The following is a 55,734-nucleotide window of genomic DNA, read 5'->3' as shown; positions in this document are numbered from 1 at the left end:
TTCGCAGGCTGGCTCGACCGGCGCGGGCTGGGGTTCGAGGCCGCCGCGCGGGCCGAGATCGAGGCCTACCTGGTGGCCTGCGATGCCGAGGGGCTGTCGCAGGCCACCCGCGCCCGGCGGCTGTCGGCGATCCGCCAGCTTTATCGATTCGCCTACGAGGAGGGCTGGCGCGACGACAACCCGGCGCAACAGATCAAGGGGCCCGGCCGCGCCCGGCGCCTGCCCAAAACGCTGAGCCTGACCGAGGTCGACCGCCTGCTCGAGGCCGCGGCACGGCCGGGCCGCGACACCACGCGCAACACCTGCCTGATGCAGCTGCTCTATGCCACCGGGATGCGCGTGAGCGAGCTTGTCTCGCTGCCCGCCGCCGCGGCGCGGGGCAATCCGAAGATGCTGCTGATCCGCGGCAAGGGGGGCAAGGAACGGATGGTGCCGCTCTCGCCGCCCGCCGGCGCGGCGCTGGCCGCCTGGCTGGCCGAGCGCGATGCCGCGCAAGAGGCCGCCCGCGCCGAGGGCCGGCCGGCCAGCGCCTTCCTGTTCCCCTCGCGGGGCAAGGCCGGGCACCTGACGCGCCACCGCTTTTACGCGCTGATCAAGGAACTGGCGGTCGCCGGCGGCGTCGATCCCGACAAGGTCACGCCGCATACCCTGCGCCACGCCTTTGCCACGCACCTCTTGCAGGGCGGCGCCGATCTCAGGGCGATCCAGACGCTGCTGGGCCATGCCGACGTGTCGACCACCGAGATCTACACCCATGTTCTCGACGAGCGGCTGCGCGACCTGGTACTCGACCACCATCCGCTGGCCCGCGACGAGGGCGATGCGGGCTGACTTGAACGCGCGCGCCTCCGCCCCCATAAGGGGCCCAAGCGTTTCGTGAAAGGCAAGCCATGGACGACCCCGCCCCGCTTCTCGATGCGGCCTTCTGGGCGACGGCCGCGGCCATTGTCGGCCTGCTGGTCCTGTCGGCCTTTTTCTCCGGCTCGGAAACCGCGTTGACCGCGGCCTCGCGCGGCAAGCTGCGCGCCCGCGCCGACAAGGGCGACAGCGGCGCCGAGACCGCGCTGAGGATCACCGAGGACAACGAGCGGCTGATCGGCTCGGTGCTGCTGGGCAACAACCTGGTGAACATCCTCGCCGCCTCGCTGGCGACCGCGCTCTTCACCCGGATTTTTGGCGATTCCGGGGTGGCGCTGGCCACGCTGGTGATGACGCTTCTGGTGCTGATCTTCGCCGAGGTGCTGCCCAAGACCTACGCCATCACCAATGCCGAGACCGCCGCATCCCGCGTTGCCGGGGTGATCCGCCCGGTGATCCGGGTGTTCTCGCCCATCGTCAGCGCCGTGCGCGCGCTGGTGCGCCAGATACTCGCGCTGTTCGGCGTCAAGACCGACCCCGACAGCCACATCCTGGCGGTGCGCGAGGAAATCGCCGGCGCGCTGCAACTGGGCCATTCCGAGGGCCTGGTGGAAAAGGAGGACCGCGACCGCATCCTCGGCGCGCTGGACCTGGGCCAGCGCACGGTCGAAGAGATCATGCTGCACCGCTCGAAGATCGAGATGGTCGATGCCGACGACGACCCCGAAAAGGTGTTGTCGCAATGCCTGGAAAGCAGCCACACGCGGCTGCCGATCTACAAGGACGACCCGGAAAACATCGTCGGCGTGATCCATGCCAAGGATTTGCTGCGCGCGATGGACCGGTTGATGCGCGGCCCCGACGCGAGCCCGGAAAAGCTGAAGGAATTCCGCGTGCTCGACGTGGCGATGAAGCCCTACTTCGTGCCCGAGACCACCACGCTGGACGACCAGATGCGCGAGTTTCTGCGCCGTCATACGCATTTCGCCCTGGTGGTCGACGAATACGGCGCGCTGCGCGGGCTGATCACGCTGGAGGACATCCTCGAAGAGATCGTGGGCGAGATCACCGACGAGTTCGACCTCGATGCCGAGCACCCGCTGCGCCGCGCCGATGACGGGCATTACATCGTCGACGGGGCGATGACGATCCGCGACCTGAACCGCGCCACCGACTGGAACCTGCCCGACGAAGAGGCCAACACCATCGCCGGGCTGGTGATCCACGAGGCGCAGACCATCCCCTCGCAGGGGCAGGTGTTTTCCTTTCACGGCTTTCGCTTCGAGGTGATCCAGCGCCAGGCGAACCGGATCACGCGGCTCAAGATCCGCCCGCTCTGACCCGGCCGGGCGCTCCCGCCCCCGGGCCGCGCGCGGCGCGCTTGCCCGGCGTTGGGCCGGGCGCGCCCGCCAGGGCGGGCGCGCGGGGGGTATTTCGGCCAAGAAGAAGGGCCGGGCTCAGCGCCCCTTGAAGAGCCCGCCGAGGATGCCGCGCACGAGGCGCTTGCCGGTGGTGCCCGAAAGCTCCTTGATCAGCGCCTGGCCGAGCGCCTCGCCGATGCTGTCGGGGCTGCGCCGGCTGCCGCGCGAGGTCGAGCGGCCGACGCGCGGGCCGGAATAGCGCCGCCCGGCTGCGTGTTCGCGGTCCGCGGCGGCCTCTTCCGCGCGTTCGGCTTCTGCGGCGGCGCGGGCGGCGGCCTCGGCGCGGCGGGCGAGGATCTCGTGCGCGCTGTCGCGGTCGAGCGGCGCGTCGTATTTCGGACCCAGCGCAGAGGCCGCCCGCACCGCGTGGCGGTCGGCCTCGGGCAGCGGGCCGAGGCGCGACGAGGGCGGGCGGATCAGCGTGCGTTCGGCCATGCCCGGCACGCCCTTGGCCTCGAGCATCGAGGTGACGGCCTCGCCGACGCCGACCTCGCGGATGGTTTGCGCGATGTCGAAGCGCGGGTTGTCGCGGTAGGTCTCGGCCGCCTGGATCAGCGCCCGCCGGTCGCGGGCGGTAAACGCGCGCAGCGCGTGCTGGATCCGGTTGCCGAGCTGGCCCAGAACATCGGGCGGGATGTCGGTCGGGCTTTGCGTGACGAAATAGACCCCGACGCCCTTGGACCGGATCAGCCGCGCCACCTGTTCGACCTTGTCGACCAGCGCCTTGGGCGCGCCGTCGAACAGAAGATGCGCCTCGTCGAAGAAGAAGACGAGGCGGGGTTTCTCGGGGTCGCCGACCTCGGGCAAATCCTCGAACAGCTCGGAGAGCAGCCACAGAAGCGTGGTGGCGTAGAGCCGGGGCGCCGCGATCAGCCGGTCGGCGGCCAGGATGTTGATGCGCCCGCGCCCCGCGGCATCGGTCGTCATCAGGTCGGCGAGATCGAGCGCGGGCTCGCCGAAGATGCCCGCGCCGCCCTCGTTTTCCAGCACCAGCAGACGGCGCTGGATCGCGCCGATCGAGGCTGTCGAGACCAGCCCGTAGCGCAGCGACAGCGCCTGGCGGTTCTCGCCCAGCCAGAGCAGCATCGCGCGCATGTCGGCGAGGTCGAGCAGCGGCCAGCCCTCGTCGTCGGCCACCCGGAAGGCGATGTTGAGCACGCCCTCCTGGGTGTCGTTCAGCTCAAGCAGGCGGGCGAGCAGCAGCGGGCCCATCTCGGCCATGGTGGTGCGCACCGGGTGGCCCGAGGTGGCGAACACATCCCAGAAAGTGACGGGAAAGCCCTGGTAGGCGTAATCGTCGAAGCCGATGCGGGCCGCGCGGTCCTGAAACGCCCCGTGCAGCTTGAAGCCCGCCTCGCCCGGGGCGGCGAGGCCCGAGAGATCGCCCTTCACATCGGCGAGGAAGACGGGCACGCCGGCGGCCGAAAACCCCTCGGCGAGAATTTGCAGGCTGACGGTCTTGCCGGTGCCGGTGGCGCCGGCGATCAGGCCGTGCCGGTTGGCATAATCGAGCCGCAGCACCTGCGGCGCGCCATAGTCCGGGCCGCCACCCCCGACGAACACCCCCTGCCCCATGCACATCCCCCCGCAAGCGTTTGAGTCCGGGCGAGAATACAGGGCCCGGCGCGCCGCGCCAGCCCCTTTGCGGCGGCGTCGGTATTGGGTGTTGACGGCTGTGAACAACTTACGTAGCGTTGCGGCATTACAAAGGTCGGCCCGATCCGACAGGGAGAAACCAACAGAAAAAGGGCCAGGTTCTGGCCCTTTTTTTCATGGCGCAAGCGGGTGCCGGATTTCGGCCTGACAGGCGCGCCTGACCGTGCTAGAGCGCGCCGAAACAACCTAGGAGGCGACATCCCATCATGCGCGATCTCATCAAGAGCCTGACCTGCATCGCCGCGCTGGCCCTTGCGGCCCCGGCGCTGGCGCAGGACACGTCCGACGCGGCCCCGCAGGACACGCCGGAGCCGCAGACGGCCACCGAGGAAGCCGCGGCGCCCAAGGTCGGCGAGACTTACGTGCGCGACACCCACGGCGACTGGCAGTTGCGCTGCGCGCGCGCGCCCGAGGGCCAGACCGATCCCTGCCAGCTCTACCAGCTTCTGAGCGACGAACAGGGCAATTCGGTTGCCGAAATCAGCATCTTTCCTCTGCCCGACGGGGCCAACGGCCAGGCTGTGGCCGGGGCCACCATCGTCACCCCGCTCGAGACGCTTCTGACCGAGCAGTTGCGCGTGAACGTGGATGACGGCGAGGCCAAGGTTTATCCGTTCTCCTGGTGCAACCAGGTCGGCTGCTTCGCCCGGATCGGCTTTACCGCCGAGGATGTGGCCAGCTTCAAACGCGGGGCCGAGGCGGCGTTGCGGATCGTGCCCGTGGCCGCGCCCGATCAGCAGGTGGTGCTGCGCGTGTCGCTGTCGGGCTTTACCGCGGGTTTCGACGCGCTGGCCGCCGAGCAGTAGCAACCACCGTCCGCCCTCTTCGGACGCGCCCGAAACAAGACGCATGGAAGACGACCTCGCCCCGGTGCATCCGCGCCGGGGCGATCTGGTTTGGCCGCAGGTGGGAGACCGGTGTCAGGCCCGGCGCAGCGCCAGTACGGCGTTGAGACCGCCGAAGGCAAAGGCGTTCGACAGCGCCACGTCGACCTTGGCCTCGCGCGCGACGTTGGGCACGACGTCGAGGGTGCATTCGGGATCGGGCTCTTGATAGCCGACCGTGGGGGCGATCACCCCATCCTTCAGCGCCATGATGCAGGCCAGCAGCTCCACCGCGCCGGTGCCGCCGATCAGGTGGCCGTGCATCGACTTGGTCGACGAGATCATCAACTCGTCCGCATGGGCGCCGAAAACATCGGCCACCGCAGCGCATTCGGTCTTGTCGTTGGCGGCGGTCCCGGTGCCGTGGGCGTTGATATACCCCACGTCGCTCGGGTCGAGCCCGGAATCGCGGATCGCCCCGGCAATGGCCCGCGCCGCGCCCTGTTTCGACGGCATCACGATGTCGGAGGCATCCGCGGTCATCGCAAAGCCCACCACCTCGGCCAATATCTCGGCGCCGCGGGCGCGGGCGTGTTCGTATTCTTCGAAGATGAAGACCGCCGCGCCTTCGCCCTGGACCATGCCGTTGCGATTGGCCGAAAACGGCCGGCAGGCATCCTTGGACATCACGCGCAGCCCTTCCCACGCCTTGACGCCACCGAAGCACAGCATCGATTCCGACCCGCCGGTGATCATCACCTGGCTGCCGCCGGCGCGGATGATCTGGAACGCCAGCCCCATCGCGTGGTTCGACGAGGCGCAGGCGGTGGCCACGGTAAAGCTGGGACCCTTTAGGTTGTAGGTCATCGAGACGTGGCTGGCCGCGGCGTTGTTCATCAGCTTGGGCACCACGAAAGGATGCACGCGGTTCTTGCCGTCTTCGTAGACCGATCGGTAATTCTCATCCAGCGTGTTCATGCCGCCGCCCGAGGTGCCCAACACCACACCGGACATCTGCGAAAGCTCGCCGATAAAACTCAGGCCCGACTGTTCCATCGCCTCTTTGGCGGCCAGAAGGGTGAACTGGGTAAAGCGGTCGTAAAGCGCGATCTGCTGGCGGTTGAAATGGGCCTCGGGCTCGTAGCCGCGCACCTGTCCGCCGATGCGGATCGACAGCCGCTCGACGTCGCGGATATCCAGCTCGCCGATGCCGCAGCGCCCCTCGCGCATGGCCTCGAGCGTGGCGGGCACGTCATGCCCGAGCGCGTTGATCGTGCCCTGTCCGGTGATGACGACGCGCTTCATGCCTTCTGGTCGGCCACCAGCCCCTCGACCGCCTTGACGATGGCGGCGACCGACGAGATGTCGAACTCGCTTTCGCTGGGGTCGTTGGCGTTGAAGGGTACCTGAATATCGAACGCCTCTTCGATGGCGAAGATCGCTTCGACAAGGCCCAGGCTATCGATACCCAGATCCTCAAGCGTGCTGTCCATCGACACGTCGGAGGGTTCCAGAACCGCCTGTTCGGCGATGATCCCGATCACCTTGTCCTTCACGCTTTCGGCCATGGTCATCTCCCTGACGTGAAACCTGCGCCCGTTTAGTCCGTCTGGCTACCCTTTGAAACCGCTTTTTGCAAAGCCGAGACTTGGGCAAAGAGACGCGGCAAACGGCGCAGGGCCTTGTATGCCTCGACATTGCGCTCCATCGGCATGGCCGGATAGCCCATCACCGCGCGCCCCGCGGGCACGTTCGAGGCGACGCCGGATTTGCCGGCAATCACCGCGTCGTCGCCCACGCTCAGGTGGTCGGCAATCGACGCTGCGCCGCCCACCACCACCCGGTCGCCCAGCGTGGCCGAGCCCGCCACACCGGATTGCCCGCACAGCAGGCAATCGCGCCCGATCACCACGTTGTGGCCGATCTGTACCTGGTTGTCGAGTTTGGTGCCCGCACCGATCACAGTGTCGCGGATCGTGCCCCGGTCGATGGTGGTGTTGGCGCCGATCTCGACATCGTCGCCGATCACGACCGCGCCCAGCGAATGGATGCGCGCCCAGCTTTGGTCGCGGGCCTCGACCGTTTCGCCGAGGCTTTCGCGCGCGGTCTCCACGTTGGATTTCTCGGGGGTGACGAAGGAAAACCCGTCGGCGCCGATCACCGCGCCGGGCTGGGCGATCAGCCGGTCTCCGATCGTCACCCGGGCGCCGATCTTTACCCCGTGCAGGATCAGCGCCTCTTCACCGATCCGTGCCTCCTCGGCGATGCTGACATGGGCGGCGATGCGCGCGCCCGCGCCGATCTCGACCCCGACGCCGATCACGGCGAAGGGGCCGATGCACGCCCCCGGCCCGATCGTGGCGCTGGAATCGACCATCGCCATGGGGTGGATGCCCGGCGCGATGTCGGGCCCGACATCCAGCATCCGCGTGAGCCCGGCCATGGCAAAGCGCGGGCGCGGCGCGAAGATCGCCGCCTCCAGCCCCAGCGCCTGCCAGTCGGCCCCGGGCCACAGCAGCGCGGCGCGCGCGGCGCCCTGCGCCAGGCCTTCGGCATATTTCGGGTCGCTGGCCAGCGCCAACTGGTCGGGAGCGGCATCGGCGGGTTCGGCCGCGCCGGCAACGGTGATCGTGGTGTCGCCGGCCGCCTCGGCGCCCAGAGCCTCGGCCATCTCGCGGATCGTGTATCTCATCGGGGCCCCTCGCTGCGGCGGACGCGGCGCTCGGGCCCGCCCGCCGGATCATGGGGCAGATTTAGCCGCGAACCGCCCGCAGCACCACCCCGGCCTCGTCGAGAGCCTGGAAAATCCGCGCATCGCGCCCATAGATATCGCGGCGGAACTGGGTGCGGCCCTTGGGCTGGGTCACCGCTGTGCGATAGACGATGTGTACCGGCAGCGGCTTTTCCAGCTCGACCATCGTCTCGCGCCCCGTCGCCAGGCGCGACTGGAAGAACCCCACCGGGTCGCTGGTCTGAACCTTGAGCAGCTCGTAGGCGAAGTCGAACGGGTCGTTCAGCCGGACGCAACCGTGGCTGAAGGCCCGCGTTTCGCGCGAGAAAAGGTGCTTTTGCGGCGTGTCGTGCAGGTAGATGTTGTACTGGTTGGGGAACATGAACTTGACCAGCCCCAGCGCGTTGCGCGAAGACGGCGGCTGTTTCATGTCGAACGGAAAGGTCCGCGCGGAATACTGCGTGAAGTCCACCGAGTTGCGGCTGACGGTACGGCCGCGCGCATCCACCAGCCGCAGATACGACGCCGCGTTCGGATTGCGCTGCAGCATCGGCAGGTATTCCTTGGTCGCGATCGACCGCGGCACGTTCCAGGTGGGATTGATGATCATGTGTTCCATCACGTCCGAAAACTCGGGCGTGCGCTGATCGTGCTGGTTCTTGCCCACCACGGCACGGGTGGCGAAAACCGTCTTGCCGTTTTCAACGAGGCTGGCGCGGAAATCGGTGATGTTGACCAGCACATGGCGCCGGCCGCGGTCGGGGCCGAGCCAGCGCTCGCGCTCCATCGCCACGATCACCTGGCCCAGCCGCTTGGCCGGCGAGACGTTGATCTCGGCCAGCGTCGCAGGGCCGGCAACGCCGTCGGGGCTAAGCCCATGATCGAGCTGGAATTGCTGCACCGCCTTTTGCAGGGCCGCGTCATAGACCTGCGAGGCGCTGCGCTTCATGTAGCCCATCGCGATCAGGCGGTTCCTGAGCGACACCACCGTGCCGCCGCTGGCGCCCGGCTCCAGCGCCCTGCCCGGAACCTCGTCGCCCCAGCCGCCGGCACCCAGCACCCGCTCGAGCCGCAGCTTTTCCTGCAGCAGACGAGCGTATTCGGGGCTGTCGGGAACCAGCGCGTTGAGATAGGCGCGCGGGCTGCTTTTCGAAAAGGCTACGAGCTGGGAAAGACGGTTTCGCCGGGGCGCGCTGCGCTTGATGCCGTCATCGACATTGCGCGGGTTCACCACGCCGGCCTGGATGTCCTGCGCGTATTGCAGGAACATGCGGCTGGCCAGCACCTCGGCCTGCCCGATTTCGCGCGGGGTACGCGCGGCGCGGAACGTCGCGGCCAGCATCTCGGGGTCGTAGCGGTTGACCGGCAGGCCATGATCGGCCGCGTCGGACAGCGCGCGCAGAAAGGCCGAGCGCCGCGAACGGTCGTCGCGGCCGGTCCACAAGGACTCGTAATTGGTTGTGCGATAAAATTCCGAAAGCGCCTCGTCGCGGGCCGCGGCCTCGGCCACGGCCTGCTTGAACGCGGTCACCTGCGCCTTTGCCGGAACGGCAAACAGGCCCAGCAACGCAAGCAGCAGGGCCCCGGCAAGGGCGAAGAAATGCGGATGGCGCGGCTGCGCTGAAATCATGGTCTACCTCTGATCGACGGGTCTAGAGTTTGAACTTTCACCAGAAATTGCGGCAATCGCATGGCCCTGTCCATTCACAATCCGAAGACTTGCGCCCGTCGCCGCCCCTGTGTGTCGAGCCGCCCATAACGCGTACATACCGGCAACTGTTCCCGAAATTGAGCGAAACTTTGCCGATTTTCGCTTGCGTGTGTTTTTGCGACATCTGCGACCTTGGTCGGCGGCGCACCTTGTGCCATAGACGGTTTTGGGGATGACGACCAATGGCTGCCGACAGAGCGGTCAAGCAGTGAAGTAAACAAGGCGGGCAACGACAACATGATTTCATCGAAAACGGACGGCGTCACCAGACGCGGTGTACTTGCTGCATTTGCCGCAACGACGGTGATTGCGGCACCAAGCTACGCGAATGCGTTCGGGCTGCTTCGGGGGGCGGGCGACATTCGCCGGCTGCGCATGTACTCGGGCCGAACCGGCGAGAGCCTCGACACGATCTACTGGATCGAGGGCGACTATATCGGCGAGGCGATCAAGGAAATTCACCACTTCATGCGCGACTGGCGTACCGACCAGATCAAGCAGATCGACCTGCGCACACTTGATATCATGGCCGCCGCGCATGGTCTGATGGATGTGAGCGAGCCTTACATGCTGCTGTCAGGGTACCGCTCGCCCCAGACCAACGCGATGCTGCGCGCCCGCTCGCGCGGGGTGGCCAAGAACTCGCTGCACATGAAGGGCCAGGCCGCCGACCTGCGGCTGAAATCGCGCTCGGTCGGGCAGATGGCCCAGGCCGCGGCGGCTTGCCATGCCGGCGGCGTCGGGCGCTACTCGAGATCGAATTTCGTGCATATGGATTGCGGCCCGGTGCGCAACTGGGGGCGCTAAGCCCCGGCAAGGGCCCTGAAGGACGTTGACGAAAGGCGGCGGTCTTGCGACCGGCCCGCCTTTTTGCGGTGTCCAAGACCGCGGGAGGCCGTAACCGGTTTCGGCCGGTCTGCTGGGGACCAGCCCGCCGGCCATCCCCGGCCCCGGGCCGCCCCAAGATCGGGACCGAAGCCAATGAAAAACGCCGGGCCCCGGGGCCCGGCGTTTTCCGGCTCGACCCGTTGGCACTGTCAGTCGACCAGGCGCCAGCGTTCGTGACGTTCGATATAGGCTTCCTGCTCGGGTGTCAGGGCGACCTTTTCGGTCCCCACGACCATGGGCCGCACACCTTCGCGGAACGAATGGCCGATGGTCAGCAGGTAGATGTGCAAGATCACGAAGCCCACCACGAAATAGGCCACCGCAAGGTGCAGGTTGGCAACCACCTCCAGCCAGAACGGCGCATTCGGCAGCGTCTCCCAGAAATTGTAGGTCAGATAGACCAGCCCGGTGCCCCAGACCATCGGGAAGATCACCGTCTTGAGCGCCGAGTAGGCCAGCGCCTGAAGCGGGTTCAGCCGTTGGGTCAGGCTTTTCTGATAGGGGTGATGCTCGCCCTTGAACACGCCGTAGGCATAGTAGCGCGCCACCTTCAGAAGGCCGAACATTCGCGGCAGGAAAACCTTGTAAGTGCCTGTGGTAAATAGCCAGAACGTCGCGAACACCCAGAGCAGCAACAGAGCAAGCGCCACCAGTGTATGGATCTTCACCGCCATTTCGAAGCTGATCAGGTCATGGATCCCGTTCATCGCCAGCCCGGTAAAGAACAGCGCCATGATCGAGGCCGCCTGGGACCAGTGCCAGAGCCTTTCGAATTTGGGGTAGACCAGCACCGTGCGCTCGGCGCAGTCGGGGCAGGTTTCCACCTGCGGATCGCCGTCATGGGCGTTGGTCGCGTCAGTCATGATGTCCTCCCTTCCCGCCGCGGGTGAAGATCCGAAGCGTGGTGTGCAACAACACGCCGCCAGCCATGGCGACGAAGAAGGCGATACCGATCAGCCCGCCCCAGCTAAAGGGGTTCGAGCCCGGCAGATAAACCCCCGCGAGATTGGCCAGCCGCCCATCCTGTGCATGGCATTCCCGACAGTCGAGCGCGTCGGCGGCGGGCGCGACCATATGGGTGATCGGCCAGTACATGTAGGTGTCGACGAATCCGTATTCGCCCGAATACTCGGCACCCGCGGCTTTCATCCCCGCCGCGATCGCCTTGCCCCAATCGAAATTGGTCCAGTAGGCGGTGTCGGTGGTCGGGCCCCAGACGTTGGAATAGACCAGATGGTCGAGGCCGCTGTCATAGGCCTGACGCCCCTCCATCCGCTTGAAGGGCCAGATCCGCGAACGGCCATCCCCGGAACTGCCCGAGATCTTGTTGATCTCAACCACTTTCGAGGGGTCGATCTTCTGGTCGGCGGTGGTGTAGTCGACCTGGCCGTTGAACCAGGAATAATAGGGCACCACGTCCTCGCCATATTCAAAATCACCCTTGGTGGCGAGGTAGGTATGCAGTTCCTTGCCGTTGCCCTGGGTGTATTCGTTCAGGTGCAGCGGGTGGCCTTCGGCATCCATCTTGCCGGCGGTCGACCAGTCCCAGCGGGTCTTGGTCGCCACGCCGCCCCGGGCGAATTCGGGGATATGGCACGACTGGCAGGCCACGCGGTCAGTGTGGTCGTTCAGCTTGATGCCGGTCACGGTCAGCATGTCGTGGGGCGTCGTGCCGTGGCAGCTTTCGCAGGTGGCCACGTCCTTGCGCATGACGCCCGGCTTGCCGGTGCCCTCCGGGTCGGTCGCGTGCACGTCGTAGCGCGAGCCCGCGAAGATGTGCCTGTCCGAATGGTGACAGGTCTCGCAGGTGAAGTTCAGCCCGTCCTGGGCCATGTGCACGTCAACCTCCTTGGTCGGGTGGTAGAGCGCCGAACTCAGGTCGCCGTGCTTTACGTTATCGCCGCCGCCGCCGTAGAAATGGCATCCGCCGCAGTTTTCACGGGTCGGTTCGGCCACGCTTTGCGCGGCTTGCTTCAGATCGACGACCCAGGCATCGGCCCCGGTGATGGTCTTTCCCTTGGCTTCCAGCGGCGGGTGTCCGGCGCCGGTGGCGAGCTTGGTGTATTGACCGGAATTGTCGTGGCACACCAGACAATCGACCGCGGCCTCGTCGGCCGGCGGCGGGCTGCTCATGTCGGTCCAGCCATAGCCGGTGTGGCACGAGGTGCAGCGCGCCTCGTTCGACGCGACGTTGCCGCAGAAGGAGTTGAGCACATGGCTCTTTCCCAGAAGCTGCCCGGTGGTGGGGTTCTCGAACTCCCACTTCCAGTGGACCGAATGCATCACCTGTTTGGAGGCTTCGGTATGGCAGCCCAAGCAGGCCTCCGTGACCTCGGGGCCGGATTGAAAATCCTTCTGCAATTCCTTGAATTTGGAATGATCTGCAGTGCTGCCGGTGGCCTTGGTCGCGTCTTGTGCGACGGCCGCCCCGGCCAGCGCGAGGACTGTCGACAGAACGACGAAACTCAGGCGAAACGGATGATGTGGCATGCGCTCTCCTCCCCGGATTCGCCCGGGCCATGCGAAAGTATTAAAATGTCTATCTGCAATGCATCTTAAATCAAGAAGCCCATTAGAACGGCTTTAATTACGGTCACGTCGTCGCAGCGGCGCCCGACGCGCAGCGATATCGCTGTAAAACGGTCTGGTAACGCGGGGTTCCGCCGGCTGACACAAAACTTTCAAATGACATTTACATCCGACATCCTTAGTCGGACATTCGCATCAGGGCCCCAGCGCCCGCAAACGAGACCATCCGAAGGAGTCGGCGATGAAAATTGCAGTTCTCGGAGGCGACGGCTTTTGCGGCTGGCCGACCTCGCTCCACCTGTCGAACCTCGGCCATGAGGTTCACATCATCGACAACCTCTCGCGGCGCTGGATCGATACAGAGCTGGGCGTCCAGTCGCTGACGCCGATGGACTCGATCCAGGAACGCTGCCGCATCTGGAAGGAGGTCTCGGGCGAGGAAATCCGCTTTCACCTGATCGACCTCGCCAAGGAATATTACCGTCTGCGCGACTGGCTGGCCGAGGCAAAGCCGGACGCCATCGTCCATTTCGCCGAGCAGCGCGCGGCGCCCTATTCGATGATCTCGGAGCGGCACAAGATCTATACCGTCGACAACAACATCAACGCCACCCACAACCTGCTGGTGGCGATGGTGGAAACCGGCATCGACGCGCACCTGGTGCATCTGGGCACGATGGGCGTCTATGGCTATTCGACCATCGGTGCGCCGATCCCCGAGGGCTATCTGGACGTCTCGATCGACACGCCCAACGGTGCCAAGGAGATGGAGATCCTCTATCCCACCCGGCCCGGCTCGGTCTATCACATGACCAAGAGCCTCGATCAGATCCTGTTCCAGTTCTACGCCCAGAACGACGGCGTGCGCATCACCGATCTGCACCAGGGGATCGTCTGGGGCACCAATACCGACCAGACCAAGCGGCACGAGCAGCTGGTCAACCGCTTCGACTATGACGGCGACTATGGCACGGTGCTGAACCGCTTTCTCGCGCAGGCGGCGATCGACTATCCCCTCACGGTGCATGGCACCGGCGGGCAGACCCGCGCCTTCATCCACATCCAGGACACCGTGCGCTGCATCGAACTGGCGCTCAAGGACACGCCCGAGGCCGGCGACCGGGTCAAGATCTTCAACCAGATGACCGAAACCCACCGCGTCCGCGACCTGGCCGAACTGGTGGCCAAGATGACCGGTGCCAAGATCGCCTACCTGCCGAACCCGCGCAAAGAAGCCGCCGAGAACGAACTGGTCGTCAAGAACGACCACTTCCTCGACCTCGGGCTCAACCCGATCACGCTGGAGGCGGGCCTGCTGGAAGAGGTGGTCGAGGTGGCCCGGAAATTCGCCCACCGCGTCGACCGCAAGCGCGTTCCCTGCGTCTCGGCCTGGACCAAGGACATCGCCACCCGCGTCGTGCGCGACCCCGAAGGCAAGCAGCTCAAATCGGTGTCATGACCGATGGGCTCAGGCCCGCCGCGCCGGCGGGCCACCGCGACGCCTATGTGACGCTGGTCACCAACGCCGATTTCGCGCTGGGCGCCAAGGCGTTGGTGCGCTCGCTCAAACGGACGGGCACGGCGGCCGACATCTGCGTCCTGCACACCGGCGGCGTGGGGTCCGAGGCGCTGGCGCCGCTCGCCGGCCTCGGCGCGCGGCTGGTGGAAACCGACCTCTTGCCGACCTCGTCCGCGTTCAACGCGGCCCATGCGCGCGACCGGCTGCACGGGCTCGCCCCCTTTACCAAGGGGGAAAAGCCCGCCTTTCACACGCCGCTCGACAATTTCTGCAAGCTGCGGCTTTGGCAGCTCGACTACGACCGCGTCGTGTTCCTCGACGCAGACACGTTGGTTCTGCAGACCATCGACCGGCTGTTCGACTACCCCGAGTTCTCGGCCGCGCCCAACGTCTACGAAGGTCTCGCCGATTTTCACCGGATGAATTCCGGCGTCTTCACCGCGCGGCCCTCGGCAGGCACGTTCGACGCGATGCTCGCCCGGCTCGACGCGCCCGGCGCGTTCTGGCGGCGCACCGACCAGACCTTCTTGCAGGATTATTTTCCCGGCTGGCACGGCTTGCCGGTCTTTGACAACATGCTGCAATATGTCTGGTTCAACCTGCCCGAACTGTGGAGCTGGCCCGAGATCCGCGTCCTGCATTTCCAGTACGAAAAGCCCTGGCAGGACCACGCCAAGGCCGACCGCCTGCGCCCCCTGATCGAGCTCTGGCGCGCCTATGAGCGGGGCGAGGGCATTCCCGACCCGGCCACCCTGCCCGCCCCTGCCGCCGCATGAGCCTGGCCGTCACCGGCGCCACCGGCCTCGTCGGTCGCTTCTTCGTCGAAGAGGCGCTGGCGCGGGGCGAGCCCGTCACCGTGCTGACGCGCCGTCCGCCGCCCGCGGGGTTCTTTTCGGCGGCCGTGGCGCATCGCCCCTACACGCTGGGCGACCGGCCCGACCTCGCCGGGGTGGCGGCGGTCATCCACTGCGCCTTCGCCCATGTCCCCGGCCGCTATCGCGGTGGCGAGGGGGACGACCCGGCCGGGTTCCAGCGCGCCAATCTGGACGGGTCGGTGGCGCTTTTCGAGGCGGCGCGGGCGGCGGGGGTCGAGCGGCTGTTGTTTCTCTCCTCGCGTGCCGTCTACGGCGCCTACCCGCCCGGCACCGTGCTGACCGAGGCCATGGCGCCGCAGCCCGATACGCTCTACGGCCAGGTGAAATGGCAGGCCGAGCAGGCGCTCTTTGCCCTGGCCGGGCCCGGCTTTGCGCCGGTTTCGCTGCGCGCCACGGGCGTCTACGGGCCCGCTGGCCCCGGGCAGCGGCACAAATGGGCAGATCTCTTCGACGATTTTCGCGCCGGCCGGCCCATCGCGCCGCGCCGGGGGACCGAGGTGCATGGCGACGACCTCGCCGCCGCCGCGCGCCTGGTGCGCATGGCCGCGCCCGGCGCGGTGGCGGGCAGGCCCGTCAACCTCTCCGACCTGGTGCTCGACCGCCACGACCTGCTGGCACTGGTGGCCCGGCACGAGGGCCTGACCGCCCCCCTGCCCGCGCCCGCCGACAGCCCGGTCAGCGCGATGGACTGTGCGCGGATGCGCGCGCTGGGCTGGCAACCCGGCGGCTGGGCGCGTCTGCGCTCCAGCCTGCCGGCGCTCCTCTGATCAGCCGCGCCCCGCACGTATCGCAACGCGCGCGGTGACGGCCGTCTGCGGTGCCCGGATGCCTTGCCGGCGCAGCCAATACATTCGCGGGCGCGGTGAAACTCGCGCCTCGGCGCATTCGGCGCCAAAATTGGAGGGCTGGCGCACCCGATAGGATTCGAACCTATGGCCTCTGCCTTCGGAGGGCAGCGCTCTATCCAGCTGAGCTACGGGTGCCTCGGCGCCGATATAGGTGAAACCGGGCGGGGGCGCAAATGCTTTCCCGCCCCGTCTTATTCGGGTTTCACCGCCTGGGCCAGCATGGTCATCTCGGGGATCATCTGAGCGACCTCGACCTGCTGGAACCCGGCCCCGGCCAGCGTGTCCTGCAGCCAGCCCGCGTCGAGCGAGCGCGCGCGGGGTGTGAACGCGGTGTGCTGCAACTGCCAGAGCGCGGCCAGCTTGGGGCCGGTTCGGTCGGCCCTCACCACGAAATCGTGGATCATCAGCCGCCCGCCGGGCGCGAGATGATCGAAGGCGCGGGCGACCAGCCCGTCATGCGCCGCCCCCGGCACGCCGGAAAAGAGATAGGACATCAGGATCGCGTCCTGCCCGCTAGGCCAGTCGGCGTTCAGCGCGTCGCCCTCGACATAGGCGATACGGTCGGTGAGGCCGACCTCGGCCACGTAGTCCCGCCCGATCGCGGCGACGTTGGGAAAATCGACGATGGTCGCCGAGAGGCCGGGCATGGCCTGGCAGAGCGTGATCGCGAAGGCGCCCGTGCCGCCGCCCACGTCGAGCAGGGTCTTTACCCCCGAGAGCCCGGCCATCTTGATCAGTTGCCGCGCCGGGCCCAGCGAGCCCGCATGCTGGCTGGCCGAATAAAGCCGCGCCTCGTCAGGGTCGGAGAACCAATCGGCGTAGGATGCCGTGGCATCCTCGGGCAGGCTGTCGGTCAGCGCGGCGTCGATCTGGTCGAGCAGCCCGTACATCTGCTGGCCGACCTGAAGCCGCAGGTAGTCGCCGAAATCGTACTTCGCGCCCTTGACCAGGAACGCCTCGGCCGCCGGGGAATTGGCAAAGCGGCCGTCCGAGACCGTCACCAGGCCCAGCCCCGCCAGCGCGGTCAGCAGGGTCTCGGCGCGCTCGGCGTCGAGCGCCGTGGCGCCGGCCAGACGGCCGGGCGTCATCGGCCCCTCGGCCAGCGCGGTAAACACCCCGGCCCCCAGCGCGGCAAAGAGCGCCTTGGAGCCCATGAAGCCGAAGGCGATATCGGAAATCTGGTCGGCGGTGGTCAGCGCGGTCATGCCCGTCCCCTTGCTGTCGCGGTTGGACACCTCGTAGCAAAGCGGGCGGAGAATGGCCAGAAAGCACGCCTTTTGCGTCGCCGCCAGCCCGTCCGGGCCTTTCGGTCGGCGCCGCTCAGGCGAACAGTTCGTGGCATAGCTCCAGCGCCTCGACCAGTTTGTCGACCTCCTCGGGCGTGTTGTACATCGCGAAAGAGGCCCGGCAGGTCGCGGCGACCCCCAGGTGGTCCATCAGCGGGCCCGCGCAATGCTGGCCCGCGCGCACCGCCACGCCCTTCTTGTCGAGTACGGTCGAGATGTCGTGGGCATGCGCCGGCCCGTCGAGCGTAAAGGAAAAGATCGCGCCGCGATGCTCGGCCCGCCCCTGCACCTGCAGCCAGTTGAGCCCGCCCAGCCGGTCCATAGCGTAGCCGGTGATCGCCTGCTCATGGGCGGCGATATCGGCCATGCCGATGCCCATCATGTAGTCCAGCGCGACGCCCAGCCCGATCTGCTGGACGATGCCCGGCGTGCCGGCCTCGAACTTCATCGGCGGGGCGTTGTAGGTGACGCTGTCCTTGTGCACCTCGCGGATCATGTCGCCGCCGCCGAGGAAGGGCCGCATCTCGTTCATCCGCTCCTTGCGGATATGGATCGCGCCCGAGCCGGAGGGCCCGTAGAGCTTGTGCCCGGTAATGGCGTAGAAATCGGCGCCGATCTCGTCGACATTGACGGGCATGTGCACCGCGGCCTGGCTACCATCGACCAGCACCGGCACGCCCTTTTCGCGTGCGCCGCGGGCAATGGCGGCCACGTCCACCACCGTGCCCAGCACGTTTGACATCTGCGTCACCGCCACCAGTTTCGTCTTCGGCCCGATGGCGTCGAGCACCGCCTGGGGGTCGAGATTGCCGGCCGCGTCCACATCCACCCATTTCAGGACCACGCCCTGGCGTTCGCGCAGGAAGTGCCACGGCACGATATTGGCGTGATGCTCCATCACGCTCAGCACGATCTCGTCGCCGGGGCCGAGATTCGGCATCGCCCAGCCATAGGCGACCAGGTTGATGCCCTCGGTGGTGCCGGAGGTGAACACGATTTCCTCCTCGTCCGCCGCGCCAAGAAAGCGCGCGATGGTGCCGCGCACGGCCTCGTATTTCTCGGTGGCGATGTTCGACAGGGTGTGAAGGCCGCGGTGTACGTTGGCGTATTCCTCGGCATAGGCGCGGGTGATAGCGTCGATCACCACCTTGGGCTTTTGCGCCGAGGCGCCGTTGTCGAGATAGACCAGCGGCTTGCCGTTCACCTCGCGCGCAAGGATCGGAAAGTCGCGGCGGATGGTTTGGACGTCAAACATCGGGAACAGCTCCGCTAATCGTGATGCCGACCAGTGTCAGTGCGAGGCTTAGGGCGAAAACGATGCCGACCATCGACAGGATCGTCATGAAGAACACCCGAAGCGGCGATGAAAATCCGTGAAGGACGGCTATGAAGTGGCTGAGAAGCCAAAAGAAAAGCCCCACGCCCAGCAGGCCCAGCAGGCCCGCCACAGGTGGCAGCAGGATCAGAAACAGCGTTTGCAGCACCTGCACGCAAAGCAGGATGAACTGCAGCCAGACGGTGATGCGCAGCGCGCCTTCGAAATCGCCGCCGCCGCCCGCGCCGCGCCCGATGACATGGATCGCAAAGACCATGATCACCAGCAGCGCCGCCTGTACCGCCGCCGTCAGCAGCGGGTTGGCCATGAAGACCGGCATCAGCGGATCGACCGGCGAGGGTGCGATACGCTCGCCCAACTGGCTCAGCAGCACGCTGAGCAGCACTTCCAGCAGCAGCGCGGGCCCAAGCACGCCGACAGGCAGCGGCAGCGACAGGATCCGGCGCGCGCCCTCACTCGGGTTGGCCACAGTCTCGCGCGCAAGCGCCAGCAACGATTTCATCGTGTCGCTCATCGGGGGGTCTTTCCAGGCTCCTGTCGCAGGCCGAACTCTTCGGCCTCGGCCAGAGACAACAGCCATATCGCCAGAAAGGCAACGGCCAGTACCGACGAGACCAGCGCCAGCGCCGCGCCGGGGCCGATCAGGCCCGCGACCAGCCCCTGCAACAGCCACAGGGGCGAGACCGCCAGCAGGGTCCAGAACAGCGCCAGACGCGCGCCGAACCAGGTGCCGCGCCCGCCAAAGAGACGGGCCAGCAGGTGGCCCACCGCCGCCAGCACGTAAAAGATCAGCGGCGCAAGGAACATCCAGGCCACCAGCGCTCCGCCGATACGCGCCTCGAGCGGCACCGAGGGGTCGAGATAGGCATCGCGCGCCAGCCCCGGCAACGTCGACACGAAGATCATCAGACAGGCCGCCATGAGGTAGACCAGCGCGCGCTCTTCGCGCTGGCCGCCGGCCAGTTGCCGGCGCATCACCGTTCGCGGCGCGCGCCAGGTGGCGAATATCTCGCGGCTGACGGCCATGGGTCAGCCCCGGTGCCGCGACAGCCAGCCGGCCATCCGGCCGACGATCTCTTCGCGGATGCCCTCGTCCTCGATTTCCTCGATCGCCTCGGCAAGGAAGGACAGGACCAGAAGGTCGGTCGCCTCTGACCGGGGCACCCCGCGCGAGCGCAGGTAGAACAGCGCCGTCTCGTCGATCGCGCCGCTGGTCGAGCCGTGCGAGCACGCCACGTCGTCGGCGTAGATCTCCAGCTCGGGCTTGGCCAGGAACTGGCTGTCCCCGTCCAGCAGCAGAGATTGCGAAATCTGGTAGCCGTCGGTCTTTTGCGCGCCGGGCTGGACCAGGATCTTGCCCTGGAAAATGCCCGTGGCGCCGTTGCGCAGCACCTTCTTGAAGACCTGGCGGCTTTCGCAATCGACCGCGTCGTGGGTGATGAAGACGGTATCGTCATGCACGAAATCGCCGTCGCCCACACAGGCGCCGGCCACATGGGCCACCGCGTTGTCGCCGGTCAGCTCGATGATGCATTCGTTGCGCGTCATCCGCCCGTTCGCCGTCATGGTGAAGGACTTGAACGTGCTCTCCTTGCCCAGCCGCGCGAAGATATGGGTCGCCGCCCTGCGTTCGTGGTCGCGGCCCTGGGTGCGGATATGGTGGAAGGTGCCGCCATCGGCGATGTCGACCTCCATCAGCTTGTTGAACCGCGCTGCGGCCGGGCCGTTTTCCAGCAAGGTCATCTCGGCGCCGGCCTCGACCTTGATGCAGTGGTGCAAATGCGCGTCGGAGGTTTCCGAGCGGTGCAGATAAATGATATTCACCGGCTTTTCGGCCTTGCCGGTGACGCGGATCAGCACGCCATCGGTGGCGAAGGCGGTATTGAGCGCGGCCAGAGGGCGATCCACGGGCTCATGCCCGCGGGCCTCGAGCGTGCCGTAGACCTCGCGCGCCCAGTGGATGTCCTGCCCCGCGGCGCCGCCCAGCCGGTCGATCTCGACGCCGGCCAGCGCCAGCTCGTCAGAGGCCTCGGCATCGAACACCCCGTCGACGAACACGATCCTGAGCCGGTCCATCGCGTCGAAGACCGGCGCCTCGTCTTTCACCTCGAAAAGCGCGGCCCGCGGCGCCTCTGGCGCGATCAGCGAGGAGGGATCGGAAAACCGCCAGTATTCATCGCGGCTGCCGGGCAGACCCATCGCGCGGACCCTTGCCAGCGCCGCTTCGCGCGGCAGCTTGGTCCAGCCGGTCTCGGGCGGCATCGACAGCCGGGCGAGCCGTGCCTCGGTCGCGTTTTGTTTCGCCTGCGGCAACCCCATCACGCGTCCTCCGCGCGGATGTCGGCATACCCGTTCTTTTCAACCTCGAGCGCCAGCTCGGGCCCGCCGGTCTTGATGATGCGGCCGTCATACATGATGTGCACGACATCCGGTTTGATGTGGTCCAGCAGCCGCTGGTAGTGGGTGATCACCAGGAACCCGCGGTCGGGGCTCCGGAGTGCGTTGACCCCGTCCGAGACCAGCTTCATCGCGTCCACGTCGAGGCCCGAGTCGGTCTCGTCGAGGATGCAGAGCTTGGGCTCCAGCATCGCCATCTGCAAAATCTCGTTGCGTTTCTTCTCGCCGCCGGAAAAGCCCACGTTGACCGGGCGCTTCAGCATTTCGGCATCGATCTTCAACTCTTTCGCCCTGGCACGGATTTCCTTGAGGAAGGTGGCGGCGTCCATCTCCTCCAGGCCGCGGGCCTTGCGCTGGGCGTTCACCGCGGTGCGCAAGAACGTCATGTTGCCGACGCCGGGGATTTCGACCGGGTACTGGAACGCCAGGAACAGGCCGATCGCCGCGCGCTCTTCGGGCTCCATCTCCAGCAGGTCCTCGCCCAGCAACGTGGCGCTGCCCTCGGTCACCTCATAGCCGTCGCGGCCCGAAAGAACGTAGGACATGGTCGACTTGCCCGAGCCGTTGGGGCCCATGATGGCGTGCACCTTGCCGGCCTCAACCGTCAGGTTCACGCCTTTGAGGATGGGCTTGCCCTCTTCCTCAAGTTTGACGTGCAGGTTCTTGATCTCAAGCATTTTTCATCCTCGTTTCATGTATTGGCGGGGCACCGGCCCGGGGCCGTTCCCGTCGCGCCGCATCCCGTTCATCCCGTGGCGGCCCCGTTGCCGCCATGCGGTGTCAGTTCGCCGTCACCGCGGTGCCCGAGGCAGAGACCATCAGCATGTTGTTGATCACCTCGCAATCGAGATCGACGCCGACCACGGCATTGCCGCCCAGCGCCGCCGCGCGCTCTTCCAGCTCGCGCAGCGCAGTGGTGCGCGCCTTGCCCAGCGACTCCTCATAGGCCGCCGACCGTCCGCCGATGATGTCGGTGATCCCCGCGAAGATGTCGCGGAACACGTTGGCGCCGAGGATGGCCTCGCCCACGACGACGCCGTGATAGGCGGTGATGGTCTTGCCGTCGATGCTGGGGGTGGTGGTCACGATCATGGTCTGCTTCTCCCAGGGATTCATAGCTCGCCGTTCCAATAGTCGCCGGTCTCTTCGGCCCGGCCGATAAACTTCAGATGCGCATCCACGAAGGACGTGCCCGGCGCGACCGCGAGCACCGCGAACTTGCCGCTGTCGGGATATTCCACCACGTCGGGGTCGTTGTTCGTGGAAATGCCCAGGTATTTCAGGTCTGTCTCGCCGGTGTTGATCAGCTGATGCGCCCTGTCCGGCCCGCCCTTGGGCGCGGCGCAGACATCGCCCGGCCCGACGGGATGTTCCTGCGTGCCGAACCGGTACGTCCCCCGCCCTTCGAGGATGACGAAAGCCTCGTCATTGCCCAGATGGTTGTGGAACGGAAAGGCCCGCTTGCCCGGCGCGACGGTTATGAACATCATGCCCAGCCCGGTCAGGCCCAGGGCCGCGCCGATGGGCGCGATGCGCGCCGAGAACTTTTCCCCGTCGCCGCCCTGCATGGGCAGCCCAGCGGCTTCGTACACATTCTTGACCACCGGCGCCATGGCCCAGTCTCCGCTTTCGTGCCTCAGCCCACCGAGCCTTCGAGGCTGATCGCCACGAGCTGCTGCGCCTCCATGGCGAACTCCATCGGCAGCGCCTGCAACACCTCCTTGCAGAAGCCGTTGACGACGAGGGCAACGGCCTCTTCCTCGTCCATGCCCCGCGAGCGGCAGTAAAAGAGCTGGTCGTCGTCCACCTTCGACGTCGTCGCCTCGTGTTCCACGCGGGACGAATTGTTCTTCACCTCGATATACGGCACCGTGTGCGCGCCACATCTGTCGCCGATCAGCAAGCTGTCGCACTGGGTGTAGTTGCGGCTGTTCTTGGCGCGCGGGTGCATCGAGACGAGTCCGCGATAGGTGTTCTGCGCCTGCCCCGCCGAGATCCCCTTGGACACGATCCGCGATCGGGTGTTCTTGCCCAGATGCACCATCTTGGTGCCGGTATCGGCCTGCTGCCAGTTGTTGGTGATGGCGATCGAGTAGAACTCGCCCTGGCTGTCGTCGCCGCGCAGAATGCACGAGGGGTATTTCCACGTCACGGCCGAGCCGGTCTCGACCTGCGTCCACATCACCTTGGCCCGGTCGCCGCGGCAATCGGCGCGCTTGGTGACGAAGTTGTAGATGCCCCCGCGTCCGTTCTCGTCGCCCGGGAACCAGTTCTGCACGGTCGAGTATTTGACCTCGGCATCGTCGAGCAGCACGATCTCGACCACCGCGGCATGCAGCTGCGCCACGTCGCGCTGCGGCGCCGTGCAGCCTTCCAGGTAGGACACGTAGGCGCCCTTGTCGGCGATGATCAGCGTGCGCTCGAACTGGCCGGTATTCTCGGCATTGATCCGGAAATAGGTCGACAGCTCCATCGGGCAGCGCACGCCCGGCGGCACGTAGACGAACGAGCCGTCGGAAAACACCGCCGAGTTCAGCGTTGCGTAGAAATTGTCCGATTGCGGCACGACGCTGCCGAGGTATTTCTTGACCAGTTCCGGGTGCTTTTGCACCGCCTCGGAGATCGAGCAGAAGATGACACCGGCCTTTTCCAGCTCTTTCTGGAAGGTGGTGCCGACCGAGACCGAATCGAACACCGCATCGACGGCCACCTTGCGGCCCTCGGCCGGGGCTGCCTCGGCCCCCTCGACGCCGGCCAGGATCATCTGCTCTTTCAGCGGGATGCCCAGCTTTTTGTAGGTCTCCAACAGCTTGGGGTCGACATCGTCCAGCGACTTGGGCTTTTCCGCCATGCTCTTGGGGCGGGCATAGTAATACTGTTTCTGAAAGTCGATCTCGGGGTATTCGACCATCGCCCAGTCGGGCTCTTCCATCGCCTGCCAGCGGCGGAATGCCTCGAGCCGCCATTCGGTCATCCATTCCGGCTCTTCGTTCTTGGCCGAGATCAGGCGCACGATGTCTTCGGTCAGCCCCATCGGGGCGTAATCCATCTCGATCTCGGTTTCCCAGCCGTATTTGTACTTTCCGGCCATGGACTGGACGGTTTCCACCGTTTCCCTGTCCACGCCTTCCTTGACATCGGCCTTATCGAAAGCAGCCATCGCGGTTTCACGCCTCTCTGATCTGAGCGCCCCGGCCGGCTGGCCGGGGCCGTTTGTCCTTGCGGTCAGGCCGCGCGGGCCCGAAACCTCTTTTCCTTCGCCAGCCACGCCTCGGCAAAGCGCAGCACATCCTCTTCGCGCGTCTCCGGCCCCAGCGACACCCGGATCGCCCCGGCCGCGGTCGCGGCGTCGTGGCCCATGGCCATGAGCACGCGGCTTTCGCGCAGCTTGCCGCTGGAACAGGCCGATCCCGCGGAAACCGCAAAGCCGGCCAGGTCCATCTGCATCACCTGCGTCTCGCCCTTCCAGCCCGGCGTGGCGAAGCAGCTGGTGTTCGGCAGACGCTGCGCGCCTTTCCCGACAAAAATAGTCTTATTTGCGCTCGCCTCAAGCCCTTTTTCTAGAACTGTTCTAAGTTTTGCAACCCGTTCCCACACGCCCGCCGCCAGATCGCGCGCCGCCGCCTCGGCCGCGGCGCCGAATCCGGCGATCCCGATCAGGTTCTCCGTGCCGGCCCGTCGCCCCATCTCCTGCCCGCCGCCGCGGATCTGCGCGGCCAGATCGGTGCCGGGCCGCACCACCAGCGCACCGATACCCTTCGGTCCGCCCAGCTTGTGCGCCGAGACCAGCGCCATCTCGGCCTCCAGCCAATTGAACGCCACCGGGAGCTTTCCGAAAGCCTGCGTCATGTCGCACACCGCGATACCCCGCGGCAAATCCTGCACCACGCCGGTCTCGGAATTGGCCAGCTGCAGCGCGGTGCGCGCGGGCTCGGCCACCGCCACGCGGCCCTGCCCGTCCACCGGCAGCGTGGGCTCGACCCAGGCGGCCACCGCGTCATGCTCGATACCGCCGGCCACCAGGCCCCGTCCGGCGCAGGCCAGCGCCGCCGCCTCGCTGGCGCCCGAGGTAAACACGATATCCGCCCCCTCGGCCCCCAGCGCCGCGGCAACTTGTCCGCGCGCCCGTTCGACCAGGGCGCGTGCGGCGCGCCCCTCGGCATGGACCGACGAGGGGTTGCCGACCACGTCCATCGCCGCGGCCATCGCCGCGCGCGCCTCGGGCCTCAACGGCGCCGTCGCGTTCCAGTCGAGATAGACGCGCGCAGGGCTCACAGCGCCCCCACCTTCTTCTGGCCGGAAATATCCCGGGGGAGTCCGCGGCGCATAGCCGCGGACGGGGGCAGCGCCCCCTTACGCGTCATCGACCACCTCCAGCAGCGCCGGCACCGCGGGACAGGGCGCAAGGTCGTTGGACACCACGTCCGACAGCCGGGTCTGGTGCAAGAACACGTAGACATGGGCCGACAGCCCCTCCCACAGCCGGTTGGTCAGCGACTGCGCGCGCGACCCGGAGGTCGCGCCCGAGGCGCCCGCGCCCGTGTGCATCGCGCTTACCGTCTCGTCGACCGCGCCCAGGATGTCGCCCACCCTGATATCCGACGCGCGCCGCGCCAGCCGGTAACCGCCGCCCGGGCCGCGCACCGATTCTACGAGCCCGGCGCGGCGCAGCTTGACGAAGAGCTGTTCGAGATAGGGCAGAGAGATGTCCTGTCGGCGCGACACCTCGGCCAGCGAGGTCAGCCCGTCCTCGGGCTGCAGCGCCAGATCGACCAGCGCCACCATTGCGTAACGCCCCTTGGTGCTGAGCTTCATACCCTGTCTCCGTCCATGGTTGACGGCACGCGGTCGGGTCTTTAACTCAACACAGCCCAGTCGGCGTGCCGACGCGTCCGTTGTATTAGGTAGTCCGACGAAATTTGTCAAGATTTACGTTCGGCGCCGTGAGAAAAGAGTAGATCATGCCCGAGGTCATCTTCCCCGGCCCCGAAGGACGGCTCGAAGGCCGCTATCATCCGCAAAAGGAAAAGGACGCGCCGATCGCCATCGTGCTGCATCCGCATCCGCAATTCGGCGGCACGATGAACAACCGCGTGGTGCACCGTCTGCACTACGCGTTCTACGACATGGGCTTTACCGTTCTGCGCTTCAATTTCCGCGGCGTCGGCCGCAGCCAGGGCGAGTACGACCAGGGCGTGGGCGAATTGTCCGACGCCGCCTCGGCGCTGGACTACCTCCAGTCGATGAACCAGAACGCCAAGCACTGCTGGGTGGCGGGGTTCTCGTTCGGGGCCTGGATCGGCATGCAGCTCTTGATGCGCCGGCCCGAGATCACCGGCTTCGTCTCGGTCAGCCCGCCGGCGAACATGTACGATTTTTCCTTTCTCGCGCCCTGCCCCTCGTCCGGGCTCATCATCAACGGCACCGCCGACCGGGTGGCCCCGCCCGCCGACACCCACGCGCTGGTGGACAAGCTGCACGAGCAGAAGGGCATCACGGTCACCCACGAGGAAATCGAGGGTGCGGGCCATTTCTTCGAGGACGACCAACTCGAACAGATGATCGAGATCGTCGACGCCTATGTCCGGCGCCGGCTGACCGAACTCACACGGTAAGGAGCCAGGCCGATGGCGGCACTCGAAGAACTCGCCGATGCGCTGGCCAAGGAGGCGCTGGAGGCGGCCGGACGTCTGGACGACGAGCGGCTGGTCGACGAGATGTCGAGGGCGATCGGAGAGATCTCGCCCACCACGCAAGAAGCGTTCATGACCGCGGTGCGGTTCCGCAGGGCGCTGCAGCGCGGGCGGACCGTGATGGGCCGCAAGCTGGAACAGGCCTCCGCCCAGCCCGGACAGGCCGAGCAAGAAAGCTAACCCTTTACACGCGGGGGCGCGGCACGCGGCCGTCTCGTCCCGCGTGTTATTCGAAAACACCTGGCAAAATCCGCTGCGATGGTTTTGCGGCGCGCGCAAGCTTTCCGCGGCGCTCAGTATACAAAGGCATACCGCTCTAGCCCATACCGCCGAAATCGGCTATCACCCAGCCGAAGCGCGATTCCCGCCATCCAAACGAGGGCATAATGTCGAAGATCAAAGTCGAAAACCCGGTCGTCGAACTCGACGGCGACGAGATGACCCGCATCATCTGGGACTTCATCAAGAAAAAGCTCATCCTGCCGTATCTCGATGTCGACCTTCTCTATTACGACCTCGGCATCGAGGAACGCGACCGGACCAACGACCAGATCACCGTCGACGCGGCGGAGAAGATCAAGGAGATCGGCGTCGGCGTGAAATGCGCCACGATTACCCCGGACGAAGCCCGGGTCGAGGAATTCGGCCTCAAGAAGATGTGGCGCAGCCCCAACGGCACGATCCGCAACATCCTGGGCGGCGTAGTGTTCCGCGCGCCGATCATCTGCAAGAACGTCCCGCGCCTGGTGCCCGGCTGGACCCGGCCCATCGTGATCGGCCGTCACGCATACGGCGACCAGTACCGCGCGACCGACATGAAATTTCCCGGCCCCGGCACGCTCAGCATGAAATTCGTGGGCGAGGATGGCACCGTGATCGAGGAAGAGGTGTTCAAGGCCCCGTCCTCGGGCGTCTACATGGGCATGTACAACCTCGACGACTCGATCAGGGATTTCGCCCGCGCCTCGATGAATTACGCGCTCAGCATGGGCTGGCCGCTTTATCTCTCGACCAAGAACACGATCCTGAAACAGTATGACGGCCAGTTCATGATCCTGTTCCAGCAGGTCTTCGACGAGGAATTCGCCGACAAGTTCAAGGCGGCCGGCATCACCTACGAACACCGCCTGATCGACGACATGGTCGCCTGCGCGATGAAGTGGAACGGCGGCTTCGTCTGGGCCTGCAAGAACTACGATGGCGACGTGCAGTCCGACACCGTGGCGCAGGGCTTCGGCTCGCTCGGGCTGATGACCTCGCAGTTGATGACGCCCGACGGCAAGATCGTCGAGGCCGAGGCCGCGCATGGCACCGTCACACGCCACTACCGCCAGCACCAGAAGGGCGAACAGACCTCGACCAACTCGATCGCCTCGATCTTCGCCTGGACGGGCGGCCTCAAGCACCGCGCCAAGCTCGACGGCAACGACCAGCTCATGCATTTCGCCGAGACGCTCGAAAAGACCGTGGTCGATACGGTCGAGGCCGGCTTCATGACCAAGGACCTCGCGCTGCTGGTCGGGCCCAACCAGAAATGGCTGACCACCATGGGCTTTCTCGAAAAGGTCGACGAGAACCTGAACAAGGCGCTGGCAGGCTGAGACGCCGGCACGGCCCGGCACGCGACACGTATACGAAAAAGCGGCCCGCCGGTGCAATCCCGGCGGGCCGTTCGGTTTTTTGGCGTCAGACGGCCAGGTTCGGATCGCCCGCCCTTAGCCGCGGCGGCGGCGGCGGCCGAAGCCCACCGCGGCCAGACCGGACAGCAGAAGCACGCCGCTGGCCGGAAGCGGCACCACGTCCACCGCGTAGGAATACGAGAAATCGTCGTAAACGAGGCCGAAGTCATCGACCACGTTCACCACCTCGATCCGCGTCACGTCGACAAAGGCCGACAGGTCGTGGAATTCGGTGGTGGTCGCGTCTCCGTCGCCCGACAGGGCGACCGCAGTGTCGAACAGCCCACCGACAAAGACGTTGATGGTGGCCTGCGTGCCGGCGGTGTCATCCCCACCCGACCAAAAGGACAGGTCAGAAACGGCCTCGAAGAAATCGACGTAGAGATCGCCATTGAACGAACCGCCCGACGCGTCGGGAGCGATGGTATTCACTCCCGACTGGGCGTAGCTGCCGCCGAAGTCATAGACTTCGGTCGCGCCATTGGTCGTGAAGGTCGCATTGCCGACCGTTGTGATGAGATCGCCGTCTGCGAACTCCTCGAAAGTCAGAAGCTCCGTCGTCGCAAAGGCGGGTGAGGCGGCCAGCGCAAGCGCGGTGGCCGCAAGGGTCGTCTTTATTCCCATGTCTAGGGTCTCCTGCAATTGAAATAAAACAGGATACTCAAAATGATTTACCAAGATCTGGAAACTACCATCCGACGGAGCGCGCCCAAAATTTGCGGGATGCTTTTCGCCCTATTGTTCGCCGACCGGACACAAACCCGCGCAAGTTGTGTTATTGCATCTATCCCAAACAACAAAAACGCCCGCCGGCCCTGCGGGCGCTCTGGACAAGCGTCGCTTGAGGCGCGATTTGGCTGCCATGGCGAATCGTCCCCAGACACCGCCGCGCCATTCGCTCGCGGAAGACGCACAGGGCCTATTCGTGGGCACCCTGCTGGTGGCGCTCTCGGTGCAGCTTCTGCAAAGCGCCGGGCTGACCACCGGCCAGATCGCCGGGCTGTCGCTGGTGGCGTCCTATGCCAGCGGCCTGTCGTTCGGGCTGATATTCTTCGCGCTCAACCTGCCGTTCTACTGGCTGGCGCTGCGCCGGGTGGGCTGGGCCTTCACGGTCAAGACCTTTTCGGCCGTGGGCCTGTTGTCGCTCTTCACCGAGATCCTGCCGAAGGTCTTGCAGCTGGAAACCGTCCACCCGCTGGTCGGCGCCATCCTTGCCGGCGTGACCGCCGGCGCGGGGCTTCTCGCGCTCTTCCGGCACGGCGCCAGCCTCGGCGGCGTGGGCATCGTCGCATTCTGGCTGCAAGATACCCGCGGCATCAAGGCGGGCTGGGTCCAGCTCGGTTTTGACGCGGTGGTGTTTGCGCTGGCGCTGGCCGTCATGGCGCCGATGACCGTGCTCTATTCCCTGATCGGCGCGGCCGTGCTCAATATCATCATCGCCACCAACCACCGCCGCGACCGCTATATCGTGCGCTAAACTCCCGGAGCCCGCGGATGCCCAAAGCCTATCTCTTTCTGATGCTGGCGATCCTGACCGAGACCGTGGGCACCTCGGCGCTGCAGGCCAGCCAGCAATTCACACGGCTGGTACCGTCGGTCATCGTCGTGGTGGGCTATGCATTGTCGTTCTATTTCCTTGCCTTCGCTCTCAGATCCATCCCCGTGGGGGTCGCTTACGCCATCTGGTCGGGCCTCGGCATCGTGCTGATCGCGGCCATCGGCTGGGTCTTTTTCGGCCAGCGCATAGACCTGGCCGCGCTGCTCGGCATGGCGATGATCATCGCCGGCATCGCGGTGATTCACCTGTTTTCGAATTCCGCGACCCACTGAGCATTGGCGCTGGCCTTTCGGGGCGAAACCCTCTATCGCCACGGCAACCCTCCCTTCAGGCAGACACAACTATGGACCTTCGCAATATCGCGATCATCGCACACGTGGACCACGGCAAGACCACGCTGGTCGACGAGCTATTGAAACAGTCGGGCGCATTCCGCGAAAACCAGGCGGTGGCCGAGCGTGCGATGGACAGCAACGACCTGGAACGCGAGCGCGGGATCACCATCCTGGCCAAGGCGACCTCGGTCGAATGGGACGGGCACCGGGTGAACATCGTCGACACACCCGGCCACGCCGATTTCGGCGGCGAGGTCGAACGCATCCTGAGCATGGTCGACGGCGTGGTGCTGCTGGTCGACGCCGCTGAGGGGCCGATGCCCCAGACCAAGTTCGTCACCAGCAAGGCGCTGGCCCTCGGGCTGCGCCCCATCGTGGTGCTGAACAAGGTCGACAAACCCGATGCCGAGCCCGACCGCGCGCTCGACGAGGTGTTCGACCTTTTCGCCAATCTCGGTGCCAATGACGAACAGCTCGATTTCCCGCATATGTACGCCTCGGGGCGCGACGGCTGGGCCGACGCCACGCTCGACGGCACGCGCAAGGATCTGCACGCGCTCTTCGATCTGATCCTCGACCACGTGCCGGCGCCGAAACAGCTGCACCATGTGGACGAGCCGTTCCGGATGCTGGCCACGACCCTGTCTGCCGACCCGTTCATGGGCCGCCTTCTGACGGGCCGCGTGGAAAGCGGCCGGATCAAGCCCGGCGACACGGTCAAGGCGCTGACGCGCAAGGGCGACCTGCTGGAGAACTTCCGCGTCTCCAAGGTGCTGGCTTTCCGGGGCCTTGGGCAACAGCCGATCGACGCAGGCCAGGCGGGCGACATCGTCACGCTGGCAGGCATGGCCAAGGCGACCGTGGCCGACACGATCTGTGCGCAGGCGATCGACACGCCCCTGCCCGCCCAGCCGATCGACCCGCCGACCATCACCGTCACCTTCGGCATCAATGACAGCCCGCTGGCCGGGCGCGACGGCAAGAAGGTGCAATCGCGCGTCATCCGCGAACGGCTGATGAAAGAGGCCGAGTCGAACGTGGCCATCCGCGTGACCGACACGCCCGGCGGCGAGGCGTTCGAGGTCGCGGGGCGCGGCGAATTGCAGATGGGCGTGCTGATCGAGAACATGCGCCGCGAGGGGTTCGAGTTGTCGATCTCGCGCCCGCAGGTGCTGATGCGCGAGGAAGACGGCCAGCGGCTGGAGCCCGTCGAAGAGGTCACCGTCGATGTCGACGACGAATATTCCGGCGTGGTGATCGAAAAGCTGACCGGCCCGCGCCGCGGCGAAATGGTCGAGATGCGCCCCGCCGGCGCCGGCAAGACCCGGATCATCGCCCATGTGCCCTCGCGCGGGCTGATCGGCTATCACGGCGAGTTTCTGACCGACACCCGCGGCACCGGCGTGCTGAACCGCGTCTTCCACGGCTGGACACCTTTCAAGGGCCCGATCCCGGGCCGCCGCGCGGGCGTGCTGATCTCGATGGAGAACGGTACCTCGGTGGCCTATGCGCTGTTCAACCTCGAAGACCGCGGCCGGATGTTCATCGGCGCGCAGGAACCCGTCTACGAAGGCATGATCATCGGCGAGCATTCCCGCGACAACGACCTCGAGGTGAACCCGCTGAAGGGCAAGAAGCTGACCAACGTGCGCGCCTCTGGCACCGACGAGGCGGTGCGCCTGACGACGCCTGTGACGATGAGCCTGGAACAGGCCATCGCCTATATCGACGACGACGAACTGGTCGAGGTCACGCCGAACGCGGTGCGCCTGCGCAAACGCTTTCTCGACCCGCATGAGCGCAAGCGCCAGTCCCGCGCGGCGGGCTAGCATTGCCGCCCGCGGCCGCACGCGGCTCGGGCTGGACAGCTCCGCCCCCCTGCGCCTAGGCTGACCGTCGGGCCAGCAGGGGGGAGGACATGCGGGCTGTCATCGCTGCCAGCTTCTGGCTGTTGGCCTGCGGATGCGCCGTGGCCGGGGCGCTGCCCTGCTCCGGCGACCCGCGCATCACGGTCGAGGCCGAGCGGCCCGCCATCATGGCCGCGGCCTGCGACGCCGTGGCCCGCGCCCGCCCGCGGCTCGCCGCCTGCCATCTTGATCAATCACGCCCGCTGGTGATCCGCGTCGTCGATGAAACGCAACATTTGGATGAAGCCTGCCTTGCGTATTACGATTGCCGCGACGACAGCATCTCTGTCAGCGGTCCGGATGCGCTGAGCCGCAGCCTCAAGCACGACAGCATCTGGGCCCGGATCGCCCCGGCGGCGCTCTTTGACAGCCTGATCACGCATGAACTGGCGCACGCCTTCCTGGACCAGACCGAGTGCACGGGCGTGCCGTGCTACGCCGATCACGAATACATCGCCTATGCGCTTCAGATCGACGGCCTGTCGCCCGAGGACCGGGCACGGGTTCTTGACGGTCACAAGGTGCGCTTGCCGGTCGACCCGATGGGGCTGAACGAGTTCACCGTGCTGTCCGCGCCGGGCTATTTCGCCCAGGCCGCGTGGCTGCACTTCAGCGCGCCGGACAACGGATGTGCCTTCGTGGAAAAGCTGATCGAGGGCACCGACACGCTGCGCATCCCGTCGGAATAGCTGCGCTCAGGCCTCTTCGACAATCACCAGGTCGCGCTCGGCGGCGCCGCGGGCATGGCTCAGCGCCTCCTGGTAGGTGGGCGAGTTATAGCAGGCCTGTGCCGCCTCCAGGCTGGGAAACCGCGCCACGACGTTGCGCGCCCGGTCCCGCCCCTCAAGCTGGACGTAGCGCCCCCCGCGCGCGAGGAACACGCCGCCATGAGCGGCGATCGCCTCGGTCGCAAGCGCGGCGTATTTCTTGTACGCCGCCTCGTCGGTCACATGTACATTCGCAATCCACAAAGCGCCCATCGCTCACCCCTCCAGCACGGCCTCGGCCGCCTTGATCGCGGCGTCTGCCTGTTGCGCATCTCTGGCGCCGCCCTGGGCCAGGTCGGCACGGCCGCCGCCGCCCTTGCCCCCAAGGGCTGCAACCGCCGCCTTGACCAGATCGACCGCCGACAGCTCTGCCGTCAGGTCGTCGGTCACGCCGGCGGCCACCGCCGCCTTGCCCTCCATATCGGCAATCAGCAGAACCGCGCCGGACCCGATCCTGGCCTTGTGGGCGTCGATCAGGGGCGGCAGGTCCTTGCCCGACACGCCCGAAAGAACCTGCGCCAGGAACGCCTTGCCGCCCACCGTTTTCGGCTCGGGCCCCGCCTGTCCGCCGCCGCCGAGCGCCAGTTCGCGGCGCAGGTTGGCCACCTCGCCCTCCAGCGCGCGGCGCTCGTCCATCAGCGTGCGTACCCGGCTCACGATCTCTTCGGGCCGCGCCCGCAGCGCCTCGCCCACCTCGGCCAGCACGTTCTGCTGGGCGACCAGGTGATCGAGCGCCGCCTGCCCGGTCAGCGCCTCGACGCGGCGCACGCCGGCCGAGGACGCGCTGTCGCCCAGGATCACGCACAGCCCGATATCGCCGGTCTGGCGCACATGCGTGCCGCCGCACAGCTCGATCGACCAGGTGCGCCCGTCGATCCCCTTGCCCGTGGGCGCCTCCCCCATCGAGACCACGCGCACCTCGTCGCCGTATTTCTCGCCGAAAAGCGCCTGCGCGCCGATGGCCCGCGCGTCGTCGGGGGTCATGATCCGGGTTTCGACCGGGCTGTTTTGCCGGATGAAGGCGTTGACCTCGCCCTCGACCGTGGCCAGCTCCTCGGGGCTGAGCGCCTTGCCGTGGGAGAAGTCGAAGCGCAGCCGGTCGGGCGCGTTGAGCGAACCTTTCTGCGCGACATGATCGCCCAGCGTCTCGCGCAGCGCCTCGTGCAGCAGGTGCGTGGCCGAATGGTTGGCGCGGATCGCGCGGCGCCGGTTGTGATCGACGCGCAGCTCCAGCGCGTCGCCCACCGCAAGCGGCGCCTTTTCCGGCTGCACCTTGTGGGCGTAAAGCCCGCCGGGCATCTTCTGCGTGTCGAGGATCAGTCCCGCCCCCTCGGGCTTGAGATAGGTGCCGGTGTCGCCCACCTGGCCGCCGGCCTCGCCGTAGAACGGGGTCTGGTTGACCACCATCCAGCCTTCCTGGGCCTCGGCGATCTCGTCAACCGCGCGGCCATCGACCACCAGCGCCATCACCTGGCCCTCGGCAATCTCGGTGTCGTAGCCCAGGAAATCGGTCGGCTCGACCGTCTCGGCGATATCGAACCAGACCCGCGATTCCTTGGCCTCGCCCGAGCCCGCCCAGGAGGCGCGGGCCTTGGCCCGCTGCTCGGCCATCGCCGCGTCGAATCCCGCCACGTCGACGCTGCGGCCCATCTCGCGCAGGGCATCCTGCGTCAGGTCCAGCGGAAAGCCGAACGTGTCGTACAGCCGAAACGCCGCATCGCCGGGCAGCGGCGCGCCCTCGGCGAGCTTTTTCAGCTCGTCGTCCAGCAGGCGCAGGCCGCGCTCGAGCGTATGGATAAAGCGGGTCTCTTCCAGCTTCAGCGTCTCCTGGATCAGCGCCTGCGCGCGGCCCAGTTCGGGGTACGCCGCGCCCATCTGGGTGACCAGCGCCGGCACCAGCCGGTGCATCAGCGGGTCGCGCGCGCCCAGAAGATGCGCATGGCGCATTGCCCGGCGCATGATCCGGCGCAGCACGTAGCCGCGGCCATCGTTCGACGGCATCACCCCGTCGGCAATCAGAAACGAGGTCGAGCGCAGGTGGTCGGCGATCACCCTGTGATGCACGTTGCCCGGCCCGTCGGGCTCGGTCGATGTGGCGTGCGCCGAGGCCTCGATCAGCGCGCGCATCAGGTCGGTGTCGTAGTTGTCATGCTTGCCCTGCAACAGCGCGCCGATCCGCTCCAGCCCCATGCCGGTGTCGATCGACTGCGCTGCGAGGTCGCGCTTTGTGCCGTCCTCGAACTGCTCGTACTGCATGAAGACGAGGTTCCAGATCTCGATGAACCGGTCGCCGTCTTCCTCGGCGCTGCCCGGCGGGCCGCCCCAGATGTGATCGCCGTGGTCAAAGAAGATCTCGGTGCAGGGCCCGCAGGGGCCGGTATCGCCCATCTGCCAGAAATTGTCGCTGGTGGGGATGCGGATGATCCGCTCTTCGGGCAGGCCTGCCACCTTTTTCCAGATCGCCGCGGCCTCGTCGTCGGTATGATAGACCGTGACCAGCAGCTTGTCGGCGGGGATGTCGAAATCGCGGGTCAACAGCTCCCAGGCATAGGGGATGGCGGCCTCTTTGAAATAGTCGCCGAAGCTGAAATTGCCGAGCATTTCGAAAAAGGTATGGTGCCGCGCGGTGTAGCCCACATTGTCGAGGTCGTTGTGCTTGCCGCCGGCGCGCACGCATTTCTGGCTGGTGGTCGCGCGGGTGTAGTCGCGCGCCTCGACGCCGGTAAACAGGTTCTTGAACTGAACCATGCCGGAATTGGCGAACATCAGCGTGGGGTCGTTGCGCGGCACGAGGGGGGAGCTGTCCACCACCTCGTGGCCGTTCTTTTCGAAATAGCTCAGGAAGGTCGAGCGGATTTCGTTGAGGCTGGGCATGGGGGGTCGGCCTTTCGCGGCAGATTTCCGGTTTGCCGTCCGATGTATATCCACGACCAGTCGGTGTCCATAAACGAAGCGCCGGGCGGTTTCCCACCCGGCGCTTTCCCGATGCGTGCCGCACCCTACAGCGCCTCCGGCCCCGGCCGGACGCGCCGCGCGCGGCTAGCTTTCCATCACGTCCTCTTCGCCGCCCTCGGCATCCATGTGAAAATCCAGCCCGTGGGCGGCGCGGATCTTGTCCTCGATCTCCAGCGCAACCTCGGGGTGATCCTTCAGGAACGCCTTGGAGTTCTCGCGGCCCTGCCCGATCCGCTCGTCGCCATACGAAAACCAGGCGCCGGATTTCTCGACAACGCCGGCCTTCACGCCCAGGTCCAGCAATTCGCCGGTCTTGGAGATGCCTTCGCCATACATGATGTCGAATTCCACCTGCTTGAACGGCGGGGCGACCTTGTTCTTGACCACCTTCACGCGGGTGGCGTTGCCGACCACCTCGTCGCGGTCCTTGATCGCGCCGATGCGGCGAATGTCCAACCGCACCGAGGAATAGAATTTCAGCGCATTGCCGCCGGTCGTGGTCTCCGGGCTGCCGAACATCACGCCGATCTTCATGCGGATCTGGTTGATGAAGATCACCATGCATTTCGACCGCGCGATGGAGCTGGTCAGCTTGCGCATCGCCTGGCTCATCAGCCGGGCATGCACGCCGACCGAGCTGTCGCCCATGTCGCCCTCAAGCTCGGAACGCGGGGTCAGCGCGGCCACCGAATCGACCACCACCATGCTGACCGCGCCCGACCGCACCAGCGTGTCGGTGATCTCCAGCGCCTGTTCGCCGGTATCGGGCTGGCTGATCAGCAATTCGTCGAGATCGACGCCCAGCTTGCGGGCATAGAGCGGGTCGAGCGCGTGCTCGGCATCGACGAAGGCGCAGACGCCGCCCTTTTTCTGCTCTTCGGCGATGCAATGCAGGGTGAGCGTGGTCTTGCCCGAGCTTTCAGGCCCGTAGATCTCGACGATCCGGCCCTTCGGCAGGCCGCCGATGCCGAGCGCGATATCGAGGCCAAGCGACCCCGTCGACGTCGACTCGATCTCGGTCACCGGGTTGTCCCGGCCGAGCTTCATGATCGAGCCCTTGCCGAATTGCCGCTCGATCTGCGCAAGCGCGGAATCGAGAGCTTTCTGCTTGTCGCTGTTGCGCTTGTCCGCCATGTCCAGAAGGTTCGCCGTCGCCATGTGTCGCATCCTTATTCCACAACCGCCACGTGGCGGCAATGACTGCTCTTGTTCACGTTAAGTTCCCCTTTTTATGGGGGCAAACCAAGAACAGATCAACGGTTTTCTCATCGTGAGCCTTGCAGATCATGGTTAACGCCCGGTTAGCGCCGCCCGGCTAGTGGATCTGCCGCTGCACCGTTTCGGTGAGTTCGCGCAAGGAAAACGGCTTGGGCAGGAACAGCGCATGCGGAATGTCCCCGCCCGGCATGGCCGGCGGGGCCTCGGCGTAGCCCGAGACGAAGATCACGCGGGTGTCGGGGCGGTCGGCCAGGGCCTCGCGCACCCAGCTCGGCCCGTCCCTGCCCGGCATGACCACGTCGGTGACGAAGACATCGACCTCGACCGCCGGGTCGGCCAGCAGCTCGAGCGCCCGTTCCGCGCTGTCGGCCTCGAGCACGGTCAGCCCGCGCATCCGCAGCGCCCGCGCCGCGAAGGCCCGCACCGGCGTCTCGTCCTCGACCAGCAGGACGACCCCGGCGCAAGGCCGGGCGGCAGCGGGATCGGCCGGGCGCTCGGCCGGCGGGGCGGGCGCCTCCGCGGCCCTGTCGGAGGCCGGGAAATAGAGCGTGAAACAGGTGCCCGCCCCCACCGCGCTGTCGACGAAGATAAAGCCGCCGCTCTGCTTGACGATGCCATAGGCGGTCGACAACCCCAGCCCGGTGCCCTCGCCCGGCCGCTTGGTCGAATAAAACGGCTCGAACACCTTGGCCAGCTTGTCGCGCGGGATGCCCACGCCTTCGTCCACGACCCGCACCAGCACGAAGTCGCCCGCCGGCACCACCGCCCGGTCGCGGTGCAGATCCTCGCCCAGCCGGTGGCGCACCGTCTCGATCCGCACCTGGCCGCCGGCGGGCATCGCGTCGCGGGCGTTGACCACGAGGTTGAGGATCACCTGTTCGAGCTGGCGCTTGTCGGCGCGGATCGGCGGCAGATCGGGGTCATGCACGAGGCTGAGGCGCACGGTCTCGCCCACCAGGCGGTTCAGCAGGTGGGTCAGGTCGGTCAGCGTGTTGCGCAGATCGACGATCTCGGGCCGCAGCGTCTGCTTGCGCGAAAACGCCAGCAACTGGCCCACCAGGCTGGCCGCGCGGTTGGCGTTCTGGCTGATCTGCACGAGATCGCCGAAATCCGGGTCGCCCTCATCATGGCGCAGCAACAACAGCTCGCAATGACCTGAAATTGCTGTCAAAAGATTGTTGAAATCATGCGCGATCCCGCCGGCGAGTTGCCCGATCGCCTGCATCTTCTGGCTTTGCACGAACTGCGCCTCGAGGGTCTTGAATTCGGTGGCATCGTGCAGCACCGCCAATAGCTCGGGCGCGCCGGGCGCATCGATCCGCTCCAGCGTGACCTGGACGAAGAGGTCGCGGTCCTCGCGCAGCACCCGCACCACCTCGGCGCGATGCGCCGCGCGGCCCTGGGCGGTGTCGGCCAACCAGTCGCGCACCGGCCGTCCCGGCCCCTCGATCCGGGCACAGAAATCGACCGTCGCCTCGCCCGACACGCCCAAAAGCGCCCGCGCCTGGTGGTTGATCAACTGCACCTCGCCCTCGGGCGTGAGTTTCAAAAGAGCCACCGGCAGTGACTCGAAAAGGTCGGGCCCGGCCATTTCGGCCAGCGCCTCCTGCGGCCAGAGATAGATCTCGCGCCGCCCGTGCCGCCCGGCAATTTCGAGAAACCGCACCGAGACCGGGCCGTTGTCGCCTGCGATCCGCGCCAACGCGCCCGGCCGCGGCAGGCCGCGCGGAAAGACCTGGTCGAGCCGGCGAGGCTGTCCGCCCAACAACGCGCGGGCCGCGTCGTTCAGGTAAAGGATCGTGCCGCTTTGGCCCGCGGTCAGCACCGGCAGGCCCAGCCCGGACGCCCCGCGGGTGGTGCCCGGGCGCTCTTCCCGTTCGTCCAGAACCCAGAAAAACCCATCGCAGCCAAATCGATGCACGGCGATCTTGACAAAGCCGCGGCGGGTGACGACCTCTTCGCTGGCGGCGCCTTCCGCCGCGGCCCTGGCCTGAAGCCGGTAGATCACCGCGGCGGGGTTGGCGAAAAGTTCGCCCAGGGCGCGCACCAGTGTGCCGTCGCCGCCGACGCCGAACCGCGCCTCGGCCGAGGGCGTGGCATAGACGAGCGCCCCGTCCGCATCGGTGGCAAAGCCCGGGGCCGGCTGACGCTCGGCCAGCGCCGCGGCCGCGGCCCGCAGCCGCCCGGCCCGCCGCGCACCGCGCGTGTCGGCCAGAAGCCGCAAGAGCGCGGCCAGCGCACACAGCGTGGCCCCGGCCCCCAGCAGCCCCGCCCGCACCGGCCAGCCCCCGGCCAGCAGCGCGGCCAGCACAAACACCAGCCCCAGCGCCAGCACCAGCCCGGCGCGCGGCGCCTCCAGCGCCGCCAGCCGCGTCAGCGGTGTCTCGATCCCGATCAGCCGCGGCACGCGCACCTCCGTTCGCGATTCGCCCCTGCGACCACTCTCGGCGGAATTTGGTTAAGCGCGTGTTAAGCCGGTCCCGCTGCGCTCAAGAAGCGCCAGGTAAAACCCGTCGCCGCCGTCGAGCGGCGTGAACCGATGCTCGGCGCGGCATTGCCAGCCCGCGCTGCGGGCGCAAAAGCGGGTGGCCTGCGCGGCGTTCTCCTCGTCGAGCAGCGAACATGTGGCGTAGGCCAGCACGCCCCCGGGCGCCACCAGCGGCGCCGCCGCGTCGAGGATGGTGGCCTGTATCCGCACCAATTCGGCCAGCCGCGCCTCGGTCAGCCGCCATTTGCCATCGGGGCTGCGCCGCCACGCGCCGCTGCCCGAACAGGGCGCATCGCACAACACCAGGTCATAGGGCGCCGCCTGCCCCGCCGCGCCGGGCGCAAGGCAGTCGATCCGCACGCCCGACCTGCCCGCGCGCGCGGGCAGGTCGCGCATCCGCTGCGCCTCGGCGTCGTGGGCGAAAACCCGCACGCCCGGCCGTGCGGCAAGGGCCAACGCCTTGCCGCCGCCGCCCGCGCAATAATCCAGCGCCGTGCCGGCCGCGGGCACAGGCAGGTGATCGCAGACCGCCTGCGAGGCGGCGTCCTGCACCTCGACCAGGCCGTCGCGATAGGCGCGGCCGAGGTGCAGTTTGCGTGCGTTTTCGGTCAACTCAAGCGCCGTGGGCGACAGCGGATGGGGCCGCGCGGCGATGCCGTCCTCCGCCAGGGCGGCCTGGGCGGCGGCGCGGTCGGCCTTGGCCAGGTTGACCCGGACAAAGACCGGCGCCCGGTCGCGCAAGAGCGCCATGACGGCGGCGAAATCCGCGCCCAGGCTGGCGCGCAGGCGCGGTGCCAGCCAATCGGGGACGTCGAGGGCGACCTCTTCGGGCAGATCACCGGCGGCCACGGCGCGCTCAGCCCCGGTCAGGGGCGCCGGCGCGTGGCCGGAGCCTGTGAAGAGCGTGTCCGGGTCCTCGCCCCGGGCCCGGACCAGCCCCAGCATCAGCCCCCGCCCGGTCTCGGTCCCGCCGAGCGCGGCACAGGAGCGCCGCCGCCGAAGCGCTTCGAATACCAGGTCGCGCACTGCCAGCCGGTCTTTCGAGCCGGCAAAGCGGCTCGCGCGCGCCCAGCGGGTCAGGATCTGCTCGGCCGGGGCGCCGGCGAGAATGGCGTCCAGCAGCTCGGCCGCGGCAGCGATGCGGGCGGCAGGGGTCATCGGACGGGCCCCGTTGCCAGAAAGATACTTGTCATGGCACCCCGCCCTTGCGCCGCGCCGCACGCAGCCCGACGTCACAAAACATGCCTGGGAAATCTGGTGGAGCCGAGGGGAATCGAACCCCTGACCTCGTCATTGCGAACGACGCGCTCTCCCAACTGAGCTACGGCCCCGGTGCGCGCTGATTTGGCCCAAGCGGCTGGCGATGTCAAGCGGGCAGCTTGGCGTTCCGGCGCACGAATGCCTCGATATCCGCGGCGGGCCGCGCCCCCGTCAGACGGGCCACTTCGCGCCCGCCCTGGAACAGGATCAGCATCGGAATGCCGCGGATGTTGAAGCGCACGGTGGCGTCGGGGTTGGCCTGGGTATCGACCTTGACCAGCCGCGCGTTCGGGGCAAGCGCCTGGGCGGCCTGCGCGATTTGCGGCGCCATCATCCGGCAGGGCCCGCACCAAGCGGCCCAGAAATCGACCAGCAGCGGCAGATCGTCGGTTCTGGCGCTTTTTTCCATGGTGCGAAAGTCGATATCGCGCACCTTGCCGTCGGCCAGTTTCGCGCCGCAGGTACCGCATTTCGGCACCGCGCCCAGCTTGGCTATCGGCACCCGGTTTGTGCCGCCACACTCGTGGCAGACGAGTTTGAGGGAGTCGCTCATCGCCCCGCCTCCTTTACATTCGTTCAATTGAATATAATTGGATCGAACGGCGCGCTGTTCAAGCGCGAGCTTGCGCCGTCCCTGCAAAAAGGCAGGTGGCATTGCCCCCTTCGGGCCAATCCGGCTCCGCCGACGCGCAAGGATTGCGGCGCAGGCCCCGGCTTCCTGCCCGACACCTGCGTGGCGGCGGCCTAGACCCGGAACTTCGCAGAATGGCTGGCCGTCCGCAGCGTCGCGTTTCCCAAAGGCGGACCTGCCCCCGTCGCGCTTGCGTGGCTGAAACGCCGCCGAGACATGCAAACACCCGCCGGGCGGTTGCCCGGCGGGTGCGTGTGTTATCGTGCGCGGCTGGTTGGCCGCGGCATCGTCGCTTACTCTTCGGCCAGGTTGGCAAGGTAGGCGTAGACGTCATACGCCTCGTCCTCCTTGCGGACCCTGTGGGTCATCGCACCGCGGGCGCGCGGATCATCGAGATAGTCGCGCAGATAGGCGGTCGGGTCCTGAACGTAGGTGACGAACGTGTCTTCAGTCCATTCCAGCCCGGCTTCGCCGGCGGCCTCCATCGACCTGGAATACTTGAAGCCGTCGACCTGGCCGGCCTGACGGCCCGCGATACCATAGAGGTTGGGCCCGACCTGGGCGTTGCGGCCCGCAAGCGTCTCGCCGGCCTCGTCCACGACGACATGGCAAGCGATGCACTGGCGGAAGGCGGCCTCGCCAGCGGCGGGATCGCCGCTGAACGCGACGGGCACGACTGCAGCCGCATCGGCGGCCTCATCGCCAGCGCCTTCTTCAGTCGCCTCTTCCGCGGCCGGCTCTTCAGCGGCGGCTTCCTCGGCAGCAGGCTCTTCAGCGGCGGCTTCCTCGGCAGCAGGCTCTTCGGCAGCGGCTTCCTCGGCAGCAGGCTCTTCGGCAGCGGCTTCCTCGGCGGCCGGCTCTTCGGCAGCGGCTTCCTCGGCAGCAGGCTCTTCAGCGGCGGCTTCCTCGGCAGCAGGCTCTTCAGCGGCGGCTTCCTCGGCGGCCGGCGCTTCAGCAGCGGCTTCCTCGGCAGCAGGCTCTTCGGCAGCGGCTTCCTCGGCGGCCGGCTCTTCGGCAGCGGCTTCCTCGGCGGCCGGCTCTTCAGCAGCGGCTTCCTCGGCGGCCGGCTCTTCAGCGGCGGCTTCCTCGGCAGCAGGCTCTTCAGCGGCGGCTTCCTCGGCAGCAGGCTCTTCAGCGGCGGCTTCCTCGGCAGCAGGCTCTTCAGCGGCGGCTTCCTCGGCAGCAGGCTCTTCAGCGGCGGCTTCCTCGGCGGCCGGCGCTTCAGCAGCGGCTTCCTCGGCGGCCGGCGCTTCGGCAGCGGCTTCCTCGGTCACCTCTTCGGCCGGGACGGCTTCCTCGGCGGTCGGTGCGACACCGGCGAGCGAGGCGGCTTCGGCGGCGAGCGCCTCGTACTGGTCCGCCAACTCGCGGTAGCGCTCGGCGAGGGTCGCGGCATCGACGCCGGTCGGCTCGGCGGCCTCGTCCGCGGCGGGTTCTTCCGTGGCCTCTTCGACCGGGGCGGCAGCTTCCTCGGTGGCCGGGGCTTCGGCGGCAGGTTCTTCCGCGGCGTCCTCGGCAGCGGCTTCCTCGGTCGCTTCTTCGGCGGCGGCGTCCTCGGTCACCTCTTCGGTGGCGGCCTCTTCCGTGGCCTCCGCAGCGGCGGCGTCCTCGGTCACCTCTTCGGCGGCGGGTTCTTCAGCGCCAGCTTCCTCGGCAGCGGGTTCTTCGGCAGCGGCTTCGTCGGCGGCCGGGGCTTCGGCGGCGGCCGGGGCTTCGGCGGCGGCCTCGTCCGTAGCGGCCTCGTCAGCTGCGGCGGCTTCCTCGGTCGCCGGCGCTTCGGCAGCGGCGTCTTCGGTGGTCTCGGCAGCGGCGACCTCCTCGGTCGCGGCCGGTTCCACGGTGGCGTCCTCGGCCGCCGCGGTCTCTTCCGTCACCTCTTCGGCCGGGGCGGGTGCCGGCGCGGGCCTGTCGTTATCGGCCGTAATGACCACCACGGCCAGGCCCAGGGCAGCAGCACCGCCCACGAGTTTGACCAAGTCCTGAATGTTCTGCATGTCTCATCCCTCACTGGATCCGCTTTGTGCGCGACCGCGACTCCGGCCCGCCACGGACGACATTATTCCCGGGCACCCGACGACCGAACGCCAAGCCCCCCTCACACCGCTCAGGCCTGCCATTTTTTGCCCGGCCTGACCATGACTTACAATGCCGCATCGGCCGGTTCAGCGCGACATTAGCGCGCCTTGCCGAAGTTTGTCAGTCCCCAACCTTGGGAAATCTTTATGTCTGCACAGTTTTTCGCCTATTCCGCGGCCTCGGCCTGCGCCTCGACCGGCGGGCAGGTGCAGACCAGATGCCTGTCGCCAAAGGCGTTGTCGACCCGGCCCACGGGCGGCCAGTACTTGTCGACGCGGAACGCGCCGGCGGGAAAGCACCCCTCTTCGCGGCTGTAGGGGCGGTCCCACTCGGCCACGAGGTCCTCGACCGTGTGCGGCGCGTTTTTCAGCGGGTTGTTGTCGCGGTCCATCCGGCCCTCTTCGATGGCGCGGATTTCATCGCGGATGCCCAGCATCGCGGATATGAACCGGTCCAGCTCGGCCTTGGTCTCACTCTCGGTGGGCTCGATCATCAGCGTGCCCGCGACCGGCCAGCTCATCGTCGGCGCGTGAAAGCCGCAATCGACCAGCCGCTTGGCGATGTCGTCGACGGTGATGCCCGCGCTCTCGGCGAAGGGGCGGGTGTCGATGATGCATTCATGCGCAACCCGGCCCCGCTGACCCTTGAAGAGCACGTCATAGGCGCCTTCCAGCCGGCGGGCGATGTAGTTGGCGTTGAGAATCGCCACCTTGGTGGCCTGCGTCAGCCCCGCGCCCCCCATCAGCAGGATATAGGCCCACGAGATCGGCAGAATCGAGGCCGAGCCGTAGGCCGCGCCGCTGACAGCGCCCCCCTCGCCCGCCATCGGGTCCGCGGGCAGGTAGGGGGCGAGATGCGCCTTGACGCCGATCGGCCCCATGCCGGGCCCGCCGCCCCCATGGGGAATGCAAAATGTCTTGTGCAGGTTGAGGTGACTGACATCGGCACCGATCTCGCCGGGCTTGGCCAGCCCCACCAGCGCGTTGAGGTTGGCCCCGTCGAGATAGACCTGCCCGCCCTGGGCATGGGTGATCTCGCAGACCTCGGCCACGGTTTCCTCGAAAACGCCATGGGTTGAGGGGTAGGTGATCATGCAGGCGGCCAGATTGGCGCCCGCCGCCTCGGCCTTGGCGCGGAAATCGTCGAGGTCGATATCGCCGTTATCGGCGGCCTTCACGACCACCACCTTCATGCCCGCCATATGGGCCGAGGCCGGGTTGGTGCCATGCGCCGAGGTCGGGATCAGGCAGATGTTGCGGTGCCCGTGTCCGCGCGCCTTGTGATAGGCGGCGATGGTCAGAAGACCCGCGTATTCGCCCTGCGCGCCCGAATTGGGCTGCATCGACATTGCGTCATATCCGGTGATCTCGCACAGCTTGGCAGAGAGGTCGGCCAGCATCTCGGCATAGCCCTGCACCTGGTCGGCGGGCGCCAGCGGGTGGATATTGGCGAATTCGGGCCAGGTGATCGGCATCATCTCGACCGCCGCGTTCAGCTTCATCGTGCACGACCCCAGCGGGATCATCGCGCGGTCCAGCGCCAGGTCGCGGTCGGCGAGGCGCCGCATGTAGCGCATCATTTCGGTCTCGGCCCGGTTCATGTGAAAGACCGGGTGGGTGAGATAGTCGGAGGTGCGCACCGTGCCCTCGGGGAATCGGTACTGCCCATCGCCGCCGGTGTCCTCCTTCTCGATGCCGAAGGCCTGCCACAGCGCCTCGATCGTCGCCGGCCGGGTGGTCTCGTCCAGCGCGATGCCCAGCCGGGTCGCGCCGATCTTGCGCAGGTTGATCCGCGCGGCGAGGGCTGCGTTGTAGATCACCCCCTGCATCGGGCCCACATCGACGGTGAAGCTGTCGAAGAACTGCGCGGGTTCCACCTTGAACCCGGCCTCTTCCAGCCCGCGGGCGGTGCGCACCGTTTTGCGGTGGATGCGCTGGGCGATGGCGCGCAGCCCCTTGGGGCCGTGAAAGACCGCGTAGAAACTGGCGATCACCGCCAACAGCGCCTGCGCGGTGCAAACGTTCGAGGTGGCCTTTTCGCGGCGGATATGCTGCTCGCGCGTTTGCAGCGACAGCCGGTAGGCCTTGTGCCCGTGCGAATCGACCGACACCCCCACGATGCGGCCCGGCATCGCCCGCTTGTAGGCATCGCGGCAGGCCATGTAGGCGGCGTGCGGCCCGCCATAGCCCATCGGCACCCCGAAGCGCTGGGTCGAGCCCACGGCGATGTCGGCGCCCATGGCGCCCGGCTCTTTCAGCACGACCAGCGCCATCGGGTCGGCCACCACGATGCCAAGCGCCCTGGCCTCGTGCAGCGCGGCGATCGGGCCGGTGAAATCGCGGATGTGCCCGTGGGTTCCGGGATACTGGAAGATCGCGGCAAAGACCTTCTCGGGCTCGAGGTCCTCGAACGGGTCGCCCACGATCACCTGGATGCCCAAGGGCGCGGCGCGGGTGCGGACCACCGCGATGTTCTGCGGGTGGCAGTCGCGGTCGACGAAGACCGCCCCCGCCTTGGTTTTCGCCACCCTCTGCGCCATGGTCATCGCCTCGGCGCAGGCCGTGGCCTCGTCCAGCAGCGAGGCGTTGGCGATCTCCAGCCCCGTCAGGTCGCTGACCATGGTCTGGTAGTTCAGCAACGCCTCCAGCCGGCCCTGGCTGATTTCCGGCTGGTAAGGCGTGTAGGCGGTGTACCAGGCCGGGTTTTCCAGGATGTTGCGCACGATCGCCGGCGGCGTGACGGTGCCGTAATACCCCTGCCCGATCAGCGTCGAATAGGCCTCGTTGCGCTTGGCAACCTGCCGCATGAACCATAGCATCTCACGCTCGGATTTCGGCTTGCCGAAGTCCAGCGGCTCGGCCTGTCGGATGCCCTTGGGCACGCATTCGTCGATCAGCCCCTCAAGGGTGCGGAGGCCGAGCACATCCAGCATCTCGACCATCTCCTCCGGAGACGGGCCGATATGGCGCCGGTTGGCGAAATCGTAGGGCAGGTAATTGCTGGGCGTGTACGGCATGGGGCTCCCCGAATCAGCCGATGAAATCCTTGTAGGCGGCCTCGTCCATCAGATCGTCGAGCGCGCTCATGTCCTCGACCTTCATCTTGAAGAACCACGCCTCGCCCAGCGGGTCTTCGTTCACCCGGCCGGGATTGTCGGGCAGCGCCTCGTTCACCTCGACGATTTCGCCGTCGAGCGGCGCCAGGATGTCCGACGCCGCCTTGACGCTTTCGATCACGACGATCTCGTCGTCTTTCGATACCGTGGTGCCCTCCTCGGGCAGCTCGACGAACACGATGTCGCCCAGCTGCTCGGCCGCGTGCTCGGTGATGCCGACAACGACCAGATCGCCCTCGACGCGCAGCCATTCATGCTCTTCGGTAAATTTCATTCTTGTCCCTCAACGCTTGTAGGTGGATGCCCGGAACGGCAGGGCCGAAACTTCGGCCGGCAGCCGCTTGCCGCGAACCTCGCCCCAGAGTGTGACGCCTTCCGCTGCCAGATCAACCGGCACATAGCCCATCGAAACGGGCGCCCCGACCGAGGGGCCGAACGCCCCCGAGGTAACCTGGCCGACCGGCGCGCCGCCGGTTTGCGCGGCGAAGAGCGGCGTGCCCGCCCGCATCGGGGCGCGCGTGCCGGGCCGCAGGCCAACCCGGCGGCGCGCCGGACCCGCGTCCAGTTCCCTCAGGATACGCGCGGCGCCCGGAAACCCGCCCTCGCGCGCGCCGCCGGCGCGCCGCGCCTTGCCGATGGCCCAGCCCAGATCGGCCTCGACGGGTGTGGTGGTGGTGTCGATATCGGCGCCGTAAAGGCAAAGCCCGGCCTCCAGCCGCAGGCTGTCGCGCGCGCCCAGCCCGATCGGCCGGACCGCCGGGTCGGCCAGGATCGCGCGGGCCAACGCCTCGGCCCCCGCCGCGGGCACCGACAACTCGAACCCGTCCTCGCCGGTATAGCCCGAGCGCGACACCCAAAGCGGCCCGAACGCGCTGTCGAACGCGGCCGCATCCATGAACCGCATCGCCGCGACGCCGGGCGCGTGGGCCGCAAGCGCCGCCTCGGCCCCCGGCCCCTGCACGGCCAGAAGCGCCCGGTCGGTCAGTTCCACGACCTCGCAGCTGTCCGAGAGATGCGCCCGCAGATGGGCGATGTCCCCGGCCTTGCAGGCCGCGTTGACCACGAGAAACAGATCGCCGTCCCGCCGCGCGACCATCAGGTCGTCGAGAACGCCGCCGGCGTCGTCGGTGAACATCGCATAGCGCTGCCGCCCCGGCTTCAGCCCCAGCAGATCCACCGGCACCAGCGACTCCAGCGCGCGCGCCGCCTCGCCGGCCGCGCCCGACCGCGGGCGCAGCACCACCTGCCCCATGTGGCTGACATCGAAAAGCCCCGCCGCGGCGCGGCAATGCAGATGCTCCTTCAACACGCCGGGCGCGTATTGCACCGGCATCTCGTAGCCTGCGAAGGGCACCATCCTGGCGCCCAGCTCAACGTGAAGGTCGTAAAGCGCGGTGCGCTCCAGTTCCGACATCTCGCCCCTTTTCCGCCGGCCAGGCCTCCGGCATCGCCGCGGGCGCCGTCATGGCCGCCCGTCCCGATGCCCCCTCTGTCCCTTCGCCTGAGATCGCTATCCCTTCGGCGGGCGCAAAGGCGCCTCTCTCCAGAGTGTCTGTCCGCCACGGTCCTGGGGCCTGAGAGTTTACCGGGGCGGTTGCTCCTTCGGCACCGGCGCGGGGGCCGGATTCTCCCGTAGCGGATGGCGCAGGTGATATATGAGGCGTCGTTTTCCGGCAAGGCCTTGCATTCGGCCGCCGCCCTGGCATCTAAACACCCTATGCAGGACCCGTTCTTCTTCGGCTATGGCAGCCTCGTGAACCGCGCCACCCACGCCTTTCCCAGCGCCACACGGGCGCGGGTGCGCGGCTGGCGGCGCGCCTGGCGGCACACGACCCTGCGCGAGGTGGCCTATCTCTCGGCCGTCCCCGACCCCGAGGCCGAGATCGAAGGGCTGATCGCCGCGGTGCCCGGCCACGACTGGGCCGATCTCGACCACCGCGAGCGGGCCTATGACCGCCACGATGTCAGCCACGCCGTCCTGCACGAGGCCCCGCACAGCCCGCATGTGCAGATCTACGCCGTGCCCGACAGCCACGCGGCCGCACCGACCGTGCGCCACCCGATCCTGCTGAGCTATATCGACGTGGTCGTGCAAGGCTACCTGCGCGAGTTCGGCCCCGAGGGCGCACGCCGGTTCTTCGCCACCACCGCGGGCTGGGACGCGCCGATCCTGAACGACCGGGCCGCACCCCGGTATTCGCGCCACCAGAGCCTGTCGTCGGAGGAACGCGGTTTCGTCGACCGTGAACTCGCGCTGCGCGATACCAACCTGATCGAACGGGTCTGACCGGCCAGCAGCGACCGCACCTGCCGGGCTTCTTCTTGGCTCAAATACCCAATCTCCGGCACCGCCCAGCCACCCCGCCGGGACGGCGCGCCGCAAAATTGCAGCCTCCCCAGCCCCGCCTCAGCCGGGCTTCTTTTGCAAAAGCGGCATCAGGTCGGCCATCTCGGGGCCTTTGGCCCGGCCGGTCACGGCCTTTCTGAGCGGCATGAAGAGCGCGCGGCCCTTGCGGCCGGTCCGCTCTTTCACCGCCGCGGTCCAGGCGCCCCAGGTCGACGCGTCATAAGGCGGGTCGGGCAAGAGCGCCAGCGCCTCGGCCACGAATCCCCGGTCTTCGTCATCGACATCCGGTGCGGCCCCGTCGCGGCACAGCGCCCACCACTCGGCGATCTCGGCGCGCGTGCCGATATTCTCGCGTACCACCGACCAGAACCGCTCGGCCAGCTCGGCCGGCACGCCGATCGCGGCGATCTCGTCCTTGACCGCGGTATAGTCCAGCCCGTGCAGGTGCCGCGCGGTCAGCGGGAACGGGTCGTTGGTGTCGAACTTCGTCGGCGCCGCCCCGAAATGCGACAGCTCGAACCCCTCGACCAGCTCCTCGATGCTGCCGGCCAGCTCCACCGGCTGCGACGATCCCAGCCGCGCCATCAGCGACAACAGCGCCATCGGCTCGACCCCCTGCGCGCGCAGATCGCGCAGGCTGAGCGTGCCCAGGCGCTTCGACAGCGCCTCGCCCTGCGGCCCGGTCAGCAGCGAATGGTGCGCAAAGGCGGGCACGTCGCCGCCCAGCGCCTCGATGATCTGGATCTGCGTCGCGGTGTTGGTGACGTGGTCCGAGCCGCGGACGATGTGGCTCACGCCCATCTCGGTGTCGTCCACCACCGAGGCCAGCGTATAAAGCACCTGCCCGTCGCCGCGGATCAGTACCGGGTCGGACACGCTGGCCGCGTCGATCGAAACCGCCCCGAGGATGCCGTCCTGCCACTCGATCCGTTCGTGGTTCAGCAAGAACCGCCAGTGGCCCGGCCGCGCGGCCCTGAGCGCGTCCTTTTCCGCGTCCGAAAGCGCCCGCGCGGCGCGGTCATAGACCGGCGGCCGGCCCATGTTGAGCTGCTTCTTTCGCTTGAGGTCCAGCTCTGTCGGGGTTTCGAAACACTCGTAGAACCGCCCCTTTTCGCGCAGCGCGTCGGCGGCGGCGGCGTAGCGCTCCAGCCGCTCGGACTGGCGTTCGACCCGGTCCCAGTTCAGCCCGAGCCACTCGAGATCTTCCTTGATCGCGTCGACATAGGCCTCTTTCGACCGCTCGGGGTCGGTGTCGTCGAGGCGCAGGATGAAGCTGCCCCCCGCCTTGCGGGCGATCAGGAAGTTGAAAAGCGCCGTGCGCAGGTTGCCCACATGCAGGTATCCGGTGGGTGACGGGGCGAAGCGGGTAACGGTCATCATTCTCTCCAGGTTCGCGCGACGCTCTTCCACAGACCGCGCGATTTGTCCATATGAGGGGCATGACCGCGCCCCGCCACACCATGCCCCCGTCACTCGACGACATCGCCGCGCTGGCCGAGGCGGCGCGCGACGCCCTGCCCCCGGTCTATCGCGGCCCGGCCCGCGCCGTGGCACTGCGCGTCGAGGACTTTGCCGCCGACGACATCCTTTCCGAAATGGGCATCGACGACCCGTTCGAGCTGTCGGGGCTTTACGACGGCATCCCGCTGACCGAACGCTCGGTGATGGACCAGCCCGACCGGCCCGATACGATCTGGCTGTTCCGCAGGCCGATCCTCGACGAGTGGGTCGAGCGCGAGGAAGTCTCGCTCGACATGCTGGTGGCGCATGTGCTGGTGCATGAACTGGCGCATCATTTCGGCTGGTCCGACAACGACATCGCCGCCATCGACCGCTGGTGGGAATAACCGCACAGAGGCTGTGAATCCGCGCAGGGCCCAGCCGTGGAAAGACGGCCGGCGCGACTTAGGTGTGCGAGGGCAACCTATAGATCCTAGGGAGATACCAATGACCGTTTCGATGAACCGCCGCCAGGCGCTGATGACCGGCGCCGCCCTGCCGCTGGCCGCCGGGGCGGCCGCCCCGGCCCGGGCGCAGGCCCCGATGATGGGCGCCGGTACCGTGCCCTTCAACCGCTTCAAGCTGGGCGGATTCGAGGTGACGACGCTGCTGGCCGGCACCCGCACCGTGCCCGAGCCGCAAAAGATCTTCGGGCTGAACGTGTCGGAGGAAACGTTCGCCGAGGTATCGCAGGCCAACCTCATCCCCGACGACCGGGCGCAGTTCTTTTTCACACCGACGGTGGTGAATACCGGCTCCGAGCTGGTGCTGTTCGACACCGGTCTCAACCCCGACGGCATCACCGGGGCGCTGGCCGCGGCGGGCTATTCGCCCGATCAGGTCGATACCGTGGTCATCACCCACATGCATGGCGACCATATCGGTGGCCTGTCGGGCGAGGCGGGCGAGACCTTCGCCAATGCCCGCTACGTCACCGGCGCGACCGAGTTCGACGCCTGGGACATGTCGGGCGACGAGGGCTTCGAGGCCAAGGTGCGCCCGCTGGCCGAAAAGATGACCTTCCTCGAGGATGGCGGCGATGTCGCCTCGGGCATCACCGCGATGGCGGCCTTCGGGCACACCCCCGGCCACATGGCCTACATGCTGGAAAGCGACGGGCGGCAACTGCTGATCGCGGCCGATTTCGCCAACCACTACGTCTGGTCGCTGGCCCATCCCGAATGGGAGGTGCTCTATGACCGCGACAAGGCGGCCGCCGCCGAGACGCGCAAGCGCCTGTTGGGCATGCTCGCCGCCGAAAAAATGCCCTTCATCGGCTATCACATGCCCTTCCCCGGCACCGGCTTTGTCGAGACGCGGGGCGAGGGCTATCGCTACCTGCCGTCGAGCTACCAGTTGATGCTCGGCTGAGCCAAGCCTGTCCGCGGCCCGCGCCTGTCGCCCCATCGGCGGAGGCGCGGGCCTTTTCACGCGCGTGGTCAGGCGCATGCGCCATGCGCGCACATGTCCCCGAAACGGGATGCGGGAAATGGCCCAACGGGCTTGGCGAACCGGACGCAGGGTGGCACTCTCGCGCCGCGTTCCGCCAGCCCAAGGGGCCCCATGCAAGACATTCTGACCGTTACCCTGAACCCGGCCGTCGATATCTCAACGTCGGTCGCGAAGGTCGAAGCCGGCCCCAAGCTGCGCTGCGCGCCCCCGGTCACCGACCCCGGCGGCGGCGGCATCAACGTGTCGCGCGCGATTCGCCTTCTGGGCGGGCAAAGCCGGGCGCTGGTCGCCATCGGCGGGCATAACGGGCGCAAGCTCAGGTCCCTGCTCGAGGCCGAGGGCATCCGCCTGATCCCGATCACCGCGCCGGGCGAAACCCGGCAGAGCCTCGCGGTGAGCGAGGACGGCACCGGCGCCCAGTATCGATTCGTGATGCCCGGCCCGATCTGGAACACCGCGGGGCTGAAGGCCATCCTGGCGGCGATCACCACGGCGATGACCGACGAGGGGCTGGTGGTGATCTCGGGTTCGGTGCCGCCGGGCCTGCCGACGGATTACCCCAAACAGGTCTGCGCGTGCTTCGCGCGGCGCCCGGTCAGGGTGGTGATCGACACGTCGGGCCCGGCGCTGGAGCTTCTGGCCGGCGATCCGGGCGCGCCGCCCGAGGTGCTGCGGATGGATGCGCAGGAATCGGTCGAACTTGCCGGCCGCCCCCTGCCCACCCCTCGGGATAGCGCCGATTTCGCCGCCGAGATGGTCAGGCGCGGCGTGGCCCGCACGGTGGTGGTGGCGCGCGGCGCCGAGGGTTCGGTGCTGGCGACCGAGGAAAGGCGACTCTTCGTCGAGGCGGCAAAGGTGCCGGTTCGGTCAAAGGTGGGAGCGGGCGACAGCTTTGTCGGCGGTTTCAGCCTCGCGCTGGCCCGCGGCGAGGATCTGGCCGAGGCGCTGCGCTGGGGCGCGGCGGCGGCCAGCGCGGCGGTGATGACCGACGCCACGGCGCTGTGCACCCGCGAGGACACCGAGGGGCTGTTGCCACGCTGCCCGGTCCACACGCTCGACTGACACAGACACGCGGCGACGGGCTGCGCCATGGGCCGGGCGATCCGTCACATCCCGTCACGGCGGTCACGATTGGGCTGGTCCTCGGCGCTCGGCGCGGTATGCTGCAACGCAGCAACGCGGAGGGCACCATGGCACATCGGATCGTCGTTCTCGGGGGCGGCTTCGGCGGCATGTATGCCGCGCGCGCGCTGAAACGCAAGCTGCGCGATACCGCCGAGGTCGAGGTCATCAACGCCGAGAACTACTTCGTCTTCCAGCCGCTGCTGCCCGAAGTGGGCGCGGGCTCGATCACGCCGGGCCACGCGGTCTCGCCGCTGCGGTTCCTGCTCAAGGGCGTGTCGGTGCGCAAGGCGCTGATCGACAGCGTCGATTTCGAGCGCAAGGTCGTCATCGTCTTCCAGGGCATCCAGCGCCGCCCGACCGAGGTGCCCTTCGACCATCTCGTGATCGCGCTGGGACAAGGCGTCGATCTCAGCCGCATGCCGGGCCTGGAAGAGCACGCGCTGAAGATGAAGTCGCTCGAAGACGCGCGGCGCGTGCGCGAACACGTGATCGAACAGCTCGAACACGCCCAGGTCACCCGCCTGCCCGACACCAAGCGCGGCGCGCTGACCTTCACCGTGGTCGGCGGCGGCTTTTCGGGGGTCGAGACAGTGGGCGAAATGAAGGAACTGATCGACCGGTCGCTACGCTACTACCCTGAGATCGAGCCGTCGGAGGTGCGCGTGCTGCTGGTCGAATATGCCGGCCGCATCCTGAACGAGATGCCCGACCGTCTGGCCCACTATGCCACCCGCCACCTGGCCAAGCACGGGATCGAGCTGAAGCTGAACACCGGCGTCGCCAGCGCCACCCACCGGCAACTGGTCACGACGGAAGGCGAAGTGATCGACACCCGCACCATCGTGGCGACCATCGGCAACGCCCCCCTGCCCGTGGTGCAGCGGATGGGGCTGGCGTCGAAACACGGGCGCGTCGCGGTCCGGCGCAGCCTGCAGGTCGAGGGCCGGGACAACGTCTGGGCGCTGGGCGACTGCGCGCTGATCCCCCTCAAGGACGGCGCGGCCGAGCGCGCCGATTTCGCGCCGCCCACCGCGCAATTTGCGGTGCGCGAGGCCAAGCGGATCGCCCAGAACATCGCCGCGACGCTGGATGGCAAACCGGCCAAGCCGTTTTCCTACCGCTCGCGCGGCGCGCTGGCCTCGCTTGGCGCCAAGCGCGGCGTGGCCGAGGTGTTCGGGGTGCAACTGACCGGCTTTCCCGCCTGGATCCTGTGGCGGTCCTATTACCTGGCGCTGCTGCCCGGCATCGCAACGCGGGTGAAGGTGCTGATCAACTGGCTGCTCGACGGGCTGGGCGCGCGCAGCGTGGTCCAGATCCGCGCCCATTCCAAGCCGCCGCTGCGCTACGTCTATTTCCGCGCCGGCGACCGCATCTACGACGCCGGCGACCGGTCCGACGGGTTTTACACGGTGATCTCGGGCGCGGTCGAGATGGAACGCACCGACCCCGAGACCGGCGAAAAGACGGCCCGCCGCATCGGCCCCGGCGGCCATTTCGGCGAACGCCTGATCCTCGGCGCCACCCGGCGCAAGACCACCGTGCGCGCGGCCGAGGACACCAAGGTGCTGGTCATGAACCGCGACGAGTTCCTGATGCTGGCCGAGAGCTTTTCGGCCTTCCGCGACTACTTTCGCCCCTACATGGAAAAACGCGGCGTGAAAATTCCGCTCGACGATGGGCCCGAGGCAGGCTGACCGCGCCCGGCGCACGACTGCGGTGAACCGCCCAGCGGCCGTTTCCTGCGCACTCGCCTGACGCCGCGCGCTGGGCCGCTACCGCGGGCACACGGATGCTGCCTGCCGCAGTGTTTTCATTTGCGCGTTTTCAGAAAGCGTTCGAAGGCGTCGAGGGTGTGCGCGCTGACGTGGTGCTCGATCCCTTCGGCGTCCAGTTCGGCGATATCCGCCGGCACGCCCACGGCGATCAGCAATTCGACAACGCTGCGATGGCGGGCGCGGACACGATCGGCCAGTCGGGCGCCCTTGTCGGTCAGGAAGACCCCGCGATAGGGGCGCGACGTGGCCAGCCCCTCGCGCTTGAGCCGCGAGATCGCCTTCGTCGCGGTGGGCTGCGCCACGCCCATGCGTTCGGCGATATCGGCGACGCGGGCTTCGCCGAGTTCCGCGATCAGGTCGCCGATCATCTCGACATAGTCTTCCAGCAAGGCGACGGCCTGCGCCTCTCGGGCGCGGGCAAAGCGGTCGGCCTGGCCCTGCCGCTCGGTGTCGTCCTCGGCCATCGGGTGGTCCTTTCGCGCACGCCTGTAAAACTCTATATCCACGGCTTTCTTCTTGCCAGCCCGATCCGCCGCCCCGGCCCCGGGCCGGGCCCCGGAAAATCCGCTTGCAATCTTTATAGCCGCGGCTATGAGATGCGCCGAAAGCAACGGCCACGGCACCCAATGAACAGACTGACCGCCCAGACCCGCACGGGCATCGCCGCGGTCCTCAGCGGCGAGCGGCACGGCTGGCGCAGCCGGTTCCTGTTCGCCGGCCCCGCGATCATCGCCTCCGTGGCCTATATGGACCCCGGCAACTACGCGACGAACATCCAGGCCGGCGCGGGCTACGGCTATACACTGCTCTGGGTCGTGCTGCTGGCGAACCTGATGGCGATGCTGTTCCAGGCGCTGTCCGCCCGCCTCGGCATCGTGACCGGCAAGAACCTCGCCGAACTTTCGCGCGACCATTTCCCGCGGCCCGTGGTCTGGGGCATGTGGGGGGTCAGCGAGGTCGCGGCGATGGCGACG

At 67.4% G+C, this 55,734-nt stretch carries 51 protein-coding genes, 2 tRNA genes and 2 riboswitches (2 of these 55 running past the window's edge); of the genes, 20 read left to right on the top strand and 33 right to left on the bottom strand.

Features of this window, described 5'->3' with window-relative positions:
* A protein-coding gene (locus Ga0609869_RS11270; RefSeq protein ID WP_369022859.1) for a tyrosine recombinase crosses the window boundary here: on the top strand, positions 1–831 show its 3' portion. The gene continues 108 nt to the left of window position 1, outside the view; 831 of the gene's 939 nt are visible here — the last part of the coding sequence; its start codon lies off the left edge, out of view; its stop codon occupies positions 829–831.
* A 59-nt stretch (positions 832–890) separates the two neighbouring features.
* A complete protein-coding gene (locus Ga0609869_RS11265) occupies positions 891–2,198 on the top strand; it encodes an HlyC/CorC family transporter (RefSeq protein ID WP_125402908.1) in 1,308 nt (435 codons plus the stop codon).
* Between the two features lie 117 nt (positions 2,199–2,315).
* On the opposite strand, the gene Ga0609869_RS11260 is transcribed toward Ga0609869_RS11265, so the two are convergent.
* The gene (locus Ga0609869_RS11260; RefSeq protein ID WP_125407308.1) at positions 2,316–3,854 is read right to left on the bottom strand and encodes a helicase HerA-like domain-containing protein; all 1,539 of its coding nucleotides are present in this window, start codon (positions 3,852–3,854) and stop codon (positions 2,316–2,318) included.
* Positions 3,855–4,141: 287 nt separating this feature from the next.
* On the opposite strand from Ga0609869_RS11260, the gene Ga0609869_RS11255 reads away from it, so the two are divergent.
* Complete coding sequence (locus Ga0609869_RS11255) at positions 4,142–4,741, top strand: invasion associated locus B family protein (protein ID WP_125407306.1); 600 nt, start codon at positions 4,142–4,144, stop codon at positions 4,739–4,741.
* A gap of 114 nt (positions 4,742–4,855) precedes the next feature.
* Here Ga0609869_RS11255 and Ga0609869_RS11250 read toward each other — a convergent pair whose 3' ends face one another.
* From Ga0609869_RS11250 to Ga0609869_RS11235, 4 genes are all read right to left on the bottom strand, one after another.
* On the bottom strand, positions 4,856–6,064 hold the full coding sequence (locus tag Ga0609869_RS11250) for a beta-ketoacyl-[acyl-carrier-protein] synthase family protein (protein WP_125407303.1): 1,209 nt from the start codon (positions 6,062–6,064) through the stop codon (positions 4,856–4,858).
* Entirely contained in the window at positions 6,061–6,327 is a 267-nt protein-coding gene (locus Ga0609869_RS11245) for an acyl carrier protein (protein ID WP_125407301.1), read from the bottom strand. Before Ga0609869_RS11245 ends, Ga0609869_RS11250 begins: the two co-directional genes overlap by 4 nt.
* A 32-nt stretch (positions 6,328–6,359) precedes the next feature.
* Positions 6,360–7,451 carry a UDP-3-O-(3-hydroxymyristoyl)glucosamine N-acyltransferase gene (lpxD, locus tag Ga0609869_RS11240; RefSeq protein WP_125407298.1) on the bottom strand — a complete coding sequence of 364 codons (1,092 nt, stop codon included), beginning with the start codon at positions 7,449–7,451 and terminating at the stop codon, positions 6,360–6,362.
* A 61-nt stretch (positions 7,452–7,512) separates the two neighbouring features.
* Positions 7,513–9,120: a L,D-transpeptidase family protein gene (locus Ga0609869_RS11235; RefSeq protein WP_125407295.1), complete on the bottom strand. Its 1,608-nt coding sequence runs from the start codon at positions 9,118–9,120 to the stop codon at positions 7,513–7,515.
* 318 nt (positions 9,121–9,438) lie between these two features.
* Between Ga0609869_RS11235 and mepK the strand changes: the two genes are divergently transcribed.
* A complete protein-coding gene (gene mepK / locus Ga0609869_RS11230; RefSeq protein WP_125407292.1) occupies positions 9,439–10,008 on the top strand; it encodes a peptidoglycan L,D-endopeptidase MepK in 570 nt (189 codons plus the stop codon).
* Positions 10,009–10,238: 230 nt separating this feature from the next.
* On the opposite strand, the gene Ga0609869_RS11225 is transcribed toward mepK, so the two are convergent.
* Positions 10,239–10,952 (bottom strand): cytochrome b/b6 domain-containing protein, encoded by a 714-nt coding sequence (locus tag Ga0609869_RS11225; protein ID WP_125407290.1) that lies wholly within the window; start codon positions 10,950–10,952, stop codon positions 10,239–10,241.
* Entirely contained in the window at positions 10,945–12,579 is a 1,635-nt protein-coding gene (locus tag Ga0609869_RS11220; RefSeq protein WP_125407287.1) for a tetrathionate reductase family octaheme c-type cytochrome, read from the bottom strand. Before Ga0609869_RS11220 ends, Ga0609869_RS11225 begins: the two co-directional genes overlap by 8 nt.
* 280 nt (positions 12,580–12,859) lie before the next feature.
* On the opposite strand from Ga0609869_RS11220, the gene Ga0609869_RS11215 reads away from it, so the two are divergent.
* From Ga0609869_RS11215 to Ga0609869_RS11205, 3 genes are read left to right on the top strand one after another with little or no spacing between them, the layout of a single operon-like run.
* Positions 12,860–14,077, top strand: coding sequence for an NAD-dependent epimerase/dehydratase family protein (locus tag Ga0609869_RS11215; RefSeq protein WP_125407284.1), 1,218 nt, complete (start codon positions 12,860–12,862; stop codon positions 14,075–14,077).
* A complete protein-coding gene (locus Ga0609869_RS11210) occupies positions 14,074–14,913 on the top strand; it encodes a glycosyltransferase (protein WP_125407281.1) in 840 nt (279 codons plus the stop codon). Before Ga0609869_RS11215 ends, Ga0609869_RS11210 begins: the two co-directional genes overlap by 4 nt.
* Positions 14,910–15,779: an NAD-dependent epimerase/dehydratase family protein gene (locus tag Ga0609869_RS11205; protein WP_125407278.1), complete on the top strand. Its 870-nt coding sequence runs from the start codon at positions 14,910–14,912 to the stop codon at positions 15,777–15,779. Before Ga0609869_RS11210 ends, Ga0609869_RS11205 begins: the two co-directional genes overlap by 4 nt.
* Positions 15,780–15,918: 139 nt before the next feature.
* Here Ga0609869_RS11205 and Ga0609869_RS11200 read toward each other — a convergent pair.
* The 12 genes from Ga0609869_RS11200 to iscR all read right to left on the bottom strand — a co-directional run bounded on the left by Ga0609869_RS11200 (position 15,919) and on the right by iscR (position 25,694).
* A tRNA-Arg gene (locus Ga0609869_RS11200) sits at positions 15,919–15,995 on the bottom strand.
* Positions 15,996–16,051: 56 nt separating this feature from the next.
* Positions 16,052–17,065 (bottom strand): methyltransferase, encoded by a 1,014-nt coding sequence (locus Ga0609869_RS11195; RefSeq protein WP_125407275.1) that lies wholly within the window; start codon positions 17,063–17,065, stop codon positions 16,052–16,054.
* 115 nt (positions 17,066–17,180) lie between these two features.
* Entirely contained in the window at positions 17,181–18,401 is a 1,221-nt protein-coding gene (locus Ga0609869_RS11190; RefSeq protein WP_125407273.1) for a cysteine desulfurase, read from the bottom strand.
* Positions 18,394–18,996, bottom strand: a complete 603-nt coding sequence (locus Ga0609869_RS11185; protein WP_170168851.1) for a YIP1 family protein — start codon at positions 18,994–18,996, stop codon at positions 18,394–18,396. The genes Ga0609869_RS11190 and Ga0609869_RS11185 overlap by 8 nt, the downstream gene beginning before the upstream one ends.
* Positions 18,993–19,508 (bottom strand): YIP1 family protein, encoded by a 516-nt coding sequence (locus Ga0609869_RS11180; protein WP_125407267.1) that lies wholly within the window; start codon positions 19,506–19,508, stop codon positions 18,993–18,995. Before Ga0609869_RS11180 ends, Ga0609869_RS11185 begins: the two co-directional genes overlap by 4 nt.
* A 3-nt stretch (positions 19,509–19,511) precedes the next feature.
* The gene (gene sufD, locus Ga0609869_RS11175) at positions 19,512–20,801 is read right to left on the bottom strand and encodes a Fe-S cluster assembly protein SufD (protein ID WP_125407265.1); all 1,290 of its coding nucleotides are present in this window, start codon (positions 20,799–20,801) and stop codon (positions 19,512–19,514) included.
* A complete protein-coding gene (gene sufC / locus Ga0609869_RS11170) occupies positions 20,801–21,556 on the bottom strand; it encodes a Fe-S cluster assembly ATPase SufC (protein ID WP_125407262.1) in 756 nt (251 codons plus the stop codon). The genes sufD and sufC overlap by 1 nt, the downstream gene beginning before the upstream one ends.
* Before the next feature lie 103 nt (positions 21,557–21,659).
* Positions 21,660–21,971 (bottom strand): heavy metal-binding domain-containing protein, encoded by a 312-nt coding sequence (locus Ga0609869_RS11165; protein WP_125407384.1) that lies wholly within the window; start codon positions 21,969–21,971, stop codon positions 21,660–21,662.
* Positions 21,972–21,991: 20 nt separating this feature from the next.
* On the bottom strand, positions 21,992–22,471 hold the full coding sequence (locus tag Ga0609869_RS11160; protein ID WP_369022858.1) for a cupin domain-containing protein: 480 nt from the start codon (positions 22,469–22,471) through the stop codon (positions 21,992–21,994).
* A 44-nt stretch (positions 22,472–22,515) separates the two neighbouring features.
* Entirely contained in the window at positions 22,516–24,039 is a 1,524-nt protein-coding gene (sufB, locus tag Ga0609869_RS11155) for a Fe-S cluster assembly protein SufB (RefSeq protein ID WP_125407257.1), read from the bottom strand.
* Between the two features lie 65 nt (positions 24,040–24,104).
* Complete coding sequence (locus Ga0609869_RS11150; RefSeq protein WP_245972352.1) at positions 24,105–25,154, bottom strand: cysteine desulfurase family protein; 1,050 nt, start codon at positions 25,152–25,154, stop codon at positions 24,105–24,107.
* A gap of 78 nt (positions 25,155–25,232) precedes the next feature.
* Positions 25,233–25,694, bottom strand: a complete 462-nt coding sequence (gene iscR / locus Ga0609869_RS11145) for a Fe-S cluster assembly transcriptional regulator IscR (RefSeq protein WP_125407254.1) — start codon at positions 25,692–25,694, stop codon at positions 25,233–25,235.
* 146 nt (positions 25,695–25,840) lie between these two features.
* Here iscR and Ga0609869_RS11140 point away from each other — a divergent pair, with 146 nt between their 5' ends.
* The 3 genes from Ga0609869_RS11140 (at position 25,841) to Ga0609869_RS11130 (ending at position 28,173) form a co-directional block, all read left to right on the top strand.
* The gene (locus Ga0609869_RS11140; RefSeq protein WP_125407251.1) at positions 25,841–26,494 is read left to right on the top strand and encodes an alpha/beta hydrolase; all 654 of its coding nucleotides are present in this window, start codon (positions 25,841–25,843) and stop codon (positions 26,492–26,494) included.
* A gap of 12 nt (positions 26,495–26,506) precedes the next feature.
* Positions 26,507–26,752 carry a hypothetical protein gene (locus Ga0609869_RS11135; RefSeq protein WP_125407248.1) on the top strand — a complete coding sequence of 82 codons (246 nt, stop codon included), beginning with the start codon at positions 26,507–26,509 and terminating at the stop codon, positions 26,750–26,752.
* 206 nt (positions 26,753–26,958) lie between these two features.
* Positions 26,959–28,173, top strand: a complete 1,215-nt coding sequence (locus Ga0609869_RS11130) for an NADP-dependent isocitrate dehydrogenase (RefSeq protein ID WP_125407245.1) — start codon at positions 26,959–26,961, stop codon at positions 28,171–28,173.
* Between the two features lie 114 nt (positions 28,174–28,287).
* Here Ga0609869_RS11130 and Ga0609869_RS11125 read toward each other — a convergent pair whose 3' ends face one another.
* Complete coding sequence (locus Ga0609869_RS11125; RefSeq protein WP_125407242.1) at positions 28,288–28,875, bottom strand: VPLPA-CTERM sorting domain-containing protein; 588 nt, start codon at positions 28,873–28,875, stop codon at positions 28,288–28,290.
* A 238-nt stretch (positions 28,876–29,113) separates the two neighbouring features.
* Here Ga0609869_RS11125 and Ga0609869_RS11120 point away from each other — a divergent pair, with 238 nt between their 5' ends.
* The 4 genes from Ga0609869_RS11120 to Ga0609869_RS11105 all read left to right on the top strand — a co-directional run bounded on the left by Ga0609869_RS11120 (position 29,114) and on the right by Ga0609869_RS11105 (position 32,740).
* Complete coding sequence (locus Ga0609869_RS11120) at positions 29,114–29,728, top strand: YitT family protein (RefSeq protein ID WP_125407239.1); 615 nt, start codon at positions 29,114–29,116, stop codon at positions 29,726–29,728.
* A gap of 17 nt (positions 29,729–29,745) precedes the next feature.
* Entirely contained in the window at positions 29,746–30,081 is a 336-nt protein-coding gene (locus Ga0609869_RS11115; protein WP_125407237.1) for a DMT family transporter, read from the top strand.
* Positions 30,082–30,152: 71 nt separating this feature from the next.
* Complete coding sequence (gene typA, locus Ga0609869_RS11110) at positions 30,153–31,973, top strand: translational GTPase TypA (RefSeq protein WP_125407234.1); 1,821 nt, start codon at positions 30,153–30,155, stop codon at positions 31,971–31,973.
* 89 nt (positions 31,974–32,062) lie between these two features.
* Positions 32,063–32,740 carry a DUF6639 family protein gene (locus Ga0609869_RS11105; protein ID WP_125407231.1) on the top strand — a complete coding sequence of 226 codons (678 nt, stop codon included), beginning with the start codon at positions 32,063–32,065 and terminating at the stop codon, positions 32,738–32,740.
* Positions 32,741–32,746: 6 nt separating this feature from the next.
* On the opposite strand, the gene Ga0609869_RS11100 is transcribed toward Ga0609869_RS11105, so the two are convergent.
* From Ga0609869_RS11100 to gcvT, 11 genes are all read right to left on the bottom strand, one after another.
* Positions 32,747–33,031 carry a DUF1330 domain-containing protein gene (locus Ga0609869_RS11100; RefSeq protein ID WP_125407228.1) on the bottom strand — a complete coding sequence of 95 codons (285 nt, stop codon included), beginning with the start codon at positions 33,029–33,031 and terminating at the stop codon, positions 32,747–32,749.
* A gap of 3 nt (positions 33,032–33,034) precedes the next feature.
* Positions 33,035–35,692 (bottom strand): alanine--tRNA ligase, encoded by a 2,658-nt coding sequence (gene alaS / locus Ga0609869_RS11095; RefSeq protein WP_125407225.1) that lies wholly within the window; start codon positions 35,690–35,692, stop codon positions 33,035–33,037.
* Between the two features lie 165 nt (positions 35,693–35,857).
* Positions 35,858–36,931, bottom strand: coding sequence for a recombinase RecA (recA, locus tag Ga0609869_RS11090; protein WP_125407222.1), 1,074 nt, complete (start codon positions 36,929–36,931; stop codon positions 35,858–35,860).
* A gap of 157 nt (positions 36,932–37,088) precedes the next feature.
* Positions 37,089–39,398 carry an ATP-binding protein gene (locus Ga0609869_RS11085; protein ID WP_125407219.1) on the bottom strand — a complete coding sequence of 770 codons (2,310 nt, stop codon included), beginning with the start codon at positions 39,396–39,398 and terminating at the stop codon, positions 37,089–37,091.
* 51 nt (positions 39,399–39,449) lie between these two features.
* Positions 39,450–40,637, bottom strand: a complete 1,188-nt coding sequence (locus tag Ga0609869_RS11080; protein WP_125407216.1) for an RsmB/NOP family class I SAM-dependent RNA methyltransferase — start codon at positions 40,635–40,637, stop codon at positions 39,450–39,452.
* Between the two features lie 97 nt (positions 40,638–40,734).
* Positions 40,735–40,810 (bottom strand) — tRNA-Ala (locus tag Ga0609869_RS11075).
* A gap of 35 nt (positions 40,811–40,845) precedes the next feature.
* Complete coding sequence (gene trxC, locus Ga0609869_RS11070; protein WP_125407213.1) at positions 40,846–41,292, bottom strand: thioredoxin TrxC; 447 nt, start codon at positions 41,290–41,292, stop codon at positions 40,846–40,848.
* 371 nt (positions 41,293–41,663) lie between these two features.
* A complete protein-coding gene (locus Ga0609869_RS11065; protein WP_369022857.1) occupies positions 41,664–43,364 on the bottom strand; it encodes a c-type cytochrome in 1,701 nt (566 codons plus the stop codon).
* A 248-nt stretch (positions 43,365–43,612) separates the two neighbouring features.
* Positions 43,613–46,462, bottom strand: a complete 2,850-nt coding sequence (gene gcvP, locus Ga0609869_RS11060) for an aminomethyl-transferring glycine dehydrogenase (protein ID WP_125407208.1) — start codon at positions 46,460–46,462, stop codon at positions 43,613–43,615.
* A gap of 13 nt (positions 46,463–46,475) precedes the next feature.
* The gene (gene gcvH, locus Ga0609869_RS11055; RefSeq protein WP_125407205.1) at positions 46,476–46,835 is read right to left on the bottom strand and encodes a glycine cleavage system protein GcvH; all 360 of its coding nucleotides are present in this window, start codon (positions 46,833–46,835) and stop codon (positions 46,476–46,478) included.
* 9 nt (positions 46,836–46,844) lie between these two features.
* Complete coding sequence (gcvT, locus tag Ga0609869_RS11050; protein ID WP_125407203.1) at positions 46,845–47,975, bottom strand: glycine cleavage system aminomethyltransferase GcvT; 1,131 nt, start codon at positions 47,973–47,975, stop codon at positions 46,845–46,847.
* A gap of 71 nt (positions 47,976–48,046) precedes the next feature.
* A riboswitch (glycine riboswitch) is annotated at positions 48,047–48,112 on the bottom strand.
* Position 48,113: 1 nt separating this feature from the next.
* Positions 48,114–48,204: riboswitch (glycine riboswitch) on the bottom strand.
* A gap of 74 nt (positions 48,205–48,278) precedes the next feature.
* Here gcvT and Ga0609869_RS11045 point away from each other — a divergent pair.
* Positions 48,279–48,848 carry a gamma-glutamylcyclotransferase family protein gene (locus Ga0609869_RS11045; protein WP_125407200.1) on the top strand — a complete coding sequence of 190 codons (570 nt, stop codon included), beginning with the start codon at positions 48,279–48,281 and terminating at the stop codon, positions 48,846–48,848.
* Positions 48,849–48,968: 120 nt separating this feature from the next.
* On the opposite strand, the gene gltX is transcribed toward Ga0609869_RS11045, so the two are convergent.
* Positions 48,969–50,285 carry a glutamate--tRNA ligase gene (gltX, locus tag Ga0609869_RS11040; protein ID WP_125407197.1) on the bottom strand — a complete coding sequence of 439 codons (1,317 nt, stop codon included), beginning with the start codon at positions 50,283–50,285 and terminating at the stop codon, positions 48,969–48,971.
* Between the two features lie 62 nt (positions 50,286–50,347).
* Between gltX and Ga0609869_RS11035 the strand changes: the two genes are divergently transcribed.
* The 4 genes from Ga0609869_RS11035 to Ga0609869_RS11020 all read left to right on the top strand — a co-directional run bounded on the left by Ga0609869_RS11035 (position 50,348) and on the right by Ga0609869_RS11020 (position 54,679).
* On the top strand, positions 50,348–50,755 hold the full coding sequence (locus Ga0609869_RS11035; RefSeq protein ID WP_125407194.1) for a metallopeptidase family protein: 408 nt from the start codon (positions 50,348–50,350) through the stop codon (positions 50,753–50,755).
* 100 nt (positions 50,756–50,855) lie between these two features.
* The gene (locus Ga0609869_RS11030) at positions 50,856–51,779 is read left to right on the top strand and encodes an MBL fold metallo-hydrolase (RefSeq protein WP_125407191.1); all 924 of its coding nucleotides are present in this window, start codon (positions 50,856–50,858) and stop codon (positions 51,777–51,779) included.
* A 192-nt stretch (positions 51,780–51,971) separates the two neighbouring features.
* The gene (locus Ga0609869_RS11025; protein ID WP_125407188.1) at positions 51,972–52,922 is read left to right on the top strand and encodes a 1-phosphofructokinase family hexose kinase; all 951 of its coding nucleotides are present in this window, start codon (positions 51,972–51,974) and stop codon (positions 52,920–52,922) included.
* Positions 52,923–53,050: 128 nt separating this feature from the next.
* Positions 53,051–54,679 (top strand): FAD-dependent oxidoreductase, encoded by a 1,629-nt coding sequence (locus Ga0609869_RS11020; RefSeq protein WP_125407185.1) that lies wholly within the window; start codon positions 53,051–53,053, stop codon positions 54,677–54,679.
* Between the two features lie 116 nt (positions 54,680–54,795).
* On the opposite strand, the gene mntR is transcribed toward Ga0609869_RS11020, so the two are convergent.
* Positions 54,796–55,224 (bottom strand): manganese-binding transcriptional regulator MntR, encoded by a 429-nt coding sequence (mntR, locus tag Ga0609869_RS11015; protein ID WP_125407182.1) that lies wholly within the window; start codon positions 55,222–55,224, stop codon positions 54,796–54,798.
* A gap of 162 nt (positions 55,225–55,386) precedes the next feature.
* Between mntR and Ga0609869_RS11010 the strand changes: the two genes are divergently transcribed.
* A protein-coding gene (locus Ga0609869_RS11010) for an Nramp family divalent metal transporter (RefSeq protein ID WP_125407179.1) crosses the window boundary here: on the top strand, positions 55,387–55,734 show its start. The gene runs 942 nt beyond the window's last position; the window shows 348 of its 1,290 coding nt (coding positions 1–348); the start codon lies at positions 55,387–55,389; its stop codon lies off the right edge, out of view.

It is taken from the genome of Rhodovulum iodosum (assembly GCF_041020385.1).
Taxonomy (GTDB): Bacteria; Pseudomonadota; Alphaproteobacteria; order Rhodobacterales; family Rhodobacteraceae; genus Rhodovulum; species Rhodovulum iodosum.
This window is presented reverse-complemented; position numbering and strand designations above follow the sequence as displayed.

Coding starts and splice junctions, on each gene's coding strand:
- Ga0609869_RS11265 (WP_125402908.1), top strand. CDS start 891: ATGGACGACCCCGCCCCGCTTCTCGATGCGGCCTTCTGGGCGACGGCC.
- Ga0609869_RS11260 (WP_125407308.1), bottom strand. CDS start 3,854: ATGGGGCAGGGGGTGTTCGTCGGGGGTGGCGGCCCGGACTATGGCGCG.
- Ga0609869_RS11255 (WP_125407306.1), top strand. CDS start 4,142: ATGCGCGATCTCATCAAGAGCCTGACCTGCATCGCCGCGCTGGCCCTT.
- Ga0609869_RS11250 (WP_125407303.1), bottom strand. CDS start 6,064: ATGAAGCGCGTCGTCATCACCGGACAGGGCACGATCAACGCGCTCGGG.
- Ga0609869_RS11245 (WP_125407301.1), bottom strand. CDS start 6,327: ATGGCCGAAAGCGTGAAGGACAAGGTGATCGGGATCATCGCCGAACAG.
- lpxD (WP_125407298.1), bottom strand. CDS start 7,451: ATGAGATACACGATCCGCGAGATGGCCGAGGCTCTGGGCGCCGAGGCG.
- Ga0609869_RS11235 (WP_125407295.1), bottom strand. CDS start 9,120: ATGATTTCAGCGCAGCCGCGCCATCCGCATTTCTTCGCCCTTGCCGGG.
- mepK (WP_125407292.1), top strand. CDS start 9,439: ATGATTTCATCGAAAACGGACGGCGTCACCAGACGCGGTGTACTTGCT.
- Ga0609869_RS11225 (WP_125407290.1), bottom strand. CDS start 10,952: ATGACTGACGCGACCAACGCCCATGACGGCGATCCGCAGGTGGAAACC.
- Ga0609869_RS11220 (WP_125407287.1), bottom strand. CDS start 12,579: ATGCCACATCATCCGTTTCGCCTGAGTTTCGTCGTTCTGTCGACAGTC.
- Ga0609869_RS11215 (WP_125407284.1), top strand. CDS start 12,860: ATGAAAATTGCAGTTCTCGGAGGCGACGGCTTTTGCGGCTGGCCGACC.
- Ga0609869_RS11210 (WP_125407281.1), top strand. CDS start 14,074: ATGACCGATGGGCTCAGGCCCGCCGCGCCGGCGGGCCACCGCGACGCC.
- Ga0609869_RS11205 (WP_125407278.1), top strand. CDS start 14,910: ATGAGCCTGGCCGTCACCGGCGCCACCGGCCTCGTCGGTCGCTTCTTC.
- Ga0609869_RS11195 (WP_125407275.1), bottom strand. CDS start 17,065: ATGACCGCGCTGACCACCGCCGACCAGATTTCCGATATCGCCTTCGGC.
- Ga0609869_RS11190 (WP_125407273.1), bottom strand. CDS start 18,401: ATGTTTGACGTCCAAACCATCCGCCGCGACTTTCCGATCCTTGCGCGC.
- Ga0609869_RS11185 (WP_170168851.1), bottom strand. CDS start 18,996: ATGAGCGACACGATGAAATCGTTGCTGGCGCTTGCGCGCGAGACTGTG.
- Ga0609869_RS11180 (WP_125407267.1), bottom strand. CDS start 19,508: ATGGCCGTCAGCCGCGAGATATTCGCCACCTGGCGCGCGCCGCGAACG.
- sufD (WP_125407265.1), bottom strand. CDS start 20,801: ATGGGGTTGCCGCAGGCGAAACAAAACGCGACCGAGGCACGGCTCGCC.
- sufC (WP_125407262.1), bottom strand. CDS start 21,556: ATGCTTGAGATCAAGAACCTGCACGTCAAACTTGAGGAAGAGGGCAAG.
- Ga0609869_RS11165 (WP_125407384.1), bottom strand. CDS start 21,971: ATGATCGTGACCACCACCCCCAGCATCGACGGCAAGACCATCACCGCC.
- sufB (WP_125407257.1), bottom strand. CDS start 24,039: ATGGCTGCTTTCGATAAGGCCGATGTCAAGGAAGGCGTGGACAGGGAA.
- iscR (WP_125407254.1), bottom strand. CDS start 25,694: ATGAAGCTCAGCACCAAGGGGCGTTACGCAATGGTGGCGCTGGTCGAT.
- Ga0609869_RS11140 (WP_125407251.1), top strand. CDS start 25,841: ATGCCCGAGGTCATCTTCCCCGGCCCCGAAGGACGGCTCGAAGGCCGC.
- Ga0609869_RS11135 (WP_125407248.1), top strand. CDS start 26,507: ATGGCGGCACTCGAAGAACTCGCCGATGCGCTGGCCAAGGAGGCGCTG.
- Ga0609869_RS11130 (WP_125407245.1), top strand. CDS start 26,959: ATGTCGAAGATCAAAGTCGAAAACCCGGTCGTCGAACTCGACGGCGAC.
- Ga0609869_RS11125 (WP_125407242.1), bottom strand. CDS start 28,875: ATGGGAATAAAGACGACCCTTGCGGCCACCGCGCTTGCGCTGGCCGCC.
- Ga0609869_RS11120 (WP_125407239.1), top strand. CDS start 29,114: ATGGCGAATCGTCCCCAGACACCGCCGCGCCATTCGCTCGCGGAAGAC.
- Ga0609869_RS11115 (WP_125407237.1), top strand. CDS start 29,746: ATGCCCAAAGCCTATCTCTTTCTGATGCTGGCGATCCTGACCGAGACC.
- typA (WP_125407234.1), top strand. CDS start 30,153: ATGGACCTTCGCAATATCGCGATCATCGCACACGTGGACCACGGCAAG.
- Ga0609869_RS11105 (WP_125407231.1), top strand. CDS start 32,063: ATGCGGGCTGTCATCGCTGCCAGCTTCTGGCTGTTGGCCTGCGGATGC.
- Ga0609869_RS11100 (WP_125407228.1), bottom strand. CDS start 33,031: ATGGGCGCTTTGTGGATTGCGAATGTACATGTGACCGACGAGGCGGCG.
- alaS (WP_125407225.1), bottom strand. CDS start 35,692: ATGCCCAGCCTCAACGAAATCCGCTCGACCTTCCTGAGCTATTTCGAA.
- recA (WP_125407222.1), bottom strand. CDS start 36,931: ATGGCGACGGCGAACCTTCTGGACATGGCGGACAAGCGCAACAGCGAC.
- Ga0609869_RS11080 (WP_125407216.1), bottom strand. CDS start 40,637: ATGACCCCTGCCGCCCGCATCGCTGCCGCGGCCGAGCTGCTGGACGCC.
- trxC (WP_125407213.1), bottom strand. CDS start 41,292: ATGAGCGACTCCCTCAAACTCGTCTGCCACGAGTGTGGCGGCACAAAC.
- Ga0609869_RS11065 (WP_369022857.1), bottom strand. CDS start 43,364: ATGCAGAACATTCAGGACTTGGTCAAACTCGTGGGCGGTGCTGCTGCC.
- gcvP (WP_125407208.1), bottom strand. CDS start 46,462: ATGCCGTACACGCCCAGCAATTACCTGCCCTACGATTTCGCCAACCGG.
- gcvH (WP_125407205.1), bottom strand. CDS start 46,835: ATGAAATTTACCGAAGAGCATGAATGGCTGCGCGTCGAGGGCGATCTG.
- gcvT (WP_125407203.1), bottom strand. CDS start 47,975: ATGTCGGAACTGGAGCGCACCGCGCTTTACGACCTTCACGTTGAGCTG.
- Ga0609869_RS11045 (WP_125407200.1), top strand. CDS start 48,279: ATGCAGGACCCGTTCTTCTTCGGCTATGGCAGCCTCGTGAACCGCGCC.
- gltX (WP_125407197.1), bottom strand. CDS start 50,285: ATGACCGTTACCCGCTTCGCCCCGTCACCCACCGGATACCTGCATGTG.
- Ga0609869_RS11035 (WP_125407194.1), top strand. CDS start 50,348: ATGACCGCGCCCCGCCACACCATGCCCCCGTCACTCGACGACATCGCC.
- Ga0609869_RS11030 (WP_125407191.1), top strand. CDS start 50,856: ATGACCGTTTCGATGAACCGCCGCCAGGCGCTGATGACCGGCGCCGCC.
- Ga0609869_RS11025 (WP_125407188.1), top strand. CDS start 51,972: ATGCAAGACATTCTGACCGTTACCCTGAACCCGGCCGTCGATATCTCA.
- Ga0609869_RS11020 (WP_125407185.1), top strand. CDS start 53,051: ATGGCACATCGGATCGTCGTTCTCGGGGGCGGCTTCGGCGGCATGTAT.
- mntR (WP_125407182.1), bottom strand. CDS start 55,224: ATGGCCGAGGACGACACCGAGCGGCAGGGCCAGGCCGACCGCTTTGCC.